This window comes from Undibacterium umbellatum (assembly GCF_014284125.1).
GTDB classification, from domain to species: domain Bacteria; phylum Pseudomonadota; class Gammaproteobacteria; order Burkholderiales; family Burkholderiaceae_D; genus Undibacterium; species Undibacterium umbellatum.
Genome location: NZ_JACOFX010000007.1, coordinates 172,768 through 230,438, shown reverse-complemented (window position 1 = coordinate 230,438; position 57,671 = coordinate 172,768). Strand labels below are relative to the sequence as shown.

Below are 57,671 nucleotides of genomic sequence, written 5' to 3'. Positions count from 1 at the left end.
CCAAATCCAGCAAAATCAGGCGCAAACCTCTATATTTTACTGCTTGCGCCAATGCCTCTTCGGTGGAAGTTACGGCAGCCACCATGGCATCCCCAAGCATGTGGCGCATGAATACCAGTAAGGCATCACGGTAAATCGGGTGATCCTCAATAATGAGTGCAGATATGTTCATCTGGTCTTGATAACGAAAAGGCAAAAATAGATGGCTTGCACAAGTACGGCCTTTAAATGATTGTATAGACAGGATATTGAAGCTGCTACTGCTTTCAGGCAAGCAAAAACTGCGAATTTATCCATGTTAAGCAGTTTAAGGCTAGCAAAGGTAGTTTTCAATTTGGGAAAATTTAATTCTACACGGGGCAGTCATGTCATTTTTGATATTTAAGTCATGACAAAAACCCGACAGCAGTTTGCCTGCAGCTACCCAAGCCCTTGATTTGACGTATAATTTATGCTTTCTTGCGCCGATTTGAGATTCAGATTGCGGGCGCGTAATAAGTGCTGCTAAAAGGACGTCACCCGATCCGCCTGCACACAAGCCGATCGGGTTTTTGCATTTATGTGAGTAAACATCATGACTACGACCCTGCCAGTATCTGCCCTTGAAACCCGTTTGCGCGAGATTTTGCAAAAGCGCATCCTGATACTCGATGGGGCCATGGGTACCATGATACAGCGCTATAAACTGACGGAAGAAGATTATCGCGGCGAGCGATTCAAAGACTTTACTGGCCCTGAAACAGTGCGTGAACTCTTCGTCAAGGGCAACAACGAATTGTTGTCTCTGACCCAGCCACATGTGATTGCCGAAATCCATGAGAAATACCTGGCCGCCGGTGCTGACCTCATAGAAACCAATACCTTTGGTGCGACGACCGTAGCGCAAGATGATTACCACATGGCGCATCTGGCCTATGAGATGAACGTTGCCTCGGCCAAAATCGCACGAGCGGCATGCGATAAATATTCAACACCAGACAAGCCACGCTATGTGGCAGGCGCCCTTGGCCCTACGCCAAAGACTGCATCAATTTCACCAGACGTCAATGACCCGGCAGCGCGTAATGTGACCTTTGATCAACTGGTGGCCGCCTATCTAGAGCAAACCCGTGGCCTGGTTGAAGGTGGTGCTGATGTGCTGCTGGTCGAAACCATATTTGATACGCTGAACTGCAAAGCCGCTTTGTTCGCGATTGACCAGTTTTTTGAAGAGACCGGTACCCGCCTGCCCATCATGATTTCTGGCACGGTGACCGATGCCTCGGGCCGTATCCTGTCGGGTCAGACCGTACCGGCATTCTGGAATTCAGTACGGCATGCCAAACCGCTGACCATAGGTCTGAATTGTGCCCTGGGTGCAGCCCTGATGCGTCCGTATGCAGAGGAGCTGTCGAAGATTGCCGACACCTTTGTCTGTATTTACCCGAATGCCGGTTTGCCCAACCCCATGAGCGACACCGGCTTTGATGAATTGCCCGCCGATACCTCAGCCCTGCTAAAAGAATTTGCCGAAGCTGGTTTCATCAATATCGCCGGTGGCTGTTGCGGCACCACGCCTGACCATATCAAGGCAATTGCCGACATACTGCAAACCCGCAAACCGCGTGAAATCCCAACTGTGCCGACAGCGATGAGACTGTCTGGCCTGGAGCCTTTCACGATTGACGAAAGCTCATTGTTCGTCAACGTCGGTGAACGTACCAACGTCACTGGCTCAAAAGCTTTCGCCCGCCTTATTCTGAATGAGCAATACGATGAAGCGCTGGCGGTTGCTCGCCAGCAGGTAGAAAACGGCGCGCAAGTCATCGACATCAACATGGATGAAGCGATGCTGGATTCACTGGCGGCGATGACACGCTTCCTGAACCTGATCGCATCCGAACCGGATATCGCCCGCGTGCCCATCATGATCGATTCGTCGAAATGGACGGTCATCGAAGCGGGCCTGAAATGCGTGCAGGGCAAGGCCATCGTCAATTCGATTTCCATGAAAGAAGGCGAAGCAGAATTCCTGCGGCAGGCTACGCTGTGCAAGCGTTATGGTGCCGCAGTCATCGTCATGGCCTTTGATGAAAAAGGTCAGGCCGATACCTATGCGCGCAAGATAGAAATTTGCGAACGCGCTTATCGCCTGCTGGTAGATAGTCTGGATTTTGATCCGCAAGACATCATTTTCGACCCGAATATTTTTGCGGTCGCCACCGGTATTGAAGAACACAATAATTACGCCGTTGACTTTATCGAAGCGACAGCCTGGATACATAAGAACCTGCCTGGTGCCAAGATCAGTGGTGGTGTCTCGAATGTGAGTTTCTCTTTCCGCGGCAACGACCCGGCACGTGAGGCGATCCACACGGTATTCCTGTACCACGCCATCAAGGCTGGCATGACCATGGGTATCGTGAATGCCGGTATGGTTGGCGTGTATAGCGAGCTTGATGCCGAATTGCGCGAGCGTGTTGAAGACGTGGTGCTGAACCGTCGTGAAGATGCGACTGAGCGCATGATAGAAATCGCTGCCACGCTAAAAGCCGGTGGCAAGAAAGAAGAAGCCACGCTGGAATGGCGCAATGAACCGGTAGAAAAACGTCTGTCACATGCGATGGTACATGGCATCACCAACTGGATTGTCGAAGATACCGAAGAAGCCCGTGCCGCCATCATGAACGCGGGTGGCCGCCCTATCCAGGTCATTGAAGGCCCGCTGATGGCGGGTATGAATATCGTCGGCGACTTGTTTGGTCAGGGCAAGATGTTTTTGCCGCAGGTAGTGAAATCTGCCCGTGTCATGAAGCAGGCGGTCGCGCATCTAATCCCCTATATTGAAGAAGAAAAGAAACGCAGTGGCGACAATAAGCCCAAGGGCAAGATCGTCATCGCCACCGTCAAGGGTGATGTGCATGACATCGGCAAGAACATCGTTACCGTGGTCTTGCAGTGTAATAATTTTGAAGTGGTCAACATGGGTGTGATGGTGCCCTGCTCTGAAATCCTGGCCAAGGCCAAGGCGGAGAATGCCGACATCATTGGTCTGTCCGGGCTGATCACGCCGTCCCTCGAAGAGATGGCTTACGTCGCCAAAGAAATGCAGCGTGACCCACATTTCCGCATGCTCAAGATCCCGCTGCTGATCGGTGGTGCCACCACCAGCCGCGCCCATACTGCAGTGAAGATTGCACCTAACTATGAAGGCCCGGTGGTGTATGTAGCCGATGCCTCTCGCTCTGTGTCGGTAGCTCAATCGTTGCTGACGCCGGAAAGCCGTGATCAGTACATCGCTGAACTCGGTAGTGATTATGACCGCATCCGTACCCAGCATGCGAATAAAAAAGCCACGCCCATGGTCACGCTGGCGCAAGCACGTGCGAATAAAATGAAAGTGGACTTCACTGGCAGCAATGCGCCGGTCAAACCCAAGTTCATCGGTCGCCGCCTGTTCAAGAATATTGATCTCGCGACCATCGCCAATTACATAGACTGGGGCCCGTTCTTCCAGACCTGGGATCTGGCAGGGCCTTTCCCGGCCATATTGACCGATGAAGTCGTCGGCGAAGCAGCGACCAAGGTATTTGCCGAAGGCCAGGCCATGCTGAAAAAGATCATAGAAGGCCGCTGGCTGACAGCCAATGGTGTGGTGTCCCTGCTGCCCGCCAATACCGTCAATGACGACGATATAGAAATCTATACTGACGACAGCCGAAGTCAGGTGGCTCTAACCTATTACGGCACGCGCCAGCAAACCGAGAAGCCCATCATTGATGGCGTGCAGAGGCCTAACCAGTGCCTGTCTGATTTCATCGCGCCGAAAGACAGTGGCATCAAAGACTATATAGGCATGTTCGCGGTGACCGCTGGCCTGGGTATAGAAAAGTATGAGAAGCGCTTTGAAGATGCCCATGATGACTACAGCAGCATCATGCTGAAGTCTTTGGCCGACCGCCTGGCCGAAGCCTTTGCCGAATACTTGCATGAACGCGTACGCAAAGACTTGTGGGGCTATGTCGCCGATGAAGCCCTCTCCAATGAAGAGCTGATCAAGGAAAACTATAAAGGCATACGCCCTGCACCTGGCTACCCGGCCTGCCCGGAACATACGGTCAAAACCGAGATGTTCAAGCAAATGCAGTGTGAAGAAATAGAGATGTACATTACTGAATCATGGGCCATGATACCGGGTGCGGCAGTCTCAGGCTTTTACTTTGCCCATCCTGAATCCAAGTATTTCAGCGTAGGTAAAATTGCCGATGATCAGGTCACTGATATGGCAGAACGCCGTAATGTGCCCAAGGATGAAGTAGAACGCTGGCTGGCACCGAATTTGTAAAACCTGCTGGTATCTGCAATAAAGCTGCGCATGTGAGGTATGGGCAGCTTTTTTTGGTTTAACGATGTTATTTATCGAGTCTGACTGTCGTGCCAGACTCATGTTGGCTCAACCCAGTTCCTTGATCACCAGATTGGTCAATTCACTGGCGACTGCCGCATCAAAATTTTCTTCCAATAAGCGCCATTTGAAGCTATTTCCCAACTGGGCTTTTTTATACACATTCAGACGACGGTCTTTTTTGAATTCGACCACCTTGATAGCAAGCTGTTGCATCACTTTATGACGTTTCAGCAAAGTTTTATCCTGCTTCTTTTTTGCCAGTTCTATTGGCATCTCCTTGATGACAAACTCAGCAAGCAGCAGGCCGATTTCTTTTTCTTCTTTTGCATTAAACCAACTAAACATGGCGAACTTTCTACTTGTGATAAATTCCGGCTAGTGAGCAAATTTTCGCACTTTTATCGCGGGAATGGTTTGCCCTTGGTAAAAGAGATTAATTTGCCATGATTATACTGAATCTTGACATAGGCTCCTACCCTCTTGCATGCAACAAGCTCCAGGCTCCAGGAGAAATTTGTTTCAAGAAGCCTACTTCAGCGATTTCTTGAAATCTGATTGCTCTCCCAGTAACTGCCGTTTCAGGCTATCCTGCGCCGTGTTTTCCCCTAGCCAGAGTTTTAGCAAGGCATTATAGAATAAGGGGTCAGGCAGGCTGTCCATGGTTTTTTTGCCATTGATCATGATGACCGTTCCTGTATCGGGCAGCCAGTCCACTGTCAGTTTGTCGCCTTTGCGAAATTCAGGCACTTTGGAAAACATTTCACCCAGCCGTATCATCTGGTCTATGATTTTGCTTTTCTGCTCCTTGCTGACATTGTGCTTTAGCCCCTCCATGAAATTCTGGCCAAAGCGTTCCGCACTGATATCCCGCAGCATGATGATCTGCATGCGTTTTGCTGTGCTCAAAGCCAGCACCTCGGCCGCTTGTGTTTTTTTCTCGCTCAGGTACAGGGCCGCCACAAATACCTGGAAAATCGCCTTGGAACGTACACCCGCACCATTCAAGTACAAGTCCTGATTGTCCAGGCGAATTTTATCTTCCAGTGTTATTCCCGCAAGCTCACTGGCCATGGCAGCAGGTAACGCCAGGCTACCTAGCAGGCTCAATAGCAAGATGCACAAGGATTTTTTCATGGTTTCTATTCCAGGTGAACGATAAGTGACAAAGACGATTCAATACACTAGTGTATTGAATCGTCTTTGTCAAATGCCAGATCAGGAATACCAGGACGAAAAAAAACAGGGGCTAATGCCCCTGTTTTTTTATATTGCTCGTTAATTACTGCTTAAAGCTTAAGCAGATTATTTGAACACATAACCCAGGTTCAAACGGAATGCACGGCCATAAGCATTGTGCAAGCTATCGTTGTAACCACTAGTCGTGTAGCTGGAGCTAGGATCGTATGGAGCTTTGGAATCCAGCGCATTCAATACACGTACACCGATAGTCAGGTCTTTGAAACCTTTGTATGTGTAGCCCAGATCAACTGTAGTCCAGCTGGAAACTGCGCACTCAGGTACATAAGTCAGGTATTTGGCTACGCCGCCCAGGGATGCTGCTGTGGATGGCTGGCCAGAACCGTAATGGCAGTAAGAAACTGGATAAGTTTCTGCCGCATTGGTGTGACGCAACAGAGATACGCCGCCAACAAAGTTGATCGCGCCGTTGACTGTGTGCGCTTCTTTAGTCCAGGAAGAAGACAGGCTGGCACGCAGACGTGGCATGTCGCCGACACTGGTTGAGAAGTTGGACAAGCCACCGCGTGTACCAACCAGATTGGTTTCTGGATCACCTGGTTTTTCTGCACGACGGTATTCTATCGTGTAGGAAGTACGGAAACGCGTATCCAGTTTGCCGTTGGCACCCAGGTTATTGCGCATTGCCATTTCCAGATCGATACCGCTCACAACCGTACTACCCTGGTTGATATAGTTACGCAACAGAGAAATCAGCGGGCCAGAATTAGGGATAACATTACCGTTCTTGTCTTTAACAAAATTGACAGGATTGGTATCACGGATCACAGCACCTGGATAAGCATCTTGATTATTCATAATCAGTGTGGAGGACAAAGCAGCAACTTCATCTTCTTTACGGATATTGTAGTAATCAACCAGAATGTCGAAATCACGCGTAGGCGACAAGACCATACCCAGAGAGAAACTCCTGGATGTTTCTGGCTTCAGATTAGGATTTTGACGGATCAGCGTCGAAATACTCTTAGAGCAGTCAGTGTTATCTGCACCGGCCAAAGGAGTTTTACCATCTGGGCAACGGATAGGATCAGCCTGGCTATTCAGGAAAGTCTGTGTACCACCAGCAGTCACTTGTACCAGCGCTGGAGCACGGAAACCATGTGCATAAGTGGAACGGAAAGCCAGGGAATCATTGACTGTCCATTTAGCGCCCACTTTTGGTACGAAATTGGTTTTAAAGCTAGGATATTTGTCGACGCGGCCAGCGAAATCCATTTCAAAGTTTTTCAGGAATGGCGTACGCACTTCAAAGAAAGCAGAAGTAACATTACGTTGACCCTGGATGAACTGGTTAGCCAGACCCAGAACTTGACCGGAGCTGGTCAGGTTGTCTGGTGTCAAGGTCATTTTTTCCTGACGGAATTCAACACCGGACGCCAGACCGATAGCACCACCTGGCAGGCTGCCAAATTCTGTGCTGGCCTTGAAGTCAGCCTGGGCGATTTCAGCCACACCAACGCTCTTCAGTTGACGGCTCAGGTTAGGTTGTCTGGCAACATCTGCCAAAGACATGTTCTGAGTAATCAGCTTTTGTACTTCCGGCAGCAACAGGAAGCCATTGGAAATATCGGTACGCTCGGAACGGTTCCACAATACGCCAGTTTCCCAATCCCAGCTCTTGAAACTACCTTTCAGACCGGAAGCAAAACGCAGGGATTCGTTCGTGGTATTGGTGCCACCTGCAATATTTTCAAAACGGTAGACAACTGCAGCACGGCTGGTCGGGAATGGATTGTCTGGGTGACCTACTGGCAAAATGGCCTGGAATGGCGTACCTGCACCAGACAGGGCAAATGCCGTGGATGGCGTACGACCATCAATAGTGCGTGAGCCACCAGTGTAATCACGCTCTGTTTTGTTATATGCTACTTCAGCAAAGGCAGACAAAGTGTCATTGATCTGATAGATGCCGCGTGACATGGCACTAAAGTCCTGGCCAGCGCCCTGAACTTCAGCAAACGCATCCAGATTGTAGTTACAGAACTGACGGCCATACAATGCGCTGGTAGTTGCGATATTGTATTGTGCGCCACCAGTGATCAAACGGGAAGAATCGCAATTGGTGCGATTAACCACGTTGGCATCATTGGCAGAGAAGAAAGTATTGCTGCCTGCTGTGCGTTCACGGTAGAAGAAAGGCTGGTTACTGGCAAAGCTGGAGTAAGGCGACAAACGGTTGTTGAGTGTGCTGTACAAGTCTTTTTCTACGTCTTTGGCATCCTTGATGGAAACGCGGTCACGCTTGGAATACTCCGCACTGACAGTCACATTGTAGCCATCTTGCGCATAGTTACCAAAACCAGCAAAACCACTGATGCTTTTTTTCTTGAACTGATTGTCATCATTAGCGCCCATGCTGGCGTTCATCTGAATGCCCTGGTAATCGCTCTTGGTGATGAAGTTGATAACACCGGCAATAGCGTCAGAGCCGTATACTGCAGATGCGCCATCTTTGAAGATCTCTACGCGTTCCAGCATCGACAAAGGAATGCTGTTGATATCGTACAGAGTGGATTGACCTTGATTTGGGTTTGCGTAAGCCGATGGCGTCATGCGACGGCCATTCAACAAAATCAAGGTGGAGCTGGAACCCAGGCCACGCAGGGAAGCTGTTGCCACGCCGCGGGAGAAACCGCCATCTACTGCATCGAATGCGCTACCGCTACCCAGAGCCGGGATCGTGCGCAACAATTCAGCAACAGAAGTCGCGCCACTTTGGCTGATATCTTTTGCTGTCAGTGTCTGGATAGGAGAAGTGCCTTCTTTATCAATACGCTTGATGTGGGAACCAGTTACTTCAATTTTTTGAATTTTTTCTGCTGGGTCAGCCTTGACTGTCTGCGCTTGAGCGCTCATCAGCATACTGCCCGACAACATAGCCAGTGCCAGCTTGACAGCGTAGGCACATTTCTTCTCTTGATAAAACATCCAGAATCTCCTTGGTGAATCATGAACAGGTTCAAACTGCTAAGACCAAAAATAGGGCAAGACTCGTTTGAACTGAGTCGCCATATCGTGGTCGAACCGAAGTGCTGCGAAAACATCTTGCATGTCGTTTTGTCGAAATAAGCTGTAAAAAAAGCTACTTATCACAGTCAGATCAAGACCGACGAATTGATACAATTTGTTGCATCACGGTATGATCCCATTACAATTTCATTACCGTCCAATGAGAAATTCAGGAAAAAGTATATAATTATCGTTATGATTGATACCTTGCCTATAGAAAAGTATTTCGCCCGACAGCTCAAGATCAAGCACTTGCGCTTGCTTGTGGAACTGGCTGACAAGCACACCGTTGCTCAGGTTGCGGCGACTTTACACGTCAGCCAGCCGGCTGTTTCCAAAATGCTTGGAGAGATGGAGGAAGGGATCGGTGTCAAGTTATTTGAACGTGCTGGGCGTGGTATAAAACCAACACCTTCAGGTGAATGCCTGATACGGCATGCGAGAGAAGTTTTATTTAATTTACAAAAAGCTCATCAAGAGATGCGCTCGCTGGCCACTGGTACAGTCGGTAAAGTGACCGTCGGCATTTTGAGCGTGGTATCTACCACCATCATTCCTAAAGCTGTCAAGATACTAAAGGCTAGCTGGCCAAACGTCACATTGTGCATTATGGATGGCACAGTTGATCAGCAACTACAGGATTTACGTGAAGGCAAGATAGACCTCATCATAGGCCGCGTGTTTTCAGAACGTGCGGCTGAACATTTGCAGGAAGAAGTCTTGTATGACGACCCGCTGGTGATCGTTACTTCCAGCAAAAACCCCTTGGCAAGACGCGACAATCTGACCTGGATGGATTTGAACAACCTGCCCTGGATCTTGTCGGTAGAAGAATCACCAACGCACCAGCGCATGATCAACCTGCTGGCAAAAAATGGCTTGAACAAGCCGACCGACGTCATCGAGTCTGTGTCGAGGTCGGTCAATGTGCCCTTGCTGATGGAACCACCACGCCTGGGCCTATTGTCACTGTCAGCGGCCCGCCAACTGGTGGCAGAAGGTGTCTTGCAGATCCTGCCTTTGAATCTGGGCCATCTGCCCAGCCCGGTTGGCATGATCTGGACCAAGACCCGGCCTTTATCGCATGCGGCACTGACCTTCCAGGATTGCATACGCCAAGCATCAATGTCATACAAGAACATGCTGATCAGTTAAAAACGCGTGGAAAGCCAGGCATTGACACGCTTGGCTGATTTACAATATGCCCAGTTTATTCGCCTGGACAGTCAATGCAAACAGAACACTTATCGTATGGTTCAGATCAGTCAGGATTGATTTGTGGATATGTCTTTGCACCTGCCCAGCCCGGCAAACCCATGTACACCAGCGAAGCTATCGATTGGCTGCAGTCACGGCACAGTGCCACGGACGACACTTTTATCTGGCTGCATTTCAATTTGTCGAATGTCACTGCAGAAAAATGGCTACATGAACATGCCGCCCTGCCTGAAGAATTTTTCGATACCCTGCATGAAGGTTCACGCTCCACCCGCATTGAACATGCCGATCACAGCCTGATCGCGGTGGTCAATGATGTCTTGCATGATTTTGCCTTCGAAGCCTCGGACATTGCCACCCTATGGTTGAATGTCAGCAGTAATGTGATGATCAGCGCCAGGCGCAAACCCCTGCAATCCGTAGACCGGCTGCGCAATGCGGTGAACCAGGGCGAGCATTTCAGCTCGCCAACAGAATTACTGACCCATTTACTGCGCGACCAGGCCGACGTGCTGATAGGCATAGTACGTAATGTCATCAAGAAAATTGATGATATCGAAGACCATTTGCTGGCTGACCGCCTGAATCATAAACGCGCCAACCTGGGCGAATTGCGACGGGTACTGGTACGCCTGCAAAGATTGCTGGCACCTGAGCCTGCCGCCCTGTTTCGCCTGCTACAAAGACCACCGGTCTGGGTGGCAGAGCGCGATGTCCAGGAATTGCGCCAGTCCACTGAAGAATTTGCCGTCGTCCTGAGCGATATGGCATCACTGCAAGAGCGCATCAAGCTCTTGCAGGAAGAAATCGCCGCCAGCGTCAATGAACAAAACAACCGCTCTCTGTTCGTCCTGACGATAGTAACGGTACTGGCCCTGCCCATCAATATCATTGCCGGTTTGATGGGCATGAATGTAGGTGGTGTACCTTTGGCCCAGCATGAAGATGGTTTCTGGATCGTGGTCGCCATCGTCGCCACTTTTACCGTCATTGCGGGCTGGTTGGCATTCAGAAAAAACCGCAACGATTAAGTCTGTTTTCCCCCACTGTCCACCCAGCTAGTCAGGAATAAGCCATGAGCAAACTTTCATTCAATCAAGGATCGCCGCAATTCATCCCGCTGTCGACTTACCAGTCTTACCCTGAAACTGAAATGCTGGAACGCGCGCAAAGCTTTTATCAGGACATGAAGCGACGCAAGACGATACGTGAATTCTCAGCTCGCCCGGTGCCACGCGCCGTCATAGAAGCCTGTCTGCTGACTGCTGGCACGGCGCCATCAGGTGCCAACCACCAGCCTTGGCATTTTGCAGTCGTCACCGACACAGCACTCAAGCACAAGATCAGGGTTGAGGCCGAGATAGAAGAACGCGAGTTTTATGAGCGCCGTGCGCCGCAGGAATGGAAAGATGCGCTGGCCCCGCTAGGTACGGATGCAGAAAAGCCCTTTTTAGAAACCGCACCTTACCTGATCGCCATCTTTGGACAAAAAGCCACCATGATGGATGATGGCAGTGCGGTCAAAAATTACTATGTACCTGAGTCAGTCTCGATTGCTACAGGATTTTTGATCTCGGCCCTGCATCATGCTGGCCTGGCAACGCTGACACATACACCCAGCCCTATGGGATTTTTGAACCAGTTATTGCACAGACCGGACAATGAAAAACCATATATCTTGCTAGTAGTCGGCTATCCGGCAGAGGATTGCATGGTACCGAATATACAGAAAAAACCACTGGAGCAAATAGCCAGTTTCTTTTGAACCGTTTGCCATTCTCAATTGTAGAGGTGTTCCATGCATCGATACTTATTTGCCTTGCTGATCGCCGCCAGCTTGCTGGTCAACCACGCACAGGCAGCAGATGAACGGGCTGACCTGATCAGCCAAGTCATGCAAGCAGAAACTGCCTTTGCCAAAACCATGGAGGCCCGTGACCACAAGGCTTTTACAGAATTTCTGGCGGAAGAAACGATCTTTTTTTCTGGTAAAAAGGTTTTGCATGGCAAACAGGAAGTGGCGGCAGCATGGAAACGCTTTTATGACACGCCAGCAGCCCCTTTTTCCTGGACGCCGGAAACCGTGGAAGTCTTAAACTCGGGCAAGCTGGCACTTAGCAGCGGACCAGTGCGCGACCCGCAAGGCAAACTGCTGGCCACCTTCACCTCCATCTGGCGACAGGAAAGCCCTGGCGTCTGGCGTATAATTTTTGACAAGGGCAATGACGCCTGTGAATGCGCAAAACCTTGAATAAAGTAAAACAAAATCGGCGATTATCGTCAGATAAGACCGAACTCAGATCAAAATTCGCTGTATTTAAGACGTAAACCCCACAGTCAGCCGGAATTCTGGATGGGTGAGTAAAAAGCTGATGTAACATGGAATGAACTGTGGCTGGTGGTTGTATGGCACACCGACGCCTAGCCTGCAGATTTTTACTCAAAAGTCACATTTTGGGAAACCCGTGTCATGACTGATCTTCATACACAGTTTATTGAACTGAGCCAGCTTCGCATAGGCATGTTTGTCTATCTCGATGTGGGCTGGATGGATCATCCATTTCCTGTTTCCAATTTCAAAATCAGCAACAATGCACAAATCGAGACCATCCGTTCGCTGGGTCTGGAGCGCGTGCGCTATGCACCGGACAAGAGCAGCCCGGAAACCAGTACCAAGACCGATGATGCTCAGATTCAGCAAGAAAACAAGCTTATCGAAAGTCCCGGCGCGTTTGCCGCCAGACAAAGGAGGGAATTGCTGGCCAACCAGCAAGCCAGTCTGCAAGTCTGTGAGCGGCAATTCAGCCATGCGGCACAAACCTTCAAGCAAGTCACTGAACTGGTGCATTCCCAGCCTGCCCAGGCAAGGGAATTGACTGAGCAACTGATACAAGGTTTTCTTGGTGAGATTTTGGGAGAAGACGAGGCCGCGATACGCCTGTTGTCCGAAAAAGCTGGTGAAAAAACTTCGCTACATTCCATCAATGTGACGGTCATATCACTCTTGCTGGGACGAACACTGCATCTCAGCAAAACAGACATGCTTGACCTGGGTGTAGCGACTATGCTGCATGACATAGGCAAAATGGAGTTACCAGACCGACTGCGCTGGCAGGATGAGCACTTCAATCATGCCGAGCGCCAGCTTTACCATGAGCACGTCCTGCACAGCCTGGCATTGGCGCGCAAGATGGGCTTATCGGCCAATGTCTTGCTGGCCATTGCCCAACATCATGAGCATGCCGATGGTACTGGCTACCCCAGCCATGTGCAGGGCGATAAACTCAGTGCTATAAGCCGTATCATCGCACTGGTCAATCATTACGACAATCTTTGCAACCCTGCCAATCCGGCGTTTGCCATCACCCCGCATGAAGCCTTGTCGCAGATTTTTACCCAGCACAAGCCACGTTTTCATATTCCCACCCTGACGGCTTTCATACGCATGATGGGTATTTATCCACCAGGCTCGGTGGTGCAGTTGACCGATGAGCGATATGCCATGGTGGTCTCGGTGAATTCGGCCCGCCCTATCAAACCCAAGGTGGTCATCCATAATTCTGCCGTACCTCGCGATGAAGCCCTGGTCATCAATCTGGAGCATGAAAATACCCTGTGCATACATCGCAGCCTGAAACCTCTGCAATTGCCCAAGGCAGCCTATGATTATCTGTCGCCACGCAAACGGCTATGCTATTTCTTTGAACGCGGTCTGGAAATCGAGCAACAAAAGGAAGATGGAGCTACGACATGAAGGCCCATCCCTGGCAATCGATGATAGAAGGCTTGCTGGAAGCCATTATCCTGGTTGATCCCATACAATTGCGCATCGTTGCGGCCAACCAGGCCATCCACCAATTGCTGCAAGTCGGATCTAGCAGTCTGCTGGGCAAAGGTGTTATTGAACTTGCAGTCGCACCTGAAGACGTGTTTTTCTGGGAAGATGTCGCTGCTGGACTGTCCGAAAACATCCATTCCGAAACCATGCTGAAACGTGCCGATGGCAGCATAGTCCAGGTGGAAAGACGTGTCACCCTGATCAGGACAGGCGTGGATAGTTCGGTCTATGTGGTCGCTATCAATGACCATTCCAACCAGCGCCGGGTGGAAAATGAGTTGGAAAAACTGATCGCTGAACTACGCGCCACTCTGGAATCTACAGCTGACGGCATACTGGTCACTGATCTTGATGGCGCCATCCGCAGCTACAACCACTTGTTTGCTGAATTATGGGGCTTGCCAGATGAGCTGCTGACCCAGCGCGACGATGGCGCCATTTATGCTTGGATGGACGCGTGCATGCACGATGCCAGTCAGTATGAAGAGCGCCTCGGTACCATCAGTCGCTCGCCACTGATGGAAGCGACCGATGTATTGACACTACGCTCAGGCAAGACATTGGAAAGAGTCACCCTGCCGCAATATGCGCGTGGCCGGCCGATAGGGCGTGTGTATTCTTATCGCGACATTACCCAGCGCCTGGCAGATGAAGCGCGTTTGCGTCTGGCGGCCAAAGTATTTGAGTCGAGTACCGATGCAATTTTCATTACCGATGCCGAGCAAAAAATCGTCACCACCAATCCCAGTTTCGAGCGCCTCAGCAGTTATACAGAACAAGAAATGCTGGGCAAAACACCAAGGGATTTTTTTTCAGAAGAAGGCAATGCTGTTCAAGTTGAAAACCTGCTCAAGGAACTCGACAATTTGGGCTTTTGGGAGGGAGAACTCTGGAACAGGCGCAAGAATGGCCATGCCTATCTGTGCATGATATCTCTGGTCAAGGTACAGGATGAATTTGGCGCCGCACTGAATTACATAGGCTTTTTCAAGGACAGGACAGAAACCCATACAGCCAAGCAGAGAATTGAAGAACTGGCATTCCTTGATGTTCTGACTGGCTTGCCTAACCGCTTATTGCTGGAAGAACGCATACGACAAGCCATTACCATTTCCAGCCGTAATAATTCCACATTCTCCCTGCTGTTCCTCGACCTCGATCATTTCAAACAAATCAATGACTCCCTTGGCCATCCTTTTGGTGACCGTGTCTTGCAGCAAGTGACTGAAAGATTAAAGAAATGCATACGCCAGGTGGATACGGCGGCCCGCTTGGGTGGGGATGAATTTGTCTTGCTCCTGCATGAAGCCAATGCCGAGGGCGCAGAAATTTGTGCCAGAAGAGTATTGGAAGAATTGTCTGCCCCGTTTTCACTTGATGGCATGCACTTTACCGTCACCGCCAGCATAGGGATTGCCCTCTACCCTGAGGATGGGATTAGCATGGCCGACCTGATCAAGAATGCCGATAGCGCCATGTATCATGTCAAGGAGCGCGGGCGTTCCGATTTCCGCTTTTACCAGCGGCAAATGAATATAGGCTTACTGTCGCGCATGAAACTCGATCACGCCATGCGCCAGGCCCTGGAACACCAGCGGTTCCGCCTGCATTACCAGCCACAAGTAGAGCTGGCGACTGGCAAGATGCTGGGGGTGGAAGCCTTGCTGCGCTGGACCGACAAGGATCTGGGCGAAGTCAGCCCGGTGCAATTCATCCCGGTGGCAGAAGAATCTGGCGTCATTGTACCGATAGGCAATTGGGTCATCCAAACGGCCATCAAACAAGCAGCTTTGTGGAACCGGGATGGCAAATCCATGCGGGTGGCAATCAATGTCTCTGCCCTGCAATTCCAGCAAGCCAATTTTGTCGACAGTATCGCTGCCGCCTTGCATGAGCATGCGTTGCAACCGCATTGCATAGAACTGGAATTGACAGAATCCATTCTGATCAAGGATGTTGAAGATGCCCTGAAAAAACTGGAATCCCTGGCAGCATTGGGCGTCAAACTGGCGATTGATGATTTTGGCACTGGCTATTCCAGTCTCAGCTATCTGAAACGCTTCCCTATTTATAAGCTCAAGATAGACCGCTCTTTTGTTGGCGACTTGCCTGTTGATGAAAGTGATGTCGCCATCGTCACCGCCATCATCCACCTGGCCCATGCGCTGAAATTGCGTGTGATTGCCGAAGGCGTGGAAACCGACAGGCAACGCGAATTTCTCCAGCAAAGGCAATGTGATGAAATGCAGGGGTATCTTTTTTCTCAGGCGATGTCAGCAGATGAACTTGAACAACGCTATCTGCGTTGAATCTTTCCTGAAGTCGCCAGCCTCGGCTTGAAAAAAAACGCCGCATGAAAGAATGCGGCGTCCGCTCTACGTTTGTTTTTCAGCAGCCTTGCTTTTCAAGCTCAAAAATGCATTCTCCAATAGCGGGAATCATCGCGGATTTCAGCAATTTGCTCACTGGTCAGCTCATTGCTGACCAATTCACGGCTATCCATGGCTTTACTGCCGACTTTCAGGCTGGCTTTGAGTAAATAATGGTAACCCGTCAGCATGTCCCTTTCTACCCCGTCGCCATGCAGATAGCGCAAACCCATTTGAAACTGGGCAGTGGACAAACCCTGATTTGCAGCCTGCATTTCCCAATGGGCAGCTTGATCTGTGCTTTTTTCTATTCCTGCGCCTTCTTCATAAGCCAGGGCCAAATGATGCTGAGCACTGGCATTACCTTGTTGGGCAGCCTGCTGGTACCAGAATACCGCTTCTTCAGGATTGGCATCGACACCTTTGCCTGTGGCATACATATAACCCAGCGCCAGTTGAGCAGAAGTCAGCCCTTGCAAGGCGGCGCGACGAAACAGTTTGAAAGCCATGCTTTCGTCAGCCTCCACACCCTCGCCAGTCAGATACAAGACACCCAGATTGGTTTGTGCACCAGCGTGGCCTTGATCAGCAGCCTGCTCGAGCCAGTAAGCGGCTTCCTGTACATTTTGCAGGTTGGCGTCGGGTTCGAGATACAGCAAACCCAACATATTTTGCGCCTGGGTATCCCCTAGAAGCGCCCAGCGCCTGACTTGCATTTCATCATCAAGATCATCATCACCCAAAGCCGAAGCGCAGGTCAGCATGATCATGAGCACCATCAGCAGATGTCGCCATTTTTTCATTTTATCCTCACCTGTTTTACCGCATGGCTATACATGCTACGCCTGTCTGCGAAAACGCGTGTGTCACCACTGTTGGATTAGGTAACAAAATGTAGCCTGAAGACTGCCCGCACAGGCAGTCTGGGAGTAAACTATCGGGGCAAACAATTTTTCCACCCGCCATGAAAGCAGATACAGTGACCTCGCAGAAAAAGCTACGCATAGGATTGATTGCCAACCGTTCTCACCAGGACGCTCCCAATTCTGCCTTGGTGCAGCTCCTGCATGGTGGCGGGCCGGCACTGCAACATCTGCAAGCAGAAATGGTGATCGTCGGGCGCACGCTGGACGCCATCATTTCTCATGGGCTGGTTGACAGCTGCCCTGTGGTCGAGCGTTTCCCTTATGGCCGTGAAGGCGGCTTGATGAAACTTGTATCGCGGGTCGTCGACCGGGAACCAGCCAGAGCGGTCGATGCAGTGATCTACCTGATTGATCCGGTTGACCCTTCTTCGATTTTCCCGGAAGCCCAGGCACTCAAACGCCAGTGCGTAATCCATCGGAAGCCTTTCCTGGCAACTTTGGCCAGCGCCAGGGAATGGCTGGAACTGGAAGCCACGGCTGCCGGTGCCGCCATAGACAATAAGCTGAACCCGAGTTTTGAATTAAAAAATGAGGGCATCGCCCTGATCGCCCATGATGCAATGAAAGAAAGCATGCTGGTCATGGCAGAGAAACATTTCGACCTGCTCGACAGTTTCGGCCACCGCTACGCAACAGGCACTACTGGCGGCTTGCTGAACCAGCTGGCACAAAAAATCAAGGGAACAGAAGCTGGCAAGAACTGGGTGACCCCTTATCTTTCTGGCCCCCTGGGTGGCGATGCGCAACTGGCAGAACTGGTACTTGACAGGCAGATACGCCGCATCCTGTTCCTGGAAGACCCGCATGTGGCACGCCAGCATGAAGCAGATATACAATTGCTGGAACGCGCAGCCCGCACCGTTTGTGATTATGCCCAGGTCATCAGCGAAGTCAGCGGGGCGGACCGCTGGCTGACATTGTTGACCCGGAGAATAGCCGCCCAGACCTGAGTGTGGCCTTTTTTGCATCCATGTTACATCTATGGGAGTATTGTCTGGCCCTCTGTACAATGCTTCCTGCTCAAAAATCAATGAGGAACTCAGCATGACACGCAAATATTCGGATATGAACCAGCACGACGCCTTGTACAAGATCGCGCGCGCCTACCCTGGTGGCCTGGAAGCCCTGGCAATCCGTATGGAAGTCTCGGTGAATGTCTTGCGCAACAAGCTGGCCCCTGGCATAGAAACCCATTACCCGTCTTTTGAAGAATTCTCGATCATCATAGAACATTGCCAGGACGCCGGAGTCAAAGAGGCCCATCTGCCTCTGCATGCTCTCTTAAGCCGGCATGGCATGGCCGCTTTTTCCATCCCGGAACCACATGAAATCCGAGAAGATGATTTGTCGCAAACCGTGTGCCGCGTCATGAGCCGGGTTGGTGATGTGGCTGAGGCAGTCTCAACTGCCTTGCTGGATGGCGTGATTACCGATGCCGAAGCTGACCTGATAGAAAAAGAATTCCAGAGCGCTCTGACCGTGCTGGGCGAATGGCGCGCCCGCATACGGGCGCATCACAGACAAGGGTAACTTCTATTAATGCAGCTTTTGTTCCAGAAAAGCCACAATTCTGGGCCAGCCCATTTTGCGGGCCAGATCAAGTGCAGTCTCGCCTCTGGGATTGACAGCACCAAGGTCGGCACCGTGTTTCACCAGTAAAGTCACGGGTGCAAGATTGCCCGCCAATGCATCCTTTTGCAGTAGTGTCCAGCCATTTTCATCAACACTACGGGTGAACGAAGGGTCGTCACGCAAGCCCTCGTCCATTTTCTCAACCATGTTTTCACTCATGGGATGTTCGGGCAAATCTCCGGTATGCGCCACTGCCGCCAGTTCTTTCTTGCCGAACAAGCCAGATAAAAAGCCCTGCTTTTCCTGGGTTTGTGCAGGAACGATAAACACTTCACCGGGTTTGCCAAAATCCAGTCCCCAGGCTTGATCATGTTCTTCACGCTCTGAGTCTGGCATTTCCTGGCGCATCACATCTATACTAAACCCGCCATAAACCTTGCCGCCTATCGTGTACATCCAGTCACCAATTTCGGCCAGTGACACGCTGACATTGTCACCAGCAGCAATGTTGTCACACCATTGTGGCGAATTCAGCAAGATACCGGAAATGATTTCACCGTCAAACTGTATGTCATTCACCCACATATGCTCGACCTCAGGCCCGTCACCAACAGCCTTCGTAGGAAACGCGACTTTGACAGCAGCCAGTCCCAGGCCGGGAATGATGCGCCGGTATTCCCAGGACAGCTCCCGCCAGAAATATTTAAAGGTATTACGCGCCTGTTTTGCCGCCTCTTGCATAGCCAGGCTTTCACCTGAAAACATCAATATCTTGTCGTCGCTCATGATCATGACCACTGAAATAAAAAAGACTGTAGCGTAAGCCTGCAGACAAATAAGCGAGTACAGGACTTCGTTTCAAATGATACAAGTTCTTACCTTTTGTTGATGACGCATGACATGGAGCGCAACCAAGCCAAGGGAAATTGGCAGCTGTCAACTATTTGCCCAGCAGCATTTTCTCTGCTGCCTTACAATATAAGCCTGCCCCAATGTCAAGCCAACAGGCTGCCACCACCATGTCCACAGAAGCTCCTGGCCAGCGGCCCAAATCCCTGGCGGATTTGTATATCTCTTTTACGTTGCTGGCATTGCAAGGATTTGGCGGGGTACTGGCCGTCGTGCAGCGTGAACTGGTAGAGAAAAAACGCTGGATGACGATGGAAGAGTTCGTCGAAGACTGGGCAGTCGCACAAATTTTGCCAGGGCCTAATGTCGTGAATTTATCCCTCATGATAGGCCACCGCCATTTTGGTTTTGGTGGTGCCATGGCCGCTCTGGCTGGCATGTTGTCGGTGCCTTTATTGATCGTGCTGGCCCTTGCTGTGGTATATGCCCAGTTCTCCCAACATCCTGAAGTGGTAAGTGCCTTACGCGGCATGGGCGCCGTCACCGCTGGGCTGATTATCGCTACCGGCTTGAAGCTGGTGCCTGCCCTGAAGAACAATCCCCTGGGCAGACCCACCGCCCTGCTCTTCAGTGCATTGTGCTTTGTCGGCATCGCCTACTTCCGCTTGCCGCTGGCGTATGTATTGTTCAGTCTGGGTGCCATCACTTGTATCATTGTCTACAGGAAGCTGAAATAATGCCGGATACCCTGAACAATGTCTTGCACATCAGTATGAACTGGCATGACTGGCTGCAATTGTTTTTGCATTACATGATGTTGTCTTTGCTGTCGATAGGCGGGGCGATTTCCACCCTGCCTGACATGCACCGCTATCTGGTGGCGCAACAGGGCTGGCTGAGCGATGCGCAATTCAATGCCTCAGTATCCATAGCCCAGGCTGCCCCAGGCCCGAATGTCTTGTTCATCGCCCTGATGGGCTGGAATGTAGGCATGAATGCCGGTGGTATGTGGACAGGCTTGCTGGGGGTAGTTGTCGCCATGACGGGCATACTTTTACCCAGTACCACCCTGACATATGTCGCCGCCAGCTGGGGCCACGCCAACCGCGAACTGCGCAGTGTGCGCGCCTTCAAGCTGGGCATGGCACCTATTGTCATAGGGCTGTTGCTGGCAACAGGCTGGATCATGGCAGCCTCTCACGACCAGGCCAGCAAGGACTGGCCTTTGTGGTTGATGACGGTAGTCTGCACTATCGTGGTCTGGCGCACCCGTTTGCATTTGCTGTGGTTGCTGGCGGGCGGCGCAGCGCTGGGCTGGTTCGGCCTGATTTGAGTCTGCGGACCTCATTCCCGTACGGCAACACCGTATCCTTGTCAGGATGGAACAAATTTTCATCCTGTCTCTCCATCCCTCCCAGTGCCAGCAGCATGTAAATTTTCTTTACCTGTTTGTAAGCAGTTGTCGGCAAACATGGCCGTTTTGCTTGTCTGTCCCTGGTCAATCACGGTAAATAGACTCAGTTAACTGAAATTTCCCTGAACCACTTATTGCATTTTTCAATTTCGATAACATAATCAAGTTAAGCAGTGGGTCAACAGACAATCTTTGTTACAGGATCAGGCATAGTTTGAGGTATGCTTGCCACCTTGAAATTCTGCACCGGTTCATATAGTCCATGAAGTTGAGCATAGAAGCGCCTGAGAATGAAATCACCCAGCCGGGTGAGATTCATTTGCATATCCGGTTTCGCCCTGCAAATATGTTTGGTATCTTGCTGGCTTTGCTGGTGCATGGACTCTTGCTGTATTTCTTGCTGAACATGAGCGCAGTGAAGAAAAAAATGGAGAAAGCGGGCATCGCTGCTCCTATGGTCTTGCTGATGGACAAGGTTGCGCAAGCTCCTAAGCAGGCAACAGCGCCAAAAAAGGAAAAAGCACCATCCAAGCCTGTGCGTGTACCGCCATCCAAAAACGCCATCACCCAACCCAAGGCGCCACCGCCCTTGCCAACCAACGATTCACCCGTTCCACAACCACCGCCGCCAGTGGCAAATAATGTGCCGCCTGAAATGGATATGATGGCTATGGCCAATGCCGCACGGGAGCGCCGTCGCGCTGCCGAAGAAGCGGCAGCCCAGGAAAATGAAGGTGCCCGTCAGGCAGGCCGTGGCATGACACCGCAAGAAGTCGCCGAAGCCAATGTCAAGCGCAGCATGCAACAGGCGGCCAACCGCGGTGGTGGCAGCGGTGTCTTTGAACTGAACAGCGTTGGCACACGAGTAGCCAGTTTTTCTTTCCGTGGCTGGAACACCCGCATAGTGGCTACTGGCGGCAAACAGTCTTTTGAAGTCGATGCAGGACTGGGTGGCGATGTGCGCCTGGCAGTGGTACGCCGCATGATAGAAATCATACGCATGGAATACAAGGGCGACTTCAACTGGGAATCCAGGCGACTAGGCCGTGTCATGGTCAAATCAGCCCGTGTGGAAGATTCGGCAGAGCTGGAAAGCTTTTTGCTCAAGGAATTTTTCCCCTAGCCCTTATTAAGCCTAACCTGCAGCCTATCGTTTCCAGACCTTAAGGAGATGGACGCCAGCCCGCCTGCAATGCTTGCCATGCGCCTGAAAGAACATGCAGCCAGTGCTGTGTCGGCTCAGGTCTTTGCACCAGCAAATCGCAAGCCTGCAAGACTTGCAACTCTACCCAGCCACCATGCTCAGAGTAGTAAACACTGTCTGCATCCAGCACGGTGTCAATCTGCCAGGCCACTCCTTCCAGAAATTGCGGCAAGGCGATCAGGCGTAACTTCCCTGACTTTATATACAAAGTGCTACCTGCTGTTAACAGGCAATGCATGCTCTGACCCTGCCTGATGCTATTTCTATACATGATGAGACTCCTGAAAGAGGTGAGAAACTGCTGACAAATGCAGTTTTCAGGGTAGTCTTTGCAGCAGGATCTGCACAGGCACAGAGAATTCATATCTGTATCGTATCAGACAGAAAATTTATAATCTGTTATTGTATAGTTTGCCCTCAACTGTATTTGTGCAGTCAACGACTGATATCTCATCATCGACATATGCAAAACCTACCCCTCTATAAGCAACTGGCCGAGCATTATCTGAATGCCATACGCTGCGGCACGCTAAAACTGGGCGACCGCATGCCCTCGGTGCGCAAGCTCATGCATGTGCACGGCGTCAGTCTGTCCACTGCGTTACAGCTGTGCCGCCAGCTGGAAACCGAAGGCTGGCTGGAAGCCCGCCCGCGTTCAGGGTATTTTGTGCGGCAACCACGCCGGGTGCGCCTGATTCCAGCGCAAGAGCCAACCATAGGCAAGATCATTGACCCGGCGCAGTTTGTCGGCATCCATGAACTGGTGTCAGAAATCATCGCGCAGGGCCAGCGCCAGGTGAAATGCAATCTGGCACGGGCAACTGGTGGCCCTGCCCTGTACCCGCACCAGCAATTACGCAGCCTGACTGTCAGTACCCTGCGCCGCTATCCAGAACTGCTGACCAAGACAATTACGCCGGGTGGTAACCGTGAACTCAAAGCGGCACTGGCCAAGCGCGCACTTGATTCCGGCATCAGCACATCTGCTGATCAGGTCATCATCACCAATGGCTGTATCGAGGCTTTGAACCTGGCCTTGCGTGCAGTCGCGCAAGCAGGTGATGTCATCGCAGTCGAGTCGCCGACTTTTTATGGTCTCTTGCAAGTGCTGGAAAGCCTGGGCATGAAGGCGCTGGAAATACCCACCAGCCCGAGTACCGGGATTTCTGTCGAAGCGCTGGAACTGGCGATGCGTACCTATGACAATATCAAGGCGGTGGTGGTGGTACCGCATTTGCAAAATCCGTTGGGCAGCATGATGCCCGATCAGCATAAACAAAAACTGGTGGCGCTGTGCGAAAAGCAGGGCATACCCCTGATAGAAGATGACTCTTATAGCGCTCTCGCAGATGGCGACAAAATCCCCACTGCATTGAAGCAATGGGACCATAGCGGCAATGTGATTTACTGCGCATCCGTGCATAAAATTCTTGCGCCAGGCATGCGTGTTGGCTGGATACTGGCAGGACGCTGGCAAGAACGTGTGAACATGCTGAAGTATGCACACACGCGCTATAACGAAGAATTGTCACAGATAGTCACGGCGACTTTTTTACTGTCGTCAGCTTACGACAGACATCTGCGGAAACTACGTAGCAGCCTCGCTGTGCAAAGAGAAAAAATGGCAGAAGCGATTGCCACTTATTTTCCGGAAGGCACGCGCGTGACCATGCCGGCAGGTGGAGTTTCGTTGTGGGTAGAGATGCCAACCGGAACTTCATCCCGCGCTGTTTTTGATGCTGCGCTAGAGGAGAGTATCCTGGTTTCTCCGGGCTTGATGTATTCCAATTCAAATCGTTTTGATCATTTTTTGCGCCTCAATTGTGGCATGCCATATACCCAGGATCTCGATGATGCGATGCGTTTACTGGGCCGCATTATTCAACATCAGGCTTCATTAAAACAAATTATTGCCGCGTAAATCTCTACGTAAAAATCTGCGTAATTTTTAAGCACTGTGGAAAGCCACAATTGTGGCTGATCCACGGATTTTTCATAATGGCTGCACTGACGGAAAAAAAATTCCGCAACGTGCTCGCCATAATGATTTCATGCAGGCGAGACTTTATACCATCCCATGGAGACCAAGGATGAAAGCTCAAGCCTTCTACAAATCCCTGTATTTTCAAGTCATCACCGCCATTGCACTGGGCGTGTTTCTTGGCCATTTTTACCCTGAATCTGGCACCGCCATGAAGCCTCTCGGCGATGGCTTCATCAAGCTCATCAAGATGATGATCGCGCCGATTATTTTCTGTACTGTAGTCGTTGGCATCGCCGGTATGGAAGACATGAAAAAAGTTGGCAAAACCGGTGGCATGGCATTACTGTATTTTGAAGTTGTCAGCACGCTGGCACTGATCATCGGTCTCGTCATTGTCAATATTGTGCAACCTGGTGCTGGTATGCATATCGATGTGCAAACACTGGATACCAAGAGCATCGCCGCATTCGCCGCACCTGGAAAAATGCAGACCACGACAGAGTTCCTGATGGCGATTATTCCTACTACGTTCACCGATGCTTTTGCCAAGGGTGAGATACTGCAAGTCTTGCTGATCTCGGTATTTTTTGGCTTCGCCCTGCATCGTTTTGGCGGACGCGGCACGATGGTATTTGATCTGGTCGAAAAATTTTCCCACGTCTTGTTTGTCATCATCGGTTACATCATGAAAGTTGCTCCCATAGGTGCCTTTGGTGCGATGGCTTTCACGATAGGTAAGTACGGTGTTGGCTCACTGGTGCAACTCGGTTTCCTGATGGCGACTTTCTACGCGACCTGCCTGATTTTCATCTTCGTGGTGCTGGGTGCGATTGCCAGGGTACATGGTTTCAGTATCTGGAAATTCATCAAATACATCAAGGAAGAATTGCTCATCGTACTTGGCACGTCTTCATCAGAATCAGTGTTGCCACGCATGATGGCCAAGCTGGAAAACCTGGGTGTGAAAAAATCCGTGGTTGGCCTGGTGATCCCTACAGGTTACTCCTTTAATCTGGATGGCACATCCATCTACCTGACCATGGCTGCGGTATTCATCGCCCAGGCCACGGATACACCGATGACAATGATGCAGCAAATCACTTTGCTGGGTGTTTTATTGCTGACATCCAAGGGTGCAGCAGGCATCACCGGCAGCGGTTTCATCGTGCTGGCAGCTACCCTGTCTGCAGTGGGTGGCGTACCTGTCGCTGGCCTGGCTCTGATACTCGGTATAGACCGCTTCATGTCCGAAGCACGTGCCCTGACCAACCTGATCGGCAATGGCGTCGCCACGGTCGTGGTGGCCAAATGGGGCAATGACGTGGATGTCGTCAAGATGCAAAAACGCCTGAACAATGAAACCACGGAAGAAGCAGAAGATCCTGAACTCTTATTGGATACTGCATCCATGCATACCGCTGTACGTCACTAAACTGCTTAAAATTAGGATAAAAAAAGGCGGACTTTCAAGTCCGCTTTTTTTATTCCTGCAAACTTCAGCTACTTTTTTTCAAGTGACGCAGTGCCAAAGTCAATGCCATTAATTGCACGCTCGCGGCCAAAAAGAAAGGTGCGCCCAGCCAGACACTGCCCTTGGAAAAATGACTGACTTGCCCGACGATGGAAGTGCCGATCAGGGTGGCAAACACGCTCATGATACTGGCCAGTGCCGTCAACGACCCCATGGCCAGTCCTTGCGAACGCGCATCGACGGCACGCGAAAAAAAGCCTTGCAAGGCAGGTCCGGCGGCAAAGGCCAGTACATTACACAGGATCAGCACGTACATCATCCAGCCCTGGTTTGCCAGCCCATACATGCTCAGCGCAATAGTAGAAGAGGCAAGGCCGATCAAGACTGCATTGGCATCCCCTACCCGCTTGATATAACGCCCCAGAAAAACACCCTGCATGAGTACGCTGGATACACCAACCATGAACAGAGAAAAACCATTTTGCATGGGGGTCCAGCCAAAGCGCAATTCTGTTGATAACACCCAGGTGGTTTGCAAGGTGAATTGGGCAAACATGGTCAGTGCATACACCCAGACCAGCGCACCTACGCCCCGTAAATGCGCGAGGCCACTAAGACCGGCAAAGGGATTGGCAGCAGAAATATGAAAAGCCTTGCGATGATCGGCAGGCAGTGATTCTGGCAGCGTGAAATAACCATACACCACATTTCCCAGCGCCACGGCAGCGGCCAGATAAAACGGGTAATGGATATGCATTTCACCCAGCATGCCGCCTATGACAGGGCCACAAATAAAACCCAGGCCAAACATGGCACCTATCTTGCCCAGGGCTTTGGCGCGATTTTCCGGGCTGGAGACATCGGCGATATAAGCATTCGCGACTGACAGATTACCCGCCGTGATACCTCCCAGGGCGCGCACCAGCAGCATCCAGTAAATAGTCGTGACCTGAGTCAGCAAGAGGAAATTCAAGCCCAGACCAAATACACATATCAATAAGACCGGGCGGCGGCCATAACGGTCACTGAGTGCGCCTATCATCGGTGCAAAGATAAATTGCATGACGCCATAGATGGCGACAATTGCACCATACCAGTAAGCCTGGCTATCTGCCTGCAAGGTATAACTGGCCACCAGCCGCGGCAATACCGGGATGATGAGGCCTATGCCCAGGATGTCCAGAAACACCGTGATCAGGACAAAACGCACATTGGTGGGCAGCGGTTTGACGGCATCCGTCTGTTCAGAACTTGTCATGGATGACGACCTTTAAGCAAAATTGACAAAGCACAATAGTATATGATTACCGCAAGATAGATTTGTAGAGGAGGCAATATGGCTTTGTTTGATCATTTTCTTATCATTGCCTTGCTGGTCGCCATCAGTGCATTCTTTTCCATGTCAGAAATATCGCTGGCGGCTGCGCGCAAGGTTAAATTGCAGATACTGTATGCGGAGGGCGAGCAACGTGCGGGCAAAGTGCTGGCGCTGCAACAAGAGCCTGGGCATTTTTTCACCGTCGTGCAGATCGCCCTGAATGCGGTGGCCATACTTGGTGGTATCCTCGGTGAACAGGCTTTGACGCCTTACATACAGAAAGCCCTGGTGGCGGTGTTTGGTATGACCAGCTGGGTGGAGACCGTCAGCTTTGTCACATCCTTTTTGTTCGTGACGTCGATTTTTATTTTGTTCGCGGACCTGATGCCCAAGAAGATCGCCATGATTTCGCCAGAAACCGTGGCGATGCTGGTAGTCAGTCCCATACTCTTGTGCGTACGCCTGTTCAAACCTCTGGTCTGGGTATTCAATGGCCTGGCCAACCTGATCTTGCGGCTGTTTAATTTGCCGACGACACGTAATGAACAAATCACTTCAGATGAAATTTATGCCATGTTTGATGCGGGAGCTGAAGCCGGGGTAGTGCTGCAAAGCGAGCATCACATGATAGGCAATGTGTTTGAACTGGAAAGCCGCACCGTACCATCAGCCATGTCACAGCGCGACAGCATCGTTTATTTCACCCTGCAAGACAGCGATGTGGTGATACGCCAGAAGATTGCCGAGCACCCGCATACCAAGTTTCTGGTCTGTGATGGCAATATCGACAATGTTGTTGGCTATGTCGAATCCAAGGATATTTTGAAGCGCGTGCTGACCAACCAGGCTTTCACCAAGGTGCAGGAATTATCGATACGCACGGCACTGGCCGTGCCTGACTCGCTGACCCTGTCCGAAATGCTGGAGCAATTCAAGGGCACACGCGAAGATTTTGCCGTGATCTTCAATGAATATGCGCTGGTCGTCGGTGTGATTACCCTCAATGACGTGTTGAGTACCTTGATGGGTAATCTTGTTCATCCTTTCCTGGAAGACCAGATCGTCCAGCGTGATGCCAATTCCTGGTTGATTGACGGTGCAACAACAATCGAGGATGTCTGCCGCGCGCTTGACATAGATGGCTTGCCTGAGCAGGGAAGCTATGAGACCATTGCCGGTTTCATGATGACCATGCTGAAAAAGATACCCAAACGCACGGATTTTGTCATGCTGGGTGCTTATAAGTTTGAAGTCGTCGATATTGATCATTACCGCATTGATCAATTACTGGTGGTCAGACTCGATAGTTCGGATGCGAATGCGTCCTGACTGACATCTTAAGATCTCGTTTTTTCATTGCTTTTTCATCGCTTTTTGATTGTTAACAGCAGCTCAACAACAAGGCTGCTGGCTTAGCCGTTTTTATCAGGATTTTCATGTTGCACGCTTGTGGAGTAGATTTTGGCACCTCGAATTCAACCGTAGGCTGGCACCAGCCGGGGCAGCCTGCGCTTTTGGCGCTGGAAGATGGCAAAGTCACATTGCCATCGGTGGTGTTTTTCGATGTCGAAGATGATCAAGTCACTTATGGCCGTGCCGCGCTAAGCAATTATCTGGCTGGCTATGAAGGCCGTTTGATGCGTTCCATGAAAAGCTTGCTGGGTACCAGCCTGATGGATGGCCAGACTGAAGTACAGGGCAAGGCCGTAGCTTTCCGCCAATTACTGGCGCAGTTTATCCGGGAACTCAAATTGCGCGCCGAAAAGTCGGCGGGTACGCATTTCAGCCAGGCTGTCATGGGTCGCCCTGTGCATTTTATCGATGATGACAGCAAGGCCGACAAGCTGGCACAAGACACCCTGGAACAAATCGCCCGCGCCGCCGGTTACAAGGAAGTGCAATTCCAGTATGAGCCCATCGCTGCCGCCTTTGATTATGAATCACGCATCAGCAAAGAAGAGCTGGTGCTGATTGCCGACATAGGCGGCGGTACTTCAGATTTCTCACTGGTCAGGCTGGCACCCGAGCGTGCCCACAGGATAGACAGGAAAGACGATATCCTTGGAAATGGCGGTGTGCATATCGGTGGCACCGACTTTGATAAATACCTGAGTTTGAACCATGTCATGCCTTTGCTGGGTTTGGGTGGCCGTCTGGGTAGCCAGATCGACGTGCCATCCAGTTATTATTTCAACCTCGCGACCTGGCACACGATTAATCTGACTTATACCCAGAAAGTCTGGCGCGAATTGCAAGAAGTGTACCGCGATATCAATACCCCGGAATTGCGCCTGCGGTTTGAACGCCTGCTGAAACTGGTAGAAGAACGCGATGGTCACTGGCTGGCTATCAAGTCGGAAGAAGCCAAGATATTATTATCAGATCAACAAACCATAGACTTGCCACTGGAGCGTTTGCGTAGCAAGCAGCCAACAGCAGCCTGCCACCTGGCGCTGGATCAGGAAGGTTTGCAAACATCCATCGCCCATTTAACCAGCAGTATCGGTGACACTGTCAAAACCGTACTGAACATGGCAAATATCAAACCTGAGCAAGTCGACACCGTGTTTTTCACTGGCGGCTCCAGCGGCGTTCGCGGTCTGCGGCAGCAAATCTCCAGCATAGTCCCGACCGCCACCAAGGTCGAAGGCGATTTGTTTGGCAGCATAGGTGCGGGTCTGGGCCTGGATGCAGCACGTCGATTTGCGTGACAACTTCGCGTGCAAGGAACTTGTCAGTTTTAAACCAAACCCATTTCACTTAAAGTCACATTATCTTTGAGCAACTCGCCACAACCGGGGTCAAAACTTAAACTATACTTGTCACATCACTGAGCAGGCTTTTCTATTCGGAGAATGCATGTCTGACGAACAAGACGATGATGAGCTGTTCCTGATTGAGGATGTGGAAGGGGATTCCATCACTCAACAAGGTGTACGCAGCTGGAAAATCGCCATCGTCGATGATGACGAAGATGTGCACCGCACCACCTGCTTTGCGCTGCAATATGTGCAAATACTGAATCGCCCGCTGGAATTTATCCACACTTACTCCAAAGATGAAACCCGCAAGGTCTTCGCCACCGAAAGCGATATCGCCGTAGTATTGCTCGACGTGGTCATGGAGACCGAACATGCAGGACTGGAGCTGGTCAGCTATATCCGTGATGAGTTGGGCTGGACCGACACCCGCATCATCCTGCGCACTGGCCAACCTGGCTATGCACCAGAAGAAGAAGCCATACGCGACTACGACATCAATGACTATAAAACCAAGAATGAGCTGACGCGCAAAAAACTGCTGACTTCGCTGACCGCTGCCATACGTTCGTATGAGCAAATACGCACTATCGACGCCAGCCGTCGTGGCCTGCATCAGATCATCAGTTCCAGCGCGGCCTTCAGTTTTGAACATGGGATACAGTCCTTTGCCAGTGGCGTCATCACTCAAATAGCCGCCTTGTGTGGCGTACCGCCAGAAGGCTTGTTATGCGCCCAGGGTGAACTTGATGAAGCAGATGAAGACAGGCCCCAGATATTCAATGTCATCGCTTCTGCCGGACATTACAGCAGCCTGATGAATTGCCCTATCGACAATATCCACAACAGCAGGATACGCGATGCCCTGAGACATGTGCTGACCAAACATGAACCCCTGTTCACCGAGCACAGCATGACACTGTATTTTTCCGGGCGCGGCAATCGCCCTCTGGCAGCCTACATAGACTTGCCCTTCTCATTATCAGAAATCAACCAGAATCTGCTGGAAGTATTTTGCTCCAATCTCGGTGTCTGCCTCGATAATCTGGGCCTGGTCAACCAGCTCAAGAACCATGCTTACCGCGACCAGTTATTAAAGCTGCCTAACCGCCTGAAGTTCATAGAGCAGATCAGCAGCACGCTGCAAGCTCAGTTACCGGGGCAAATGGTGGCCCTCATCGATATCGATGACTTTGCAGAAATCAATGACGTGCTCGGTCACCACTATGGTGACCTGATACTCAAGGCAGTGGCTGACAGATTGCGCGAAAAACTGGGCGAACCGATCTTCCTGGCGCGTATTTCTGGCGACGTCTTCGGCTTGCTGGGCAGTCGGGAGCTACTCGAACCGGACACTTTGCGACTCTTGTTTGTCGAACCATTCACCATAGAAGAAACTGCCCATGCAGTTTCCATGTCGATAGGGATGGTGGCTCTGGAAGGTTATGAGGGCGAAGGTGCCGAACCCCTGAAAGATGCCAGCATCGCCCTGAAGCGTACCAAGATACATCAGCGCGGCAGCTGTACCTTATTTACCCGCTCGATGGGTATAGAAATACGCGAACGCGCCACCCTGATGCAGCACTTGCACAAGGCCTTTGATGCTGAACGCCTGTTCCTCATGTACCAGCCGCAAATCGATCTGGAAACCGGCAAGTTCACCGGCCTCGAAGCCCTGATACGCTGGCGCAATGATGATGGCGTGCTGATACCGCCGAACGATTTCATCCCGCTGGCAGAATATTCCGGCCTCATCATCAGCCTCGGTGCCTGGGTATTGCGTACTGCATGTTTCATGATGGTCAGATTGCAAAAAGCTGGTATCGCCCCGCAGCGAATGGGGGTGAATGTCTCGGTGGTGCAATTCCGCCAGGATGATTTTATCGATATCGTTGAACAGGCTTTGCGGGATACCGGTTTGCTGCCAGCGCACCTGGAGCTGGAAATCACCGAGTCAGTCACCATGAGCAGTGCCGCCCTGTTTGAAACGCGACTGGCAAAGTTGAAAGAGCTGGGTGTGAAGATCGCGATTGATGACTTCGGTACCGGTTTTTCTTCCCTCAGTTATCTCGACAAGTTACCGGTAGACAGGCTGAAAATAGACCGTGCCTTTGTCAATCAGATCGATACACCTGAGGGACCGCGCATTGCAGAACTGATTACACAACTAGGTAAAAAACTGGGCCTGCAAGTCATCGCCGAAGGTGTCGAGCATGAAATCCACTGGAAGACACTGGCAGCCATGGGTTGTCATGAGGGCCAGGGCTTTTATATAGGCCGCCCCATGCTGGAAGAAAATCTGATCAGCTGGATCAATCTCAGAAAATAGGCGCCCAGCTCAGGCAAGCTTTGCTTGCCTGGCTAAGCTGATCTTCAGCTAATTTACTTCTTGTCCATCATGGATGGACGTTCACCGTCCTTGTGCATACCATGACCATGCTCACCCATGCGCTTGTCCATACGGTCACGCATATGCGATGCCATGCGTTTGTGGCGTTCATCAAAAATCTTTTGCTGCTCAGGCGTCAACACGGCATAAAAAGTTTTCAAGGCCGTCAGGCGTGTTTGCATTTTCGCCAGATGCTCTTTCATTTTTTCCAGGCTTTTTTCCATGCGCTCTGGCGTCGTCAGTTTTTCCATTTCCTTGCGGTCTGGACGGGCTGGCATGGTACCGGGATTCATGGCTTCAACAAAGGTCTTCCACGCAGGTTCCTGGGCTGCCGTTATTTTCAGTTTGTCATGTAATTCCGCCTGGTGTTTGGCCATGCGTTCTTTCATCTTTTCAGCCCACTTGCCAGGATCACCATGTGGCTTCTCGTGACCGGCATGGGCGGATGCACTTGGTGGAGCAGAAGATTGCGCCACAACGTTGCCTGCACTAACGGCGAGACCCAGACTGACGCTCACCAAAGCAATGCAGAATTTTTTTTGTAAGGTTTTCATGATTTTCTCTTTCTGAACTGAAGAACAAACTCACTCATTTGCCAGGCCCATCCGGCAAAGTAAAGTGCTAACCTGACTGATAGACTTCTGGACTTGAATCAAGCCCGGCATCACTGCCTCAGACATGCTTTGCATCTTGCCGCACACTTGTAACGATGAAATGTCGCTCTGCTCTCGCATTGTATCGACGTGTAACAGGCAGAATTTTGCAGGCGTGGTATGTTACTTACTGTTTCCTCCAAGGTTTATCATAACAAGACGATACAAAATCGGGATTTTTATCGCCAGGACCAGGCTCATAATGAAGAACATGGACACACCAAATAAAATTCTCATCGTTGACGATGACCGCGACATCCGCAACCTGCTGGCCGATTATCTCGATAATAATGGCTACAGCACCGTCACCGCCGCGGAAGGCAATGCCATGACGGCCGCGCTGCAAAACCACCAGATAGATCTGGTGGTGCTGGACCTGAACCTGCCTGGCGACGACGGCCTGACCCTGTGCCGCAACCTGCGCAGCAAATCTACCTTGCCTGTCATCATGCTGACAGCCCGCGGCGAACCGCTGGACCGCATCCTGGGCCTGGAAATGGGGGCAGATGATTATTTGCCCAAACCTTTTGAACCACGCGAATTGCTGGCACGCATACGCAGTGTCTTGCGACGCACGCAAAGCAATGTCAACCAGCATACCGGCGAAGCACTGCAAAAACTCAAATTTGCTGGCTGGACCCTGGACCTGACGGCACGCCACCTGATCAGTCCGGATGGCATGGTGGTCTCGCTTTCAGGGGCAGAGTTCCGTATGTTGAATATTTTCCTGGAACATCCCAACCGCGTGCTGAACCGTGATCAGTTACTGAACATGACACATGGCCGCGATGCTGATCCCTTTGACCGTTCGATTGATATTCAAATCAGTCGTTTGCGACAAAAATTGCGCGAAGATGCACGTTCGCCGCAAATCATCAAAACCGTCAGGAATGGTGGCTATGTGCTGGCCGTGACTGTCGCCGTGGAGCAGGACGCATGAAAATCCTGTCGTCGATGTGGGGCAGGGTATTCGCCATACTGTTGCTTGGCGTGATTGCTTCGACGGTGCTGACCTGGTCACTGGCTTTCGGTGAAAGACAAAAAACCATCTCGCAATACCGGGATTCACATGCTGTTGAACGGGCCGAACAACTAGTGCTGGCACTGGACGCCCTGCCCGCAGAAAACCGCGAAAAATTCCTGGCCACCGCACCGCGCCTGGGCTTGAAGGTAGCCACTCTGCCGGCCGAGACTAGCGACCAGGCCCCGCGCTCTGAGTATGCCGCTGCCGTCAGTGAAAGACTGGGCAAGACATTTCGTGTGATGTCGCTGGCACAGGATCCGGGGTCTTGTCCGCGTATGCCGCAGAACATACAAACCAACCGCCTGCCGTGTGAAGCCCTGGGCATCACCCTCAATGATGGTACGGCGCTGCGCCTGACGGTATTACCACCACGTAATCCGGCGCCGCCCTTGCGCCCCGATTTCCTGCAATACCTGTTCCTGTTTTTAGCCAGCATTGCCATACTGGCATTTCTGATCGCCCGCATGACCATGCGGCCATTGCAACAAATGGCCAAGGCAGCCACTGCCCTTGGACAAGACATTAACCGCCCTCCTCTGCCGGAAAAAGGGGCGACTGAAATTTTGCTAGCGACCCGCGCCTTCAATGCCATGCAGGCGCGCATACGCCAGCATATTGCCCAGCGCACCCATATGCTGGCCGCCATCACCCATGATTTGCAAACCCCGCTGACCCGCCTGCGCCTGCGCCTGGAAAAGGTCAGGGACGAAGAATTGCGCGACAAGCTCATCGAAGATTTGTCAGGCATGCAAATGATGATACGCGAGGGCCTTGATCTGGCACGCAGCATGGATAGTAACGAAGCCCTGAAGCCGTGCGACCTGGATTCACTGCTCGACAGTGTCTGCGCCGATGCTGCTGATGCCGGGCAAAATGTCAGCTTTGAAGGCAAACCCGGCCTGACCGTCATGGCCAGGCCACAAGCTCTGCGCCGCTGCCTGACCAACCTGATCGACAATGCCGTCAAATATGGCCATTACGCCACGGTCAGCCTGGTCGCAGGCAAGGATGCCGCCAAGGATGTGCTTCATGTCTTGATACGCGACGGTGGCACAGGTATTCCGCCTGAATTTCAAAGCAAGGTGTTTGAGCCATTTTTTCGCATGGAAACATCACGCTCTCGCGAATCCGGCGGCACCGGCCTGGGCCTGACCATCGCCCAGAATATCGCCCAGCAGCATGGCGGCCAGTTGCAACTCAATAATCTGCCTGAAGGCGGGCTGGAAGTACGCCTGACCTTGCCTGTGCAATCAGCCTGAATATAGACCTGTCCCTGTGTCTGAAATTTGACGAATCTGCGGCATGCTCTCGCATGCTGGCCCTTGCCCCTGTAGAATTCGGAAAAAGCTTGAGGACTTGCACATGATTAATCTACAACTAGGCGATGTCAGCCACATTATCCAACTCGCCATTGCCCCGGTATTTCTGCTGACAGGCGTGGGGACCATACTGTCAGTACTGACCAGCCGGCTGGCCCGCATCATCGACCGTTCCCGTGTCGTTGAAGAATTACTGCATGGTGAAAATAGTCCGGCAATCAGCCCTGCCGGGCTGGAAGAAGAATTGCACGAACTGTACGAACGCTCGCATTTAATCAACCGCGCCATTACCCTCAGCACCTCTTGCGGTTTGCTGATCTGCCTGGTGATTGCGGCTTTGTTTACGGGTGACGCCACCAACCTGAATCTGGAAAAGCTGATTGCCTCCCTGTTCGTGGCTGGCGTATTTTCCCTGATAGGCAGCTTCATTTTTTTCATGCGTGAGATTTTTGTCGCAACCAAGACCCTGGCACGCCAACGCAAACTGGGCAGACGCAAGATCATCGCCCGCGAGTAAGAATTCAGCCCATAAAAAAAGCCCCCGCCGTTTCATCCGGGCAGGGCTTTCTGTGAGAACTGCGCTGTTACTTGGGTGCAGCCTGGACCAGCACGATCACATCGATGGAGGCAGTCGCCGGGTTGGCAACCGTAATTGGCTGGTAACTGCCACTGGCACGGAATATCAATACCGTATCGCTGGACACAGTAGGCGCGACAAATCCGGCATTGCCAGTCGTGCCACCCGCGATGAATACCGTAGGGCCAGCCACCTGCGACCAACTGTAATACACGATATTCGAGCCAGTATTTGAAGGCGCATCAACTTTCAAGGTAACCACCCCGCCCGAAGCCACGACCTGGGTAGGCGTGTAAGAAACCAGGGATATCGGTGGTAATGGATCCACATAGAAGACAACATCCATTTGCGTAATCGGATCAAGTGAAAATCCACCCGGCGAAATCGAAGAATTCGAAGCATTCAGCGTAAATACAAATGCTGTACGGCTATTGATGAACTTGGGCAAAGCCGTGCTGGCAACACTGGACGCTGAATTAAAGATTTCTACTGCAGGGCCGGATTTTTGTTTCCACAAATAAAAAATCGGTGTGCTGGTATCTACCTTGCCATTGGCATCATATTTGACCGATTTGCTGCCATCCAGGGTAATCGTGGCACCGGCGCTGACCACGCCGCCACTATACGAGATAGGCACGACCGTGGGTTTGACGACCGGCGTAACCGTTACGGTCTGGGTAGCCGTACCCACTTTTTGCTTGTCATCCGTCACCCTGCACTGAAATTTGAGGGCAGAAGCCACTGCCACTATCGGCGCTGTGAATGTCGTCGTGGCTGTATCGGTAGTCGCCAGATTGATGGTGGTGCCAACAGCGTCGCTGACTACCCACTGGTAAGAATAAGGTTCACCAGTCGCCGCCGGTGTGCCGCCACTGCCTGAGCAAGTCAGGGTGACCTTGTCGCCTGTGCTGGCAGTCAGGGAGCTACCCACTTTGGCAACCGGGTTGGCAGTAGTCGATGCTTCCTGTTTCACCAGCAAGGTAGTGGAAGCCTTGATGGTATTGCCTTTGACATCCACAGCATTCAGGGTCAGCTTGTAGGTATAGTCTGCTGTCAACAAGGCTGGAGGTGACACTTGCAGGACGCAACTGGCTTCTGTACCCGTGCTGCTTTTTTGCATGCTCTTGCAATCCGCATTGCTGACTGAGGCCAGCGGGTTGGCTGACAGCGTCAGGTTCTCTACCTGCCAGTACATATTCGTGATGACCCCGGCCGTGCTGCTGGCCTGGCCGGTAAAGTTCAGGGGTGCGCCGGTAACCACCGTCAGTGCTTCCGGCACGCCTATCGCCATGGGCACGGCCGTCGAACCGCCAGTATTACTGCTGCCCGAGCTGCTGCCACCACCACCGCAAGCCAGCAATGCCAGGCTGGAAAAAACGACTAGGGCTGTTTTGATTTGCTGAACCACGCTGACTCCGATGACTTACAAAATAGAGGGATGCCTACCATTGTAGCTTCATGTCAGCATTTTCAATACCTTTGCATAAAGTGTTGACAAAATGTTTCAAGTTTCTGACAAATATGCTTTTTTTGCGAACGACCGTGCAAAAATGAATTAGGTATGGCACTCTAATAAAATCTAATAAGGGCTTACACAAAATTGTCCCGGCAAGGCTCTCGCTTTGGGGAACCTCCCGTAAAGGGAGGTTCGTTACGTCGGCAGACAACATGTTGTCTGAAACCCCGACTACACCGTAGCGACGAAGACAATACTTAACAAAGTACTGTCTTTACAACGCAGCTGGGGCGGTTTTGTGGAAGTCCGTCTAAAGGAGACTGTAGATGAACACTTTGCACTACGCCCACTGGCCGCAAGGCTTGCCCCATGAACTGATCGTACCTGAAGCCAGCGTCTATACCAATTTGCAAGTGTCCGCCCTGCGCTACCCTGACAAGGCAGCCATCATCTTCTATGACAGCATTATCACCTATAGCGAATTGCATGCAGAAGTGCTGGCGCTGGCGGGCTACCTGCAACAAGTCTGTGGCGTGCAAAGAGGCGACCGCGTCTTGCTGAACATGCAAAACTGCCCACAATTCATCATCGGCTTTTATGCCATCCTGCGGGCTGATGCCATGGTCGTGCCCGTCAATCCCATGCTGATGACGGATGAATTGAGCCATTACATCGCTGACAGCGGTGCCCAAACTGCCCTGGTCTCTCAGGAAATATTTTCACGCCTGCAACCCTTGCTAGGTCATAGCATCTTGCAAAATGCGATAGTAGCCACTTACTCCGACCATCTGACCACAGCTACCAGCCTGAACATCCCAGATTTTGTCAAAGCTGAGCACCAGGTGCCGGAACAGGCAGGCATCTGCAGCTGGCAAGCCGCGGTAACAGCCGGATACCAGCCACAAGCCCATCTGGCCGGGCCAGCAGACCTGGCCTGCATGCCCTATACCTCAGGCACCACTGGCAAGCCCAAGGGCTGCATACATACCCACCGCTCCGTCATCTTCAATTCTGTCGCCAGCCCCACCTGGTCCGGCAGCATAGTCGCCAATCACGTGTCGCTGGCAGTGCTGCCATTCTTTCATGTGACCGGTATGCAGTCCGTCATGAACAGCATGATTTACTGTGGCGGCACCCTGGTCATCCTGCCACGCTGGGACCGCGACGCCGCCGGGCAACTCATCACCCGTTATGCCGTCAGCAACTGGACCCTGGTGCCATCGATGATGATCGATTTCCTGTCCAACCCGCGCCTGGCAGAATACGATATTTCCCGGCTGACCCGAGTATCCGGTGGCGGCGCAGCCATGCCCGCTGCAATTGCCCAAAAGCTGCTGGACCTGTCTGGCCAGGTGTATATGGAAGGTTATGGCTTGTCAGAAACCATGGCCGCCTCGCACGTTAACCCACCCCAACGCATGAAGCAGCAATGCCTGGGCGTGCCCTACTTCAATGTAGACTCGCGCATCGTTGATCCAACCACCCTGCAAGAAGTCAAACAGGGTGAAACCGGCGAAATCTGGATACATGGCCCGCAAGTCTTCCAGGGTTACTGGAATGACCCGCAAAAAACTGCCGACTCTTTCGCCGAACTCGACGGCAAGAAATTCTTCCGCTCCGGCGACCTCGGCTACATGGATGCCGAAGGCTTCTTCTTCTTCACCGACCGCCTCAAACGCATGATCAACGCCAGCGGCTTCAAAGTCTGGCCAGCCGAAGTCGAATCCATGATGTACCAGCACCCAGCAATCCAGGAGTGCTGCATCATCGCCACCCACGACGCCTACCGCGGCGAAACCGTCAAAGCCGTCATCGTCAAAAAGCTTGGCAGCGACGTGACTGCCGAAGACATCATGAGCTGGGCCCATGAAAAAATGGCCGCTTACAAGGTGCCAAAGTTTGTGGAATTTGTGGATAGCCTGCCCAAGTCTGGGACAGGCAAGGTCATGTGGCGCACGCTGCAGGAACAAGAGGCGGCGAAGGTCAAATAAAGTCCTGCAACCGAATGGATTTTCTGCTGCCTGGGCTCGTTGATGAATTTGATACCCAGTGCTACGGCTTTGTCGTAAGCCAGGAAATATGCGAAGCTTCGATCTGATCCATCCAAAGATTTTTCAAAAAGGCTTGCAGCATGTCTATCAGCGATTTGTACCCGAGAAGCAGTCACGACCATGAAAGAGTACTAGCCGTCATTGCAGCTGGTCCAAAAGCAGCAGAACCCATGCTCGCAGTCCTGTTTATGTGGCTACAAGATATAAATTATCCCATCGCCATGCCGATTGCTGACTTTCTCATCACAGTCGGAGATCCACTCATCCCGCATATCAAGAAAATCCTGCGCTCTAACGATGACATGTGGATATATTGGGTCTTGCAATACGTCGTGGAAAGGCTAAGTCCAGAACACATCCGAGCACTGGAGCCTGAACTCTATCAACTGGCGTGCGTGGCTGAAAATGGCATTGTCGCGACCCGTATTGGCGCGTCAGCCGGAATATGGGAACGAAAAACCATGGACTGGATGCTCGACAATAAGATACGCGCGTATGAAGAGTTTTTGCTTGAGCTCAAAGAGCTTAGAGCCAGGACTTCGCCCGAATAACTAGCATGGGGGCGATTATCATATATTTATCCTGGACTCTAAGAACTCTAAATACTTCGGATCGTCTTCCATAAAAATATCTAGCCCACCTCCCATATAGGCCCTAGTCAATTCATCAATCGACTTTTCAAAATAATTCTGTTCAAAATAGAGTTGTCCCAAGCGAAGATGTATATATGGATTTCCCAATCCTTTTGGGCATTGAACAGCATTGATAAAACACTTAAAAGCTTTCTCTCTATCATCTAGCTTGAGATTCATATCCCCAATGGCAACGTATATCCATGTAGCAGCCTCCCAATCCTGATGTTTTTCGGGAACAAGTCTTAGTGCGGAGGTATATTTCTGCTTTGCAGATAAATATTCATGGTTTTTGGCGAGTAACTCGCCATTTTTGCATAGCTCGGTAATTTCAGCATACACGGCATCGGGTAACTGCAAGTCCATCATAAATCCAATTAACATTCGTCATACAAAAAATATCTTCTTCTTAGCCCTTAAATTGCAGGTTTCTGATAGTTTATACGTACATTCTAGCGCCGTAATCGACCTAAGAAAAAACTCGCATTTAGCACAAGCCCTATTCTCACGCATTCCCCAAAAACCATATTCATTATTGCGCATAACCATCTCATCTCCCAATATTTTCCTCCAAGATAAAACCTCATGCTGACCCCGAAGCCAGCAGTAACAATATCTGGAGGACGACCATGCGAGTCTGTATAGACAAGTACAAATTCATCTGTACCATTCTGCTGTTCATCGCTGCAAGTACTGGCTTTACAGCCAGGCTAGCATTTGCCGCAGAAGCACAAAAGATTTTCTACGTCCGCCCCGTCCCTGACAACGACGACCCCTATCTGCAACAAGGTAGTGACGGCATCAAACAGGCGGCGCAGATGTACCAGATGCAAGCCACTACGCTGGCCAGTCAGGCTGACCGTGCAGGCAGGCAAAAGCAGCTAGAAAATGCCATCCGGCTGGGGGCGAATATCATTGTCATGATAGGCTATGAATTCAGGGAATTGCTCGATACCGTGCCGCGTACTGCGCCCCATGTGCGTTTCGTGATGCTGGAACAGTGCATCAGCAATCCACCTCCCAATCTGCTTTGCATCAGCTTTCGTGAAAGCGAAGCCAGTTATCTGGCGGGCATGGAAGCGGCGCTGATATCAGTCAGCGGTAAGATAGGTGTCATCGGTGCAGTGAAGACGGCGCTGAAACAAAAGCCTGTCGATGCCTTCATCGCCGGTGCCAGGTCAGTCAGGCCGGATGCGGACCTCAGCCATATCGTCTGGATTGAAGGTAGCCAGCCCTTCAATGACGCAGCGCGTGCTGAAGCGTTGGCCAAGAGCATGCTGGCGGATGGTGTGGATATGATTTATGCCGCCGCTGGTAGCAGCAATAATGGGGTGTTCAAAGCGTTGGCTGGCAATAGCAAAGCGCGGGCCATAGGCAGCTATGTCAACCAGTGCCCCAGGACTGCGGGCCGGGTTATCGACAATATGCAGGTGCACGGTGATACTGCCATCAGCCTGGCGGTCGCGGCTATCTTGGCTGGATCAACTGCAACCAGGATTGATTATGGCTTGAAAGAAGGCGCAGTATCGCTGACAGGTATCAGCACCGATGCGGCATATTCTGATTGCGACATCTTGCGCCAACGGCCTGTGCTGCAAAAACTGCGTGAAGCGAGTCAGGCCATTATCAAGGGCAAGTTGAAAGTGGAATAGGTTTACTTCTTATCCGACCACAAAGTCCCGCCAGAAGCCCAGTCTTCACGTTTCACTTCCTGAATGATGATATCAACTGCGTCCGCAGAACAGCCCAGAGTCTGGGCGCTGGCTTCGGTAACAGCTTTGACGAAAGCACGTTTTTGTTCCAGCGTGCGGCCTTCAAACATTTGTACATTGATGGTAGGCATGGCTTTTCCTCGGATGATCTGAACAATACCCACCATCATAAATCAGTTATGCCCGGCTTGTCGCTGATGTACCAGTTTGCCTGCAGCATACGTGGCAGCTACTGTGCGGTCATCACCCAGCAAGGCAAGGGCAAACAGCAATTCATCAAGGCTTTCAGTATGGCTGGTACGTCGTGCCAACAAAGGCGTAGCTTGCGGGTCGAGCACGATGAAATCGGCTTCTGCATCCTTGCCGAAATTACCTATTGTGCCTTCAAGCTGCATGCTGCGTGCGCCACCCAAGGTTGCCAGGTAAAACATGCGCAAGGCAGGCAAGTAAGTGCCGCCCAGGCGTGCCATCTTGTAGGCTTCATTCATGGTGCGCAACATCGAGAATGAAGTGCCGCCACCGACATCGGTGGCCAGTGACAGGCTGACTTGCTGGGCATCAGCACGCTCAAAATTGAACAGGCCACTACCGAGGAAAAAATTGGAAGTCGGGCACATCGCCACTGCCGATTGCGTTTCTGCCATGCGCGCACGGTCTGCATCATCCAGCCAGATGCAATGGCCGTACATGGCACGCGGACGCAGCATGCCGTACTGGTCATACACATCAAGATAACTGCGTGCTTTGGGATAGAGTGATTTGACCCAGGCCACTTCATCGGTGTTTTCTGCGACATGAGTCTGCAGGAAGGTATCGGGATAAGCCTGTGCCAGTTCACCCGCGAGCTGCATTTGTGCATCACTGGAGGTAGGTGCAAAACGCGGTGTGATCGCATACAACTGGCGGCCACGCTTATGCCACTTCTTGATTAATTCTTCGCTCTCACGTATGCCACCTTCTGCAGTGTCGCGCAAAAATTCGGCGCAATTCCTGTCCATCAAAACCTTGCCTGCCACCATGCGCAGATTGCGTGCTTCACTCTCGGCAAAAAAAGCTTCGACTGATTCGGGATGCACGGTGCAATACACCATCGCCGTCGTGGTGCCGCAGCGCAGTAGTTCATCAATGAAAAAATGCGCGACTTGTGCGCTGTGGTTGATATCAGCAAACTGGCGTTCGGTCGGGAAGGTATAAGTCTCCAGCCAGGGCAGCAAACCGGGCGCTGGCGAGGCGATCATGTCAGTCTGGGGGTAGTGGATGTGGGTGTCGATAAAACCCGGCACGATGAGTTTGCCGCGGTAATCGATGACGTCTATGCCTTCGGGCAAGCTGGTATGCAATTGCGCATACTCGCCTGCGGCGACGATCCTGCCGTCTTCAACGATCAACAGGCCATCTTCATGCCAGGCATAAGCCTTTTCATGAAAGGCAGGGTCTTGCTGGAAATGCAGCACGCTGGCGCGGTAGGCTTGCAGATTGGTGTTACTTGAAATATTACTCATACGTGGTCTTTCTGAATTCTGTCTTGCAGGCGCAATCAAGCCAGACCACAACTTGTTTATCAAGTCAGCCGGTCTGGCATCACATTCGCATTGATCTGGCGGGTGCTAAGCGCTAACAGCGAGAGTTTAACGCTTAGCCAGCGAGTGACACTCATCTAGCGCTCGTTTTTCTCTATTAGATGCAGAAACATCAGCACCTATACGCGCAAGCACGCGGCTGAGTTCCTTTTGCTGATGGATTTCATGTTCTTCCCAGACTTGCAAAAGCTGGGCAACGACCGAGGCGGCAATCACTGCCGGTTGCTTGCCGTGTATGCCGGGCAGGCCTATGGGGCACACCATGTCATTCAGACGGGTAGCCGGTATGCCACGTTCACGCAGGCGGCGTTCAAACTGCACGCGCTTGGTTTGCGAACCGATGAGGCCAAACCAGCCTACATCCGGCAGACGCAGGATATATTCAGACAGTTTTTGATCCAGTGCGTGGCTATGCGTGAGCACCAGGAAAGACGTGCCCGGAGCGGCTTTAGCAATCAGGGCTTCTGGTGTATCTGTCGCTTCTACCGTGACATTCGCTGCCAGCCGGGTAGGGAACATGTCTTCGCGTTCATCCACCCAGGTGATACGGCAAGGCAGCTCAGCCATGGCACGAGCTATGGCGGCACCGACATGGCCTGCTCCAAACAGCATCAGGTGGGCACGATAGGCGAGGCAGGAATCGAGCAACCAGCGCTGGCCTGCTGTATCTGTCAAGACCTGGCATGGGGTGTTGGTATCGATTTGCACAGGCAAATCCGTGGGCCAGGCCGGGCCTGTCAGGTGGGTGCCATTGGCATCGCACAGGGTTGGCGCTTGCGCACTATCCAGCGCCAGCAAACGCCAGCTATCCTGCCCCAGACGCCAGCACTGGTTCAGGCAATTCAGATAAGTCAGGCTATCAGCCTGCACACGTTCAAATGCCAGATGTACGACACCGCCGCAACACTGCCCCAGGCTGGGGCCTAGCGGGAAGCGTTCATAGCGGCGCTGGGCGGCAAGCTCAGATTCCGGCATGGCCAGCATGCTGCGAGAGATTTCTGTCGCCTTCATTTCCAGATGGCCACCACCTATGGTGTCAAACAATTCATCTGCCGTGACCAACATTTTGGCTCCCGGCTCACGCGGGCCGGAACCCAAGACAGTAGCAACCGTCACCAATATCTTGGGTATGGACTGACTGGCGATAGCGTTTAACCAAAGCTTCATATGCGGCTCACTTTTCCTGACTGGATGATGCTGCCATTGCTTCTACGCCATTGATGGCTGACAAGATCGCTTCGCTGGTTGCCGGTGCATTCAGCGGCGGGTTGTAGCGGTAATCTGCCACGCTGGCAATCGCGTCACGTATTGCAAAGAAAACAGAAAACGGCAACAGCAAAGGCGGCTCACCCACGGCCTTGGACCTGTGTATGCTGTCTTGCACATTGCGGTTCTTGAAGAGGCTGACGCGGAAGTCTTCAGGACAATCAGAAATCGCGGGTATCTTGTAAGTCGAAGGTGCATGCGTCATCAGCTTGCCGCCTTTGTTCCACCACAATTCTTCGGTCGTCAGCCAGCCCATACCCTGTATGAAGGCACCTTCTACCTGGCCGATATCGATGGCGGGGTTCAGTGAATTGCCTGCATCGTATAAAGCATCGGCACGCAAGAGTTTCCATTCACCGGTCAGGGTATCGACGATGACTTCGGATACCGAGGCACCATAGGCATAGTAAGAGAAGGGATTGCCGCTCATGGTTTTGGGGTCCCAGTGCAAGCCCGGTGTCGCATAAAAACCATCCGACCATAATTGCACCCGCGCCAGATAGGCTTTTTGCACCAGGGCTTCAAACGGGATATCAAGCCCATTGACACTGACCAGGCCAGCCGCAAAGCGTATGTCTGCCTGCTCGCCACCATAAGTCTTTGCTGCAAATTCAGCGAGGCGCTGGCGCAGGGTATGCGCGGCATTTTGCGCGGCCTTGCCATTCAGGTCAGCCCCCGTCGAAGCGGCAGTGGCCGACGTATTCGCAACCTTGCTGGTATCAGTAGCAGTAGCGCGCACCTTGTCCAGATTCAGGCCCAGCTCATGCGCAACTACCTGGCACACCTTGGTATTCACGCCCTGCCCCATTTCACAACCGCCGTGATTGACCAGTACCGAGCCATCAGTATAGATGTGCACCAGAGCACCAGCCTGGTTCAGATGGGTGACGTTAAAAGCAATACCAAATTTAACCGGCGTCAGCGCCAGCCCTTTTTTGAGGACAGGGCTGCTGATGTTGAAGGCCTTGATGTCAGCACGGCGCTGTTGATATTCACTGCTGGTTTCCAGTTCTGCCACCAGTTCATGGATGACGTTATCGACAACCTTCTGCCCATACTGGGTGATATTGCGCCCCTCGGCGTCATTACGGCCATAGAAATTGATCTTGCGTATCTCAAGCGCATCCTTGTTCAGGTCACGGGCGATATTGTCGACGATGTATTCAATAGCAATCGCCCCTTGCGGGCCACCAAAGCCACGGAAGGCGGTATTCGACTGGGTATTGGTCTTGCCGCACATGGCACGGATATCGACATCACCAAGGTAATAAGTATTATCGAAATGACAGACCGCACGGGTTGCCACTGGCGCTGACAGATCGGCAGAGTAACCGGCGCGCGAGACCATCTCTACGCGGGCGGCAATGATGCGGCCTTCATCGTCATAGCCGACTTCATAATCATAGTAAAAGCAATGGCGCTTGCCGGTGACCATCATGTCGTCATCACGGTCAGCACGCAACTTGACCGGGCGTTTCAGCTGGGCCGCAGAAATCGCTGCTGCCGCCGCCCATAAGGCAGATTGCGATTCCTTGCCGCCAAAACCACCACCCATGCGGCGGCATTCAACCACGATGTTATGGCTGTGTACACCGAGTGCGTGGGCGACCACATGCTGCATTTCGCTAGGGTGCTGGGTAGAACACAGCACCAGCATGCCACGGTCTTCTTTGGGTATGGCGTAAGAAATCTGGCCTTCGAGATAAAACTGTTCCTGGCCGCCTACATACAACTCGCCCTTGACGCGGCGAGGTGAACGCTCGAACGCGGCCTGCGCATCTCCACGTTGCAAGCGCATCGGTGGCAGGACGAAGGACTGGGCTTGCCTGGCTTCTTGCGGCGTCAGTATCGCAGGCAATTCTTCATAGGTAATCTCAGCCTTGCGCACGGCGCGGCGCGCATTGTCATGCGTGTCTGCAACGACGATGAAGATGGGCTGGCCTACATATTCGACCAGGCCCTCTGACAGGATGGGGTCATCATGGATGATGGGGCCGCAGTCATTGGTGCCGGGGATATCCTTGGCGGTGTATACCGCCACTACGCCGCGCGCACTTTTGACTGCATCGAAATTCATGGACAGGATATTCGCGTGCGCCTTGGACGACAAGCCAAGTGCTGCATGCAATGTCCCCTGCACTTCAGGGATATCATCGGTATAACGTGCCTCACCCAGCACATGCAGCACTGCTGATTCATGTGGATGTGATTTTCCTACCTCTGCCCAGTCTGCATTGTTGTTGGCAAGGTTCTTTTCGGTCAGGAAAGCTTCAGTTTGGGTATTCATGTTTTCTCCTGAGCTTAAGCAGTGACGGTGACGGGGGCAAAGACATTGATGGCTTGCAATTTCAGCGGCGCATCGGTACGGGTCTCCAGCCAGAAACGGCGCAAAAGATTTTGTGCTGTCTGCATGCGGTAGGTATTGCTGGCACGCATATCGGTCAGTGGGGTGTAATCCTGCGCCAGCAAGGTCATGGCATTTTTCACTGTTGCTTCATTCCAGGCTTGTCCGTTCAAGGCTGCTTCTGCCAGCGGCGCGCGGCGTGAAGTAGCGGCCATGCCACCGAAAGCAATATGTGCATCGCGCACGATGCCACCATCCAGGCTGATCGCAAAAGCGGCGCAAACGGCAGAGATATCCTGGTCATAACGCTTGGCGAGTTTATAGGTACGGAATTGTTGCCCGGCTTTGGGCAGGGGTATGCGCACAGCGGCAACAAATTCGCCAGGCTGCATATCCTTCTTCATATAGTCGAGGTAAAAACTCTCCAGCAACAGAACGCGCTGGCCGCGCACGCTGTGCAAGACTATCTCGGCCCCCAGGGCGATCATCCATGGTGCCGAATCCCCAATCGGCGATCCATTGGCGACACTGCCACCCAATGTGCCAGTATTACGTATAGGTTGTGAAGCAAAACGCTGCCACATCTCGGTCAGTTCATCCGGATAATGCTGGCAGACTGCGCCATAGGCATCATTCAGCGCCACGGCGGCACCTATTTCCAGCATGTTATCCACAGTCTTGATATGTTTTAGCTCATCGACTTCACGCACGTAAATGATATTGCCCAGCTCACGCATTTGCTTGGTCACCCACAGGCCAACATCGGTGGAACCGGCCAGTATGGTGGCCTTGGGATGGTCTTCACGCACTTCAGCCAGTTGCTGCAAAGTGCGCGGTGCATAGAAAGTCTGGCCATCTGCCGTATAGCTGAACATCTCGCCACGCTGCAGGCCTTGCAGGCCACTGATGACAGCCGCACGGTCAAACTCAGCCGCTGGCAATTCACCCATGCGCTTTGCGGCATCAATGATAGGGCGATAGCCTGTACAACGGCAGAGGTTGCCGGACAGGGTTTCGTCTATCTCTTTACGGCATAGTGGAACACTATCCCCTTCTTTTTTCAGGTACAGGCTCCACAAGGACATGGCAAACCCCGGTGTACAGAAGCCACATTGCGAACCATGGCATTCCACCAGCGCCTGTTGCACAGGATGCAGTTCACCATTCTTTTGTTGCAAGTCTTCTACGGTAAACACTGCTTTGCCATCAAGCGTGGGCAAAAATTGTATACAGGAATTAACTGACTGCAATTCCAGCTGACCATGTTTCATTTCACCAATGACGACCGTACAGGCCCCGCAATCGCCCTCGGCACAACCTTCCTTGGTGCCGGTGCGATGCAGGTCTTCACGCAGATGCTGCAACAGCGTACGCGTAGGCGCAGCATTGCTGACTTGCTGGATTTGGCCTTGGTAGTAGAAACGAATAGGGTCAGACATGAATGCTCCGGTATGAAATTCTTATGGGGCGAGGTTAGCATCCGTGGCGCTGACATCTATATGCATAAAATGATGTAGCTTATCTGCACACAAAAATATAAAACACCAAACCAACACCCTGACAGGCTGGAAAGCCTTGTCAGTATTCAGTATAGACAGTACAGGGGAAAACGCAGACCGGGGTGTAAATGGGGGATATCACGGTTTTTGTATATCGGTCTGACTAAGAAATACACGCAAAATATACGTAGCAGGTCGTATTGACGTTGCGGTTGCTTTTGAATTTCTGCCGTTCCCATGTGTAGACGCCGTTTGTGCGGTACAGAAAATGGATTAGAAATGCCCGTGTCTGAGCGGAGCGAGTTTCGGGCATTTCCCATTTTTTGTACTGCACAAACGGGAACCCCGCAGGGGCGGCTATGCCTGGGTCGCCTTCTTTGGCATACCTTTCTTGGCGACGCAAGAAAGGTATGTAGCTGTCGGGCTACCCCCGACCAGCAATCTCAAATTACATGTACAGGCATTTGAAAATCAGATGCGTAAATCAGCAAGAATCTGAAATTAATATACTCAAAAGTATACAGCGAACGCCGCTGTATTCCAGCCAAAAGCACGCTGGAGCGCCAGCCCGGTGGAATGACGTAAATAAAATTGCCAAGACTTTTAAGGCTAACTAGCCAGGTAAGTATCTCAGCTCCCCCATTTTTGCGCCTCAAACCAGGAGTCAGCCAGCAGATTTCTTAGAAGAATTCTTAATAAAATCACTATGTCTAAACCTCAACCCCGACCAATCCTCATCAATCGCCACCATCCTCACCGTATCAAACCCCGCCCCCTTGATCACATCCCAACCAGTATCCCGATTGAATGCACATTTATATTTCTTCGAGGTCCCCTTGGGATAAGCAAACCACAACAAGGCATCCCCCTCGATTTTTGTCAGCAAGGCAGCACTGATCTTGTCCAGCTCATCTTGCTTGCTGACAAATGCCAGGGCAAAGTCGCAGCGTTTGCATTTCTTGATATCCTGAAAAATCTCCACATCTGCTTCAGCAGCCAATTCATCAATGACAGGCTGGAAAGATGCAGGTGCATTGACTATCAGTAGCCGTTTTTGCTCTTTCAAATTCATTTTCGTAAAAATCGGCGACATCTGTATGACTCCTGTTTTTTGATGCAAACAACTATCTCAGATGTTTGCGGGAAATATCAGATATTTGCAAAATTCACAATTGCGTACCCAGCTCGCGGATTTTGCGCATGGTCAGAAAATTAGGCAGGAAGCGCCAGACAGCGACTGCCGCAATCAAGGCAGGTATCCAGTAAAAATTCACCGCAGGTAAAAACACTGGTACACCCAGCAAGGCGACGGCAACAAAAATCTGCACTTCGCGCCCTACCCAGCCCTGGTTTTCGATACGCCGGGCAGCCAGCTTATTCAGCAGCAGCGAGATTTTTCCGACGGTGTGCTCTACTCTCAATGCTGCTTTTTTGGCTTCCTGCCAGGCTATTTCGGTACTGGCAGAGGTGCGCAGCTTTTCCAGCAAATCATGGTAGTCATCCAATGCTCTGTAAAGATCATCCGCGGCGACGATGGACAAGAGGCTGTCAGTAGCTGCTACACGTATGGCTTTGATGCTACGTAAAACTTCCTGCTTCATAGCCGCTGCCGCATCCTGGTCAGCAGTTCGTTGCCAGGCCTCGGCTTTCTGCTGGCGTTCCACGGCTTTTTGCGCTTCGGGCAACAAGGCTTCCAGCACCAGCAGCAAAGCCACAGGCATTTGCTCTATCTCGCCCAGCGCAGACAACCAGGGGCAATAAGCTTTCAAGCCAGCATAGGCGATGACCAGGCGTTTGCGCAGGCGCTCGGGCCAGCGTTCATCATAGACCAGCGCCAATACCCGCGCATGCAATTTATGCAGGGGTGCCCTATCATCTGCCTCAACACCATAAACGAGCTTGTCGATATTGGCATACTCACCCGGCAAATGCTTGCTGGCATAATCTTTCACCAGGCCAAAAGCCTCTTGCCAGGCCTGCTGAATTTGCTTGCAGCAATGCTGCCATTTTTGCACTATGTTGGCGATTTCCTTGTTGCCTGCATCTGCATAGGCTTCCAGCACACCATAGTTATACAACTGGTTCAACCAGCTGCTGGCTAGCTCATCGCCCTTCAGTGAGCGGTTGGCATAGCTGAGTATGGCTGGCAATTCTATGGTTTCACCGCGCCAGACAGGTGGTATGCCGGGTGCCAGATACAGGATCAGGCGCAATAGCTGTACATCGACCGAGAGCTTTTTATCATGGCGCATATCCAGCAAGACCCGCACTGCATTCTGGTCCTTTTGCACATCGCGGAACCAGGCCAGCAATTGCGCATTCGAGATATCCCTGACGCCATCATCCCAGTTACGTGCCAGCGCCACCGCCAGTTGTTCGCGGGTGTGGCAGAGGTCATAGCCGATATGATAGGGCTCGCGAAAACCGCCCATGGCCATGGTTTCCACGGCGTCAGGCAAGCTGGTATCTCGCGCCAGCCAGCGCATGATCTGTTCATCACCCCAGCGTTTTTTAGGGTCACGCAAGAGCAGGCCGCGCAGCAGTTTGCGCAGGTAGGCGTCGGTTACCGTATTGAGTTCCAGCTCGCGCGTGGTCAGGTGATGCAGGATCACGGCTTCGGACAAACCGGCAAATGGATGCTGACCCAAATCCAGCTCCAGCATGATCATACCCAGTGCCCAGTAATCTGCCTTGGCATCAATCACGCCGGACAGGCTTTCTGGCGAGGCATAGGGCAAGCTACGGGCCGTGCCAGTCAGCCTTTGCGTGGCATCCAGCACTGAGGAGATACCAAAGTCAGTCAGTATCAAATCCAGTGGTTGCAGCGTGCGCACCAGGATATTTTCTGGCTTGAGATCACGGTGGATAAGTCCAGCCTTATGCACACTGGCGATGGCGGCTGCCAGCTCACGTACTATGCTTTCCAGCATGGCGGCATCCGGCCGCTTACCCAGCATGATTTTTCTCAAGGAACCAAGCTCACAATACTCCATGAGTTCATAGGCATGGCCATCAGACACGCCTGCTTCCAGCACGACTACGCGGTGCTCGACTGGCACTGTTTGCAATCTTTCCCTGACTTCGGATTTGCCATGTACGCCGTGACGGTAAATCTTGGCGACACGCTTTATGGCGCTTGCATTTTCTTCTACCAGCAACAACTCGGCCTCTGCCCCCAGGGTAGGCAAATGATGCAATATCTTGTAGCGCTCACGCAGTGCTTGTGGCAGTGACAGCAGGCTGTGAATCTGGCTGCTGTCTGGTGTTACTGCAGCAGGTTCCTTGATCAGCGGACGATTGCAGTACACACATAGTTCACTACCTGGCGGATTACTTTGTTCGCAATCTTCATAACTGCAAATTAATTCTGTTGCTGTGGCTGCTGGCTGCTTTACTTCAACTTCAGGTTCTGCCTGCTCGCGCTTTTCCATCAAGTCCACACCGGACAGCAAGGTGCCGCAAACACAGCGCATGACTTCAGGCGCGTTTTCGGTTTCACATGCGGGGCAGCGGCGTATGTAGGTCTGACTCACTCAGGGCCTCCAGCTGACACTATCAAAGGTCAAACCGCGGCTGGCACATAATTGTTCCAGTGCCTGCATGTCACCGCGACCTGGTATGCCTACATACCAGACACGCTGGCCGTCTATCATGGTCTGTATGCGCTTGTCCTGTTCGTCTATGGGGGCATCAACATAAGCCTGCATACGCGCCCTGGCGCGGTCTGACAAGAGCACCAGCGGTTGATTGGCTGAGCCACGCCAGGCCTGGGTCAGCGGCTTGCTGGCGATGAAAGGTTCGGGGATCAGGGCATCGATTTTTTGCAGTAAGTCTGCATTTTTTTTTTGCAGGGTCGCGAGTGGATAACCGCTATAGCAGAGTATGTCAAAATCCATTCCTGCATTACTGCGCCAGTGATGCAAACCATCCAGCAAGGCATGCAGTGCCTTTGGTTGTTCGAATGGTTCACCGCCTGAGATGGTGATGCCATCAAATTGCCCGGCACTGACTTCGCGGCACCAGCTCAGCAAACCCGCCACTGTCATTTCCTTGCTGCCATCCCTGGCCCAGGTATCTTGCGAGACACAGCCCTTGCAGCCTATGCTGCAACCCTGTACCCATATACCTATGCGTCGCCCCGGCCCCAATACGGTGACAGGGAAATGCGCTTTATTGATGGCAATTTTCATGCTAATTGCAGGCTCAGGCTGATGACTTTATCGGCTTCGGTAATCGCCGTTACGGTGACTCGCTGCTTGCCTTCAAGCTCCTGCTCAAACAGGGCACGCGACAAGGGGTTGATGAAATTCGATTCCAGCTGGTTACCGACACCACGGCCACCATTGCTGAGGTCACGGATACAGCGTGCCAGCAATTCATCACGCACCGTCGCTGGCATTGCCAGTTGCAGGTTGAGTTCTTCCTGCAGGCGACGCGCCACATTACGCAACATGCCATCAAAAATCTTGGCGGCGACTTCAGCAGAAATAAAATCAAAGACCACGATATTGTCACCGATGCGGTTCAATAATTCTGGCCGCGACAATTTGAACTTGAAGTAATTGCCTATGGCTTCGCGCACCTTGAATTCCACGGTTTCATAACTGTCACCGGGCTTCACATTCTGGCTGCGGTTGCCCTGATTATCCTCCACATAAATACCCAGGTTAGAGGTGAAGATCAAAATGGTTTCAGAAAAATAGGCAGTGTCACCACGGCCATCGGTGAGGCGGCCATCTTCGAGTATCTGCAAGAATTTATCGAGTATGCGCGGATGGGCTTTTTCGATTTCATCGAAGAGCACGACGGAAAAAGGCTTTTGCCTGACAGCGTTGGTGAGTTCACCACCAGCATCAAAGCCCACATAACCAGGTGGCGCACCCAGCAGACGGGCGCTGGTATGTTCTTCAGCAAATTCGCTCATGTCAAAACGCAGGTAGGCGCGCTCATCACCAAACACCAGTTGCGTCAGGGTTTTCGCCAGCTCAGTCTTACCGACACCAGTGGGGCCGGCAAAAAATAAAACACCCCTTGGGCGGCTGCCGCCAGAGCGCGCCTGTGCGCCCGTCAGGCTCATGACTGAGCGCTTGAGTATATCCAGGGTTTTGACTACCGCCGGATGCTGACCCTTGACACGGTCTTCGATAAAACTTTGACCATCGCGTATTTTCTTACGCAGGTAATCCTTGCGCCAGGGGTTGTCCAGCGCACCTACTTTATAGCAGCGCACTGCGTCTTCTATATCTGCAATACCCAGCTTTTGCCGGTCTGCCAGCTCAGTGATGTCGGACAGAGCTGATAGCGACATGCCCTCTGTTCCTTCGGTAAAGCTTTTTACAAACTGGGTGCGCACGGCAGGAGCTGCGTCGGCATAGCCATTGAACAAAGGGGCAAGTTGCAAAGCCGCCCCCTGGCGCATTTCAAAATCAGGTTTGCTGATGACCAGGCTGGCCACTCTTTCGCTATCAAGCGTGAACCAGGAAGGTAAATCCTGGGCACGATTGACCAGCCATAGTATGGGGTTGTATTGCGGTGGCCCCCCTGTCTCACGCGGGACGATGGCACTGGCCGTGAGTGAGATTTTTTCTGCTGCGACAAAAAATCGATGCTCGGCCTCGCCCAGTTGTTCTGCCTTGCGGGTAATGCGTGATGCAAAATCCAGCACCAGGGCGCAGCGCATTTCTCTTTCTGCGCTGAGTTTTTTCATCAGATTGCTCAGGCTTTCGAGGCTGATTTGCTGGCAACCATCGGCCAGTTTCACATCGAACAAGCGGGTGGCCAGTTCGCGCTGGCCGCTGTCGTCAGGATAGACACGCAAGCCATCTACCGGGTCATAAATTAGCAAGAGCCGGTAATCCAGACGCTTGAGCGATTCCCACAAGGCGCGATTGAATGGCACCAGGGTAGCACCACCTGGCGAGGCTTCCTGAGACGGCAGAGGCAGTAAAAAACTGTCACGAATGGCACCAGAAATCACATAATGCGAGCGTATTGGCAGCAAGCGCTGCAAGTCTTGCAGCCAGCGGGTTTCGGGTACATTCATGGCAATTTTTTCGACTGTAATTGACTATGGCTTTCAATTTGCTCTTCTTCGGCAAATTGCGGCAGCTTGTCCTCCACGACCAGTTGCACTGGTAGTTCACCCGCCTGCAATAGCCGCGTCACCTGCATATGTATACCCCGTGCTTCCAGAGCTGACATCAGAGTCGGGAATTCGCTGCACCAGCGGTCTTCTGCCAGATGGTCAAGTACGCTACGCTCATTTTCACGCTGTTTGACAGAGCGGATAACATTGAAATTGGCTTGCCCGGTCTTGGTATCCATGCGCATGCGCACCATATACTTGTCCCAACTGGCACGGCGGAAATGCACCACGCCGCCTTCGACAAACAAGGTATGTGAAACTTCTTCGACCTGGTAACCCAGGTCTTTCAAAGTCTGCTCCAGTATCAGGGCCTGGGCTTGTTCTACCTGGCGTTTTTTCTCCGCTTCGAGCAGGGCCTGGATTTGCAGCCGCAATTCGCTGGCCAGCATGTCGGCGCGGGCACCTGGCAGGGACTTTTCCAGTTCCCTCGCCAGTTGCGCGATATGCTCGGGCAATTGCTCCAGGTGGGCTATGCGTTTCAACAGGCGCGCCAGCCGGTCTTGCGGCAAGGCTGCGGCACTGGCTGCGTCCAGGTTGGCATCACCTTCATCAGAGAGCGCATCTGCACGTCTGGCTGATTCTTGCAACAACACTGGCCTTAACTCACGCACCAGCGCCTGCAAGCTACGTAGATATTCTATGATTTCCTGTTCATCCGTCCCGGCTGGCGACACAGGCTGGCTGGCTGCGATTTGTGCGCTGCAGCCTATCTTTTCAGCCAGTGCAATCAACTGGGCATATTCCTGCTCAGCGATTTGCAATTGCTCTTGCAAGGCTTGCTCGCCCATGACACCGGCTGCATGCAGGCTTTCTTGCAGGGCGCTTTGCTGCGCATCCTGATGCGTGCGCAACAGGTCGGCGTTCTGATGTGCCTGCGCCACCGCCAGAGCGGCACGTATGGCCGCCGCTGCCAACAGGATTGCCAGGCCATCGCCTGTGATCATGACTGTTGTTGGACCACTCATAGCTTGGATTTCTAGATATGCGGAAGTGGCTAATATAGCACGGGCAAGACTGTCATCTTACTGAAACACGCACCAGCCTTTTATACCTGCTCATCCCGATTGTTTGCACCGGAAATGGCGTATTTACAAAACTGTCAATAAGGATGGTAATTCATACATGGAAGCAAATCGCGACACTTGTCGATTAGTGGTCATATGCGCAGCGAGGAAATCATTTTTTCAAGGCTACATTCAAGACTATCTCTGCATTCATTTCACCCTCTTCATCGATACCCGTTTCTACAAATCCAAAACTGGCATAGAAGTCTTTGGTGACCGGGTTTTCTGACAAATAGCAAATGGTGATGCGTTCTGCCTGCATGTCCTGGCGTATTTCCTGTATCGCCAATTGCAAGGCTTGCCGCCCTATTCCCTTGCCCTGATGGCGATGATCGATCATGAAGCGATGTATGGCATATTCCCTGGGACGATTTTCATCATCCATGGTCTTGTACATCAAAAAACCCGTCAGTTGCTCGTCTGCATAAATGGCGCGTGGTTTATAGTAAATATCGTATTTGGACTGCGCCAGGGAATAGGCATTACTGGCCAGATAATTTTCCTGATGCGGCAGCAAGGGGAGATGGATGAGCTCACCAAAATTATGGATATCTACTTCTCTCAGTTGTATGTTCATAGCTGTTTCAAATTGCAGTATGAGGGTGGAGTGTTACACAAGGATGCAACAAATTGCCATCGCCATAGGTACGCAAGACTTCAGCCACGATGACCTGATAGCCATCCAGCCATTTTGCCTGCGCCGCCTTGGCTTGTTGATGGATGGGATTATTAATCAGCGACTGCAAGGCTTCCAGGCTGTCCCAGTAATACACATTGGAAACCTGCCCGGTCGTCGCATTCTCCCAGGTCTCTTCACCCAGATAGCCTGGTATGGATTTGGCCAGAGCGACGATCTGCTCATCGAGCGCATAGAAAGCGTCGTCGTATTGCTTCTTCTTGAAGGTGAAAGTGGAGGTGTACATGCGCAAGTCCGGCGGATTAAATGAGTTGCAAATCATACATAGATTTGCTTCCGCCGGATCTTTTTTTGCCGGTTTTTTTTTGTGTTTTCTGAGCAGAAACTGATCTGAAAAACTGGCAGTAAAAAGTGGATAAGTTTTAGCCGGATTTCGGCCCAAACCATGCCTTCATCCTGTCCCGCGCACTCTGCTTCACTTCATCTGTAATATACAGACTGACGGTCACCAGCGCCCCTGCAATCACGCCCAGATCATCGCCATAGCCAAGCGCAGGCAAAACATCCGGCACTGCATCCAGAGGAAAAATGAAATACCCCAATGCACCGAAAATGACAGTCTTGGCCCAGGCCGGGGTCTCCGGCCTTTGTGCTGCGTAATACAGACAGAGGACTTTTTCTATGACTTCACTGCCTGCGACCTGGGCATATTTCTTGAGTTTGTCCCAGAAACCGCTTTCACTATATGCTTCGCTATGTGACATGATCCTCTCCTTAGTCGTTGGCCTTTTTTACGGTTGCCAGCAAACCCGCTGCGGCTACAAATACGCCACCAGAAAACTGATTGAACATCTTCGCCTTGCCCCTGGAGCGCAGCCATGGACCCATACGTTCTGCAAAAACGGCGTACAGCATCAGTACACTGAATTCAAAAAATACAAAGGTTGTGCACAAAACCAGAAATTGCGGCAACTTGGCGGCAGCAGGATTGATGAATTGCGGGAAAAAGGCGGTAAAGAACAACAAGGCCTTGGGATTGCTGATACCAACCAGCATGCCTTTGACATACAGGCGCAGGCGGGTGCCGCGCATGTCAGTTTCCGTGGGCAAAACGAAATCACTACTCTTAGCTCGTAGGCTGCTGATACCCAGATACAAGAGATAAGCCACACCCAGATATTTGATGACGGTAAACACCAGCGCCGACGTCGCCAGGATGGCACCGATACCGATCGCCGAACAAGTCATGATAGCAATGAGGGAGGTGATATTGCCCAGTGCCGGGAACAAAGTCATGCGGGCGCCAAAATTAATGCTGTTGGTGATACACATCAGCACTGCAGGGCCAGGAGTGATGGTTAATACCATAACGGCAACGACATACAACAACCAGGTTTCTATGGACATGGGATTTCCCTGAGGTGATGAGCGCCCATTTCATCATTGGGAGTGAAATGAGATCTAAAGATTTTCTGACAGAGATATCTTAGTCGATTTCTGGGTTGGCTATCGCTTTTGCCAAAATTCAGGAGGCTTTCACCACTTTACGTGACGCAGGTACAGCCGATGCAGGTGGGGTATAGGCTGCCCATTCAGGCTTTTGCTCTTTGCCACTGTCGACAACAACCATGTAACGCCCGGCCCAGGGATTATCTTCACGGTTTTTATCGAGTACCCAGAATTTTTTACCTTCTGACACCGCTTGCAAATAATCGGCATCCAGTACGGAATAGCGGTCCAGCAAGAAA

49 protein-coding genes (2 of these 49 only partly in view) are annotated in these 57,671 nt (G+C 51.8%); 23 read left to right on the top strand and 26 right to left on the bottom strand.

Annotation, left to right across the window (positions count from 1 at the left end; all coding sequences use genetic code 11):
* On the bottom strand, positions 1-172 hold the 5' portion of the coding sequence (locus tag H8L47_RS15505) for a response regulator (RefSeq protein ID WP_186954491.1). It extends 464 nt beyond the left edge of the window; 172 of the gene's 636 nt are visible here — the first part of the coding sequence; its start codon is at positions 170-172; its stop codon lies off the left edge, out of view.
* Between the two features lie 402 nt (positions 173-574).
* Here H8L47_RS15505 and metH point away from each other — a divergent pair, with 402 nt between their 5' ends.
* Positions 575-4,324, top strand: coding sequence for a methionine synthase (gene metH, locus H8L47_RS15500; protein WP_186954490.1), 3,750 nt, complete (start codon positions 575-577; stop codon positions 4,322-4,324).
* A gap of 108 nt (positions 4,325-4,432) precedes the next feature.
* Here metH and H8L47_RS15495 read toward each other — a convergent pair whose 3' ends face one another.
* The 3 genes from H8L47_RS15495 to H8L47_RS15485 form a co-directional block, all read right to left on the bottom strand.
* The gene (locus tag H8L47_RS15495; RefSeq protein ID WP_186954489.1) at positions 4,433-4,732 is read right to left on the bottom strand and encodes a hypothetical protein; all 300 of its coding nucleotides are present in this window, start codon (positions 4,730-4,732) and stop codon (positions 4,433-4,435) included.
* Positions 4,733-4,915: 183 nt separating this feature from the next.
* Positions 4,916-5,521, bottom strand: coding sequence for a chalcone isomerase family protein (locus H8L47_RS15490; RefSeq protein ID WP_186954488.1), 606 nt, complete (start codon positions 5,519-5,521; stop codon positions 4,916-4,918).
* A gap of 168 nt (positions 5,522-5,689) precedes the next feature.
* The gene (locus H8L47_RS15485; RefSeq protein WP_186954487.1) at positions 5,690-8,572 is read right to left on the bottom strand and encodes a TonB-dependent receptor plug domain-containing protein; all 2,883 of its coding nucleotides are present in this window, start codon (positions 8,570-8,572) and stop codon (positions 5,690-5,692) included.
* A gap of 276 nt (positions 8,573-8,848) precedes the next feature.
* Between H8L47_RS15485 and H8L47_RS15480 the strand changes: the two genes are divergently transcribed.
* The 6 genes from H8L47_RS15480 to H8L47_RS15455 all read left to right on the top strand — a co-directional run bounded on the left by H8L47_RS15480 (position 8,849) and on the right by H8L47_RS15455 (position 16,018).
* Complete coding sequence (locus H8L47_RS15480) at positions 8,849-9,808, top strand: LysR family transcriptional regulator (RefSeq protein WP_186954486.1); 960 nt, start codon at positions 8,849-8,851, stop codon at positions 9,806-9,808.
* A gap of 74 nt (positions 9,809-9,882) precedes the next feature.
* Positions 9,883-10,902, top strand: a complete 1,020-nt coding sequence (locus tag H8L47_RS15475; RefSeq protein WP_186954485.1) for a transporter — start codon at positions 9,883-9,885, stop codon at positions 10,900-10,902.
* A gap of 44 nt (positions 10,903-10,946) precedes the next feature.
* Positions 10,947-11,636: a nitroreductase family protein gene (locus H8L47_RS15470; protein WP_186954484.1), complete on the top strand. Its 690-nt coding sequence runs from the start codon at positions 10,947-10,949 to the stop codon at positions 11,634-11,636.
* A 33-nt stretch (positions 11,637-11,669) separates the two neighbouring features.
* On the top strand, positions 11,670-12,122 hold the full coding sequence (locus H8L47_RS15465; protein ID WP_186954483.1) for a YybH family protein: 453 nt from the start codon (positions 11,670-11,672) through the stop codon (positions 12,120-12,122).
* A gap of 219 nt (positions 12,123-12,341) precedes the next feature.
* Positions 12,342-13,625, top strand: coding sequence for an HD-GYP domain-containing protein (locus H8L47_RS15460; protein WP_186954482.1), 1,284 nt, complete (start codon positions 12,342-12,344; stop codon positions 13,623-13,625).
* Positions 13,622-16,018, top strand: a complete 2,397-nt coding sequence (locus tag H8L47_RS15455) for a sensor domain-containing protein (RefSeq protein WP_186954481.1) — start codon at positions 13,622-13,624, stop codon at positions 16,016-16,018. The genes H8L47_RS15460 and H8L47_RS15455 overlap by 4 nt, the downstream gene beginning before the upstream one ends.
* Positions 16,019-16,119: 101 nt before the next feature.
* On the opposite strand, the gene H8L47_RS15450 is transcribed toward H8L47_RS15455, so the two are convergent.
* Entirely contained in the window at positions 16,120-16,881 is a 762-nt protein-coding gene (locus H8L47_RS15450; protein ID WP_186954480.1) for a tetratricopeptide repeat protein, read from the bottom strand.
* 161 nt (positions 16,882-17,042) lie between these two features.
* Between H8L47_RS15450 and H8L47_RS15445 the strand changes: the two genes are divergently transcribed.
* Together H8L47_RS15445 and H8L47_RS15440 are read left to right on the top strand one after the other, a co-directional pair.
* Positions 17,043-17,954 (top strand): methylglyoxal synthase, encoded by a 912-nt coding sequence (locus H8L47_RS15445; protein WP_186954479.1) that lies wholly within the window; start codon positions 17,043-17,045, stop codon positions 17,952-17,954.
* 94 nt (positions 17,955-18,048) lie between these two features.
* Positions 18,049-18,534, top strand: coding sequence for a phage regulatory CII family protein (locus H8L47_RS15440; protein WP_186954478.1), 486 nt, complete (start codon positions 18,049-18,051; stop codon positions 18,532-18,534).
* 6 nt (positions 18,535-18,540) lie between these two features.
* Here the strand turns inward: H8L47_RS15440 and H8L47_RS15435 are convergent, their stop codons facing one another.
* The gene (locus tag H8L47_RS15435; protein WP_186954477.1) at positions 18,541-19,362 is read right to left on the bottom strand and encodes a DUF2314 domain-containing protein; all 822 of its coding nucleotides are present in this window, start codon (positions 19,360-19,362) and stop codon (positions 18,541-18,543) included.
* 233 nt (positions 19,363-19,595) lie between these two features.
* On the opposite strand from H8L47_RS15435, the gene H8L47_RS15430 reads away from it, so the two are divergent.
* From H8L47_RS15430 to H8L47_RS29800, 3 genes are all read left to right on the top strand, one after another.
* Positions 19,596-20,162: a chromate transporter gene (locus tag H8L47_RS15430; protein ID WP_186954476.1), complete on the top strand. Its 567-nt coding sequence runs from the start codon at positions 19,596-19,598 to the stop codon at positions 20,160-20,162.
* Positions 20,162-20,758, top strand: a complete 597-nt coding sequence (locus H8L47_RS15425) for a chromate transporter (protein WP_230413757.1) — start codon at positions 20,162-20,164, stop codon at positions 20,756-20,758. The genes H8L47_RS15430 and H8L47_RS15425 overlap by 1 nt, the downstream gene beginning before the upstream one ends.
* Positions 20,759-21,101: 343 nt before the next feature.
* Complete coding sequence (locus H8L47_RS29800; protein ID WP_186954475.1) at positions 21,102-21,962, top strand: hypothetical protein; 861 nt, start codon at positions 21,102-21,104, stop codon at positions 21,960-21,962.
* A gap of 40 nt (positions 21,963-22,002) precedes the next feature.
* On the opposite strand, the gene H8L47_RS15415 is transcribed toward H8L47_RS29800, so the two are convergent.
* Positions 22,003-22,314 (bottom strand): hypothetical protein, encoded by a 312-nt coding sequence (locus H8L47_RS15415; RefSeq protein ID WP_186954474.1) that lies wholly within the window; start codon positions 22,312-22,314, stop codon positions 22,003-22,005.
* 192 nt (positions 22,315-22,506) lie between these two features.
* Between H8L47_RS15415 and H8L47_RS15410 the strand changes: the two genes are divergently transcribed.
* Together H8L47_RS15410 and H8L47_RS15405 are read left to right on the top strand one after the other, a co-directional pair.
* Positions 22,507-23,964 carry an aminotransferase-like domain-containing protein gene (locus tag H8L47_RS15410; protein ID WP_186954473.1) on the top strand — a complete coding sequence of 486 codons (1,458 nt, stop codon included), beginning with the start codon at positions 22,507-22,509 and terminating at the stop codon, positions 23,962-23,964.
* Between the two features lie 169 nt (positions 23,965-24,133).
* Positions 24,134-25,459 carry a dicarboxylate/amino acid:cation symporter gene (locus H8L47_RS15405; protein WP_186954472.1) on the top strand — a complete coding sequence of 442 codons (1,326 nt, stop codon included), beginning with the start codon at positions 24,134-24,136 and terminating at the stop codon, positions 25,457-25,459.
* 64 nt (positions 25,460-25,523) lie between these two features.
* Here H8L47_RS15405 and H8L47_RS15400 read toward each other — a convergent pair whose 3' ends face one another.
* On the bottom strand, positions 25,524-26,756 hold the full coding sequence (locus tag H8L47_RS15400; protein ID WP_186954471.1) for a TCR/Tet family MFS transporter: 1,233 nt from the start codon (positions 26,754-26,756) through the stop codon (positions 25,524-25,526).
* Positions 26,757-26,834: 78 nt separating this feature from the next.
* On the opposite strand from H8L47_RS15400, the gene H8L47_RS15395 reads away from it, so the two are divergent.
* From H8L47_RS15395 to H8L47_RS15385, 3 genes are all read left to right on the top strand, one after another.
* On the top strand, positions 26,835-28,145 hold the full coding sequence (locus H8L47_RS15395) for a hemolysin family protein (RefSeq protein ID WP_222616555.1): 1,311 nt from the start codon (positions 26,835-26,837) through the stop codon (positions 28,143-28,145).
* A gap of 107 nt (positions 28,146-28,252) precedes the next feature.
* Positions 28,253-29,527 carry an Hsp70 family protein gene (locus tag H8L47_RS15390; protein ID WP_186954470.1) on the top strand — a complete coding sequence of 425 codons (1,275 nt, stop codon included), beginning with the start codon at positions 28,253-28,255 and terminating at the stop codon, positions 29,525-29,527.
* 148 nt (positions 29,528-29,675) lie between these two features.
* Entirely contained in the window at positions 29,676-31,904 is a 2,229-nt protein-coding gene (locus H8L47_RS15385) for a bifunctional diguanylate cyclase/phosphodiesterase (RefSeq protein WP_186954469.1), read from the top strand.
* 53 nt (positions 31,905-31,957) lie between these two features.
* Here the strand turns inward: H8L47_RS15385 and H8L47_RS15380 are convergent, their stop codons facing one another.
* A complete protein-coding gene (locus H8L47_RS15380; RefSeq protein ID WP_186954468.1) occupies positions 31,958-32,518 on the bottom strand; it encodes a Spy/CpxP family protein refolding chaperone in 561 nt (186 codons plus the stop codon).
* A gap of 310 nt (positions 32,519-32,828) precedes the next feature.
* On the opposite strand from H8L47_RS15380, the gene H8L47_RS15375 reads away from it, so the two are divergent.
* The 3 genes from H8L47_RS15375 to H8L47_RS15365 all read left to right on the top strand — a co-directional run bounded on the left by H8L47_RS15375 (position 32,829) and on the right by H8L47_RS15365 (position 35,477).
* Positions 32,829-33,557, top strand: coding sequence for a response regulator (locus H8L47_RS15375; protein WP_186954519.1), 729 nt, complete (start codon positions 32,829-32,831; stop codon positions 33,555-33,557).
* Positions 33,554-34,900: an ATP-binding protein gene (locus H8L47_RS15370; RefSeq protein ID WP_186954467.1), complete on the top strand. Its 1,347-nt coding sequence runs from the start codon at positions 33,554-33,556 to the stop codon at positions 34,898-34,900. The genes H8L47_RS15375 and H8L47_RS15370 overlap by 4 nt, the downstream gene beginning before the upstream one ends.
* A 106-nt stretch (positions 34,901-35,006) precedes the next feature.
* On the top strand, positions 35,007-35,477 hold the full coding sequence (locus tag H8L47_RS15365) for a DUF2721 domain-containing protein (RefSeq protein WP_186954518.1): 471 nt from the start codon (positions 35,007-35,009) through the stop codon (positions 35,475-35,477).
* 67 nt (positions 35,478-35,544) lie between these two features.
* Here H8L47_RS15365 and H8L47_RS15360 read toward each other — a convergent pair whose 3' ends face one another.
* The gene (locus tag H8L47_RS15360) at positions 35,545-36,945 is read right to left on the bottom strand and encodes a PKD domain-containing protein (RefSeq protein WP_186954466.1); all 1,401 of its coding nucleotides are present in this window, start codon (positions 36,943-36,945) and stop codon (positions 35,545-35,547) included.
* 374 nt (positions 36,946-37,319) lie between these two features.
* Between H8L47_RS15360 and H8L47_RS15355 the strand changes: the two genes are divergently transcribed.
* Both H8L47_RS15355 and H8L47_RS15350 read left to right on the top strand, forming a co-directional pair.
* On the top strand, positions 37,320-38,984 hold the full coding sequence (locus tag H8L47_RS15355) for a long-chain fatty acid--CoA ligase (protein ID WP_186954465.1): 1,665 nt from the start codon (positions 37,320-37,322) through the stop codon (positions 38,982-38,984).
* A 140-nt stretch (positions 38,985-39,124) separates the two neighbouring features.
* Positions 39,125-39,595, top strand: a complete 471-nt coding sequence (locus tag H8L47_RS15350) for a DUF5071 domain-containing protein (RefSeq protein ID WP_186954464.1) — start codon at positions 39,125-39,127, stop codon at positions 39,593-39,595.
* A gap of 18 nt (positions 39,596-39,613) precedes the next feature.
* On the opposite strand, the gene H8L47_RS15345 is transcribed toward H8L47_RS15350, so the two are convergent.
* Positions 39,614-40,042 (bottom strand): hypothetical protein, encoded by a 429-nt coding sequence (locus H8L47_RS15345; protein WP_222616553.1) that lies wholly within the window; start codon positions 40,040-40,042, stop codon positions 39,614-39,616.
* 263 nt (positions 40,043-40,305) lie between these two features.
* On the opposite strand from H8L47_RS15345, the gene H8L47_RS15340 reads away from it, so the two are divergent.
* Positions 40,306-41,328, top strand: a complete 1,023-nt coding sequence (locus H8L47_RS15340) for a BMP family ABC transporter substrate-binding protein (RefSeq protein WP_186954463.1) — start codon at positions 40,306-40,308, stop codon at positions 41,326-41,328.
* A gap of 2 nt (positions 41,329-41,330) precedes the next feature.
* On the opposite strand, the gene H8L47_RS15335 is transcribed toward H8L47_RS15340, so the two are convergent.
* The 15 genes from H8L47_RS15335 to H8L47_RS15265 all read right to left on the bottom strand — a co-directional run.
* Positions 41,331-41,555 carry a 4-oxalocrotonate tautomerase gene (locus H8L47_RS15335; protein WP_186954462.1) on the bottom strand — a complete coding sequence of 75 codons (225 nt, stop codon included), beginning with the start codon at positions 41,553-41,555 and terminating at the stop codon, positions 41,331-41,333.
* A 6-nt stretch (positions 41,556-41,561) separates the two neighbouring features.
* On the bottom strand, positions 41,562-42,890 hold the full coding sequence (gene guaD, locus H8L47_RS15330; RefSeq protein ID WP_186954461.1) for a guanine deaminase: 1,329 nt from the start codon (positions 42,888-42,890) through the stop codon (positions 41,562-41,564).
* 126 nt (positions 42,891-43,016) lie between these two features.
* Complete coding sequence (gene xdhC, locus H8L47_RS15325; RefSeq protein WP_186954460.1) at positions 43,017-44,135, bottom strand: xanthine dehydrogenase accessory protein XdhC; 1,119 nt, start codon at positions 44,133-44,135, stop codon at positions 43,017-43,019.
* 7 nt (positions 44,136-44,142) lie between these two features.
* Positions 44,143-46,521, bottom strand: coding sequence for a xanthine dehydrogenase molybdopterin binding subunit (gene xdhB / locus H8L47_RS15320; protein ID WP_186954459.1), 2,379 nt, complete (start codon positions 46,519-46,521; stop codon positions 44,143-44,145).
* Positions 46,522-46,535: 14 nt separating this feature from the next.
* Complete coding sequence (gene xdhA / locus H8L47_RS15315; RefSeq protein ID WP_186954458.1) at positions 46,536-48,017, bottom strand: xanthine dehydrogenase small subunit; 1,482 nt, start codon at positions 48,015-48,017, stop codon at positions 46,536-46,538.
* A 724-nt stretch (positions 48,018-48,741) separates the two neighbouring features.
* The gene (locus H8L47_RS15310; RefSeq protein WP_186954457.1) at positions 48,742-49,170 is read right to left on the bottom strand and encodes a hypothetical protein; all 429 of its coding nucleotides are present in this window, start codon (positions 49,168-49,170) and stop codon (positions 48,742-48,744) included.
* Positions 49,171-49,243: 73 nt separating this feature from the next.
* The gene (locus H8L47_RS15305) at positions 49,244-51,610 is read right to left on the bottom strand and encodes a protein kinase domain-containing protein (protein WP_186954456.1); all 2,367 of its coding nucleotides are present in this window, start codon (positions 51,608-51,610) and stop codon (positions 49,244-49,246) included.
* The gene (locus H8L47_RS15300) at positions 51,611-52,267 is read right to left on the bottom strand and encodes a 4Fe-4S single cluster domain-containing protein (protein WP_186954455.1); all 657 of its coding nucleotides are present in this window, start codon (positions 52,265-52,267) and stop codon (positions 51,611-51,613) included.
* Complete coding sequence (locus H8L47_RS15295; protein WP_186954454.1) at positions 52,264-54,120, bottom strand: AAA family ATPase; 1,857 nt, start codon at positions 54,118-54,120, stop codon at positions 52,264-52,266. The genes H8L47_RS15300 and H8L47_RS15295 overlap by 4 nt, the downstream gene beginning before the upstream one ends.
* Entirely contained in the window at positions 54,117-55,187 is a 1,071-nt protein-coding gene (locus tag H8L47_RS15290) for a coiled-coil domain-containing protein (RefSeq protein WP_186954453.1), read from the bottom strand. Before H8L47_RS15290 ends, H8L47_RS15295 begins: the two co-directional genes overlap by 4 nt.
* 211 nt (positions 55,188-55,398) lie before the next feature.
* Positions 55,399-55,863: a GNAT family N-acetyltransferase gene (locus H8L47_RS15285; RefSeq protein WP_186954452.1), complete on the bottom strand. Its 465-nt coding sequence runs from the start codon at positions 55,861-55,863 to the stop codon at positions 55,399-55,401.
* Positions 55,864-55,870: 7 nt separating this feature from the next.
* The gene (locus tag H8L47_RS15280; protein WP_186954451.1) at positions 55,871-56,209 is read right to left on the bottom strand and encodes an antibiotic biosynthesis monooxygenase family protein; all 339 of its coding nucleotides are present in this window, start codon (positions 56,207-56,209) and stop codon (positions 55,871-55,873) included.
* A gap of 136 nt (positions 56,210-56,345) precedes the next feature.
* Positions 56,346-56,687 (bottom strand): YkvA family protein, encoded by a 342-nt coding sequence (locus tag H8L47_RS15275; protein WP_186954450.1) that lies wholly within the window; start codon positions 56,685-56,687, stop codon positions 56,346-56,348.
* Between the two features lie 10 nt (positions 56,688-56,697).
* Positions 56,698-57,330 carry a LysE family translocator gene (locus tag H8L47_RS15270; protein ID WP_186954449.1) on the bottom strand — a complete coding sequence of 211 codons (633 nt, stop codon included), beginning with the start codon at positions 57,328-57,330 and terminating at the stop codon, positions 56,698-56,700.
* Positions 57,331-57,448: 118 nt separating this feature from the next.
* Positions 57,449-57,671, bottom strand: partial view of a murein L,D-transpeptidase gene (locus H8L47_RS15265; protein WP_186954448.1) — the 3' portion only. 614 nt of this gene lie beyond the right edge of the window; 223 of the gene's 837 nt are visible here — the last part of the coding sequence; its start codon lies beyond the right edge, outside the window; its stop codon occupies positions 57,449-57,451.

Bases quoted from the DNA above. Each gene is read 5' to 3' on its own strand.
- H8L47_RS15295 (WP_186954454.1), bottom strand. From the start codon at position 54,120: ATGAATGTACCCGAAACCCGCTGGCTGCAAGACTTGCAGCGCTTGCTG.
- xdhC (WP_186954460.1), bottom strand. From the start codon at position 44,135: ATGAAGCTTTGGTTAAACGCTATCGCCAGTCAGTCCATACCCAAGATA.
- H8L47_RS15450 (WP_186954480.1), bottom strand. From the start codon at position 16,881: ATGAAAAAATGGCGACATCTGCTGATGGTGCTCATGATCATGCTGACC.
- H8L47_RS15290 (WP_186954453.1), bottom strand. From the start codon at position 55,187: ATGAGTGGTCCAACAACAGTCATGATCACAGGCGATGGCCTGGCAATC.
- H8L47_RS15390 (WP_186954470.1), top strand. From the start codon at position 28,253: ATGTTGCACGCTTGTGGAGTAGATTTTGGCACCTCGAATTCAACCGTA.
- H8L47_RS15480 (WP_186954486.1), top strand. From the start codon at position 8,849: ATGATTGATACCTTGCCTATAGAAAAGTATTTCGCCCGACAGCTCAAG.
- H8L47_RS15285 (WP_186954452.1), bottom strand. From the start codon at position 55,863: ATGAACATACAACTGAGAGAAGTAGATATCCATAATTTTGGTGAGCTC.
- H8L47_RS15310 (WP_186954457.1), bottom strand. From the start codon at position 49,170: ATGTCGCCGATTTTTACGAAAATGAATTTGAAAGAGCAAAAACGGCTA.
- H8L47_RS15455 (WP_186954481.1), top strand. From the start codon at position 13,622: ATGAAGGCCCATCCCTGGCAATCGATGATAGAAGGCTTGCTGGAAGCC.
- guaD (WP_186954461.1), bottom strand. From the start codon at position 42,890: ATGAGTAATATTTCAAGTAACACCAATCTGCAAGCCTACCGCGCCAGC.
- H8L47_RS15410 (WP_186954473.1), top strand. From the start codon at position 22,507: ATGCAAAACCTACCCCTCTATAAGCAACTGGCCGAGCATTATCTGAAT.
- H8L47_RS15395 (WP_222616555.1), top strand. From the start codon at position 26,835: ATGGCTTTGTTTGATCATTTTCTTATCATTGCCTTGCTGGTCGCCATC.
- H8L47_RS15370 (WP_186954467.1), top strand. From the start codon at position 33,554: ATGAAAATCCTGTCGTCGATGTGGGGCAGGGTATTCGCCATACTGTTG.
- H8L47_RS15380 (WP_186954468.1), bottom strand. From the start codon at position 32,518: ATGAAAACCTTACAAAAAAAATTCTGCATTGCTTTGGTGAGCGTCAGT.
- H8L47_RS15400 (WP_186954471.1), bottom strand. From the start codon at position 26,756: ATGACAAGTTCTGAACAGACGGATGCCGTCAAACCGCTGCCCACCAAT.
- metH (WP_186954490.1), top strand. From the start codon at position 575: ATGACTACGACCCTGCCAGTATCTGCCCTTGAAACCCGTTTGCGCGAG.
- xdhA (WP_186954458.1), bottom strand. From the start codon at position 48,017: ATGTCTGACCCTATTCGTTTCTACTACCAAGGCCAAATCCAGCAAGTC.
- H8L47_RS15470 (WP_186954484.1), top strand. From the start codon at position 10,947: ATGAGCAAACTTTCATTCAATCAAGGATCGCCGCAATTCATCCCGCTG.
- H8L47_RS15445 (WP_186954479.1), top strand. From the start codon at position 17,043: ATGAAAGCAGATACAGTGACCTCGCAGAAAAAGCTACGCATAGGATTG.
- H8L47_RS15490 (WP_186954488.1), bottom strand. From the start codon at position 5,521: ATGAAAAAATCCTTGTGCATCTTGCTATTGAGCCTGCTAGGTAGCCTG.
- H8L47_RS15350 (WP_186954464.1), top strand. From the start codon at position 39,125: ATGTCTATCAGCGATTTGTACCCGAGAAGCAGTCACGACCATGAAAGA.
- xdhB (WP_186954459.1), bottom strand. From the start codon at position 46,521: ATGAATACCCAAACTGAAGCTTTCCTGACCGAAAAGAACCTTGCCAAC.
- H8L47_RS15485 (WP_186954487.1), bottom strand. From the start codon at position 8,572: ATGTTTTATCAAGAGAAGAAATGTGCCTACGCTGTCAAGCTGGCACTG.
- H8L47_RS15460 (WP_186954482.1), top strand. From the start codon at position 12,342: ATGACTGATCTTCATACACAGTTTATTGAACTGAGCCAGCTTCGCATA.
- H8L47_RS15375 (WP_186954519.1), top strand. From the start codon at position 32,829: ATGGACACACCAAATAAAATTCTCATCGTTGACGATGACCGCGACATC.
- H8L47_RS15300 (WP_186954455.1), bottom strand. From the start codon at position 52,267: ATGAAAATTGCCATCAATAAAGCGCATTTCCCTGTCACCGTATTGGGG.
- H8L47_RS15355 (WP_186954465.1), top strand. From the start codon at position 37,320: ATGAACACTTTGCACTACGCCCACTGGCCGCAAGGCTTGCCCCATGAA.
- H8L47_RS15335 (WP_186954462.1), bottom strand. From the start codon at position 41,555: ATGGTGGGTATTGTTCAGATCATCCGAGGAAAAGCCATGCCTACCATC.
- H8L47_RS15385 (WP_186954469.1), top strand. From the start codon at position 29,676: ATGTCTGACGAACAAGACGATGATGAGCTGTTCCTGATTGAGGATGTG.
- H8L47_RS15440 (WP_186954478.1), top strand. From the start codon at position 18,049: ATGACACGCAAATATTCGGATATGAACCAGCACGACGCCTTGTACAAG.
- H8L47_RS29800 (WP_186954475.1), top strand. From the start codon at position 21,102: ATGAAGTTGAGCATAGAAGCGCCTGAGAATGAAATCACCCAGCCGGGT.
- H8L47_RS15495 (WP_186954489.1), bottom strand. From the start codon at position 4,732: ATGTTTAGTTGGTTTAATGCAAAAGAAGAAAAAGAAATCGGCCTGCTG.
- H8L47_RS15415 (WP_186954474.1), bottom strand. From the start codon at position 22,314: ATGTATAGAAATAGCATCAGGCAGGGTCAGAGCATGCATTGCCTGTTA.
- H8L47_RS15340 (WP_186954463.1), top strand. From the start codon at position 40,306: ATGCGAGTCTGTATAGACAAGTACAAATTCATCTGTACCATTCTGCTG.
- H8L47_RS15280 (WP_186954451.1), bottom strand. From the start codon at position 56,209: ATGTACACCTCCACTTTCACCTTCAAGAAGAAGCAATACGACGACGCT.
- H8L47_RS15465 (WP_186954483.1), top strand. From the start codon at position 11,670: ATGCATCGATACTTATTTGCCTTGCTGATCGCCGCCAGCTTGCTGGTC.
- H8L47_RS15475 (WP_186954485.1), top strand. From the start codon at position 9,883: ATGCAAACAGAACACTTATCGTATGGTTCAGATCAGTCAGGATTGATT.
- H8L47_RS15430 (WP_186954476.1), top strand. From the start codon at position 19,596: ATGTCCACAGAAGCTCCTGGCCAGCGGCCCAAATCCCTGGCGGATTTG.
- H8L47_RS15425 (WP_230413757.1), top strand. From the start codon at position 20,162: ATGCCGGATACCCTGAACAATGTCTTGCACATCAGTATGAACTGGCAT.
- H8L47_RS15270 (WP_186954449.1), bottom strand. From the start codon at position 57,330: ATGTCCATAGAAACCTGGTTGTTGTATGTCGTTGCCGTTATGGTATTA.
- H8L47_RS15345 (WP_222616553.1), bottom strand. From the start codon at position 40,042: ATGGACTTGCAGTTACCCGATGCCGTGTATGCTGAAATTACCGAGCTA.
- H8L47_RS15435 (WP_186954477.1), bottom strand. From the start codon at position 19,362: ATGAGCGACGACAAGATATTGATGTTTTCAGGTGAAAGCCTGGCTATG.
- H8L47_RS15405 (WP_186954472.1), top strand. From the start codon at position 24,134: ATGAAAGCTCAAGCCTTCTACAAATCCCTGTATTTTCAAGTCATCACC.
- H8L47_RS15275 (WP_186954450.1), bottom strand. From the start codon at position 56,687: ATGTCACATAGCGAAGCATATAGTGAAAGCGGTTTCTGGGACAAACTC.